This is a genomic window from Curtobacterium sp. VKM Ac-2922 (assembly GCF_022815645.1).
GTDB lineage: Bacteria > Actinomycetota > Actinomycetes > Actinomycetales > Microbacteriaceae > Curtobacterium.
Genome location: NZ_JALGRO010000007.1, coordinates 169,943 through 214,590 on the forward strand (window position 1 = coordinate 169,943; position 44,648 = coordinate 214,590).

The following is a 44,648-nucleotide window of genomic DNA, read 5'->3' on the forward strand; positions in this document are numbered from 1 at the left end:
CACGGTCACGGCCTTCATCGGCCCGTCCGGCTGCGGCAAGTCGACCTTCCTCCGCACGCTCAACCGCATGCACGAGGTCATCCCCGGCGCCTACGTCGAGGGCTCGGTCAAGGTGGACGGCGACGACCTGTACGCCCCGGGCGTCGACCCGGTCATCGTCCGCCGTCAGGTCGGCATGGTGTTCCAGCGCCCGAACCCGTTCCCCACGATGTCCATCAAGGACAACGTGCTGGCCGGCGTCAAGCTCAACAACAAGCGCATCAGCCGCTCGGAGTCCGAGGACATCGTCGAGCGTTCGCTGCAGGGTGCGAACCTGTGGAACGAGGTCAAGGACCGCCTGGACAAGCCCGGCATGGGCCTGTCCGGTGGGCAGCAGCAGCGTCTGTGCATCGCCCGCGCCATCGCCGTGCAGCCCGACGTGCTGCTGATGGACGAGCCCTGCTCGGCGCTCGACCCGATCTCGACGCTGGCCATCGAGGACCTGATCGGTGAGCTCAAGAAGGACTTCACGATCGTCATCGTGACGCACAACATGCAGCAGGCCTCGCGCGTCAGCGACCGCACCGCGTTCTTCAACATCGCGGGCACGGGCGCGCCGGGCAAGCTCATCGAGTACGACGACACCGCGACGATGTTCTCGAACCCGTCCGTCCAGGCCACCGAGGACTACGTCTCGGGTCGCTTCGGTTGATCGGCGCCCGGTCCGTCTGCTGACGGACCGCCTGGAGGCCCGGTGCACGTCCGTCACGGACCGCACCGGGCCTCCCGTGGTTGCGGCCGCCATCTCGGGCGACGAGTCCGACGTCGTACGACAACGTTCCTGTCACCCCACCGGCAGGCCGCGCCGCCCGCGACAAGTCCGACGTCGTACGACAACGTCCCTGTCGCCCCACCGGCAGGCCGCGCCGCCCAGAACCCCGCACGCGACGAAGCCGCTGTCGTGTGACAGCGGCTTCGTCGTACTGGTTCGTGCAGGAGCGGTCTACGCCGACCCGGTGGGGACCGCGACGATCGGCGTCGTCGTCGGCTGCTTCGACCCGCCCGCCGGCTCGACCGTGATGCCGATGGTCGCACCACTCGACTTCGAGCCACTCAGCACCGCCGAGCGCACGCCGCCGTCGACGTCGTTCATGAGACCGGCGGACTCGATCGTGCCACCGGAGCCGATGTACCAGAGCTCGTAGGTCTTGTCCTTCGGCGCGGCCTTGACACCGTCGAGGATCACGGCCGACTTGCCGAGCTGGTCCGACCACACGACCGTGGCCTTGCCACCGCCGGAGACCGAGGCGCTCTTGCGGGCGAAGTCGGGCGCTGCGTAGATCTGGTCGAGGCCCGATGCTGCCTGCGAGGTGCTCGGTCCGGGGCCGGATCCGGTGCCGAACAGGGCACCACCGGCACCGAGCCCGATCGAGACGCAGACCACACCGACCGCCGCGACGGCACCGAGGAACGCTGCCGGACGCTGGAACCACCGGCGGCGAGCCGCGGCACTGGCCGCACCCCCACCGGAGGTGACGGACGTGACCGAGGCGAGTGGGGCCTCCTGGACGGGTTCGGACGGTTCGGCGACGTGCCGGGCCGGAGCGGCCGGAGCCGCGGGCGCCTGCGGCGTCGTCTGGATCGCGGCCATCAGCGAGGCCTTGAGCGAAGCGGGCGGTGCGACGGACTCGACCGCGTAGGCCAGGGCCCGGGCGGTCTCGGCGAGCGAGTCGGCCTCGGCACGCAGGTCGGGGGATTCGGCGAGGGCGGCCTCGAACTCGCGGCGCTCGTCCTCGGACAGGGCGTCAGTGGCCCAGGAGCCGGTCAGCAGTGCGGGGTCGTCGTGTCGTTGGGTCATGACGTCACCCCCATCTCGTCGCGCAGACGGATCATCCCGTCGCGGAGACGGGTCTTCACGGTGCCGATCGGCACCCCGAGCATCTCGGCCATCTCGCTGTGCGAGTAGCCGCCGTAGTAGGACAGTTGGACTGCCTGGCGCTGGAACTCGGTCAGACGACCGAGGGCGCGACTGACCCGCTCGTGTTCGATGCGGATCTCGACCGATTCGGACACCTGGTCGAACCCGGACTCGAAGTCACGGATGCCGATCTTGGTGTCGCGGTCACGGGAGGACTGTGCGGCACGGACCCGGTCGACGGCACGGCGGTGGGCCATGGTGAGGACCCAGCTGGACGCGCTGCCGCGGGCGGTGTCGAACTTGGCGGCCTGTTGCCAGACCTCGAGGAAGACCTCTTGCGCGACCTCTTCGGACTGTGCACGATCCCGCAGGAGTCGGGTGATGAGTCCGAGGACGCGGCCGGCGAGCTCGTCGTAGAGCTCGGAGAAGGCCTGCTGGTCGCCTTGGGCGACTCGGAGGAGGAGGGCGTCGGCGGACACGGGAGGCGGCTCGGTCGAGCTCCAACGGTCCGTGTCGCGTTCCACGATGGCAAGCATTGCAGGTTTCCCTCCTTCCTGTTCTCGGGTGGTCCGGTGAACGCCTGGCGATCCGCCGTGTGTCCGTCGGGAACTGGGTGGGACGAGGGTCCCGCACGACTCGCAGGGAATTACTCCGACCGGGCGGGTCGGGTCGAGTCGCACGGGATGACCCTCGCCGTGTGACGACCCATGGGACCGTCGCACAGTGATGATTCGGTGCCCTTGCCCAGTCGGTTTGCTCGGCCTGGCGGATCGGGCGCGGACGGCCACGCCCGGCCGGGTCGGTGTCCACCGTGAGTGAACACGGCAGCGCACTCGGGATCGATCTCGTAGACTCGTGTTCGCCGGGCCGCAGCAAGCCCCGGGCTCCAAAATTCGCCGCTTCGAGCGGCCTCGCGCCGAGAGGCGCTTCTGCGGCCCGGCGCTTCTTTAGCCGGATGCGTCTGCCACTGGCTCCCAGCGCGTCGCCGCTGTCGGACTGGAGGGTCGGTGCCGGCCCGTCTGCCGGCTCGCGCTCCGCCTGCTGCTCAGTCCAGAGCGTCGCGACGCCAGAGCGCCGCCGCGGCCGACAGGTCCTCGGCCAGCTCCGCCAGCCGGAACGCGCGGACCGTCAGCACGCTCGCGCGTTCCTCGGCCGTCAGGTCCGAGTCGTCGGCGACGCTCGTCGCCCCGGCGGCCGCCAGTCGGCAGAACGCGGCGCCGCGGTCGAGGGCCACCGCGAAGTCGCCCGTGTACAGCCCGTGCAGGATGCTGTCCGCCAGCGACAGGATCTCGGCCGGGCCCGTCGGCTGCTCGGCGCCCGCGACGGCCTGGTCGATCGTGCCGATGCGCTCCGTGCCCCGCGTGAAGAAGTACGCGATCTCGTCCGGGTTCTGCCGGATCACCGTGCGCATCAGGTAGATCCGCCACAGCGCACCGGGCAGCGTGTGCGCTCCGACGCGGGCCCACAGCTCGGCGACGGCCTCGATGCCGTGCACGTCCGTGTAGGTGACCAGGCGCTCGACGACCTGCGGGTCCGGGTCCTGGCGCACGCGGTGCAGCAGCGCGTTGGCGGTCTCGTGCGCGACGCGGTTCACCAGCGCCGGGTCCTCGCCGCCCTGCAGCGCGGCGAACTCGGCGTCGGTGAAGTGGACGGGACGGTGGTGATCGCGAGGCACCGCAGCAGTGTAGGCGGCACCGGTGACGTTCCCGGTGCCGCGGCCGGTAGCCTTGCGGGTGAGGGCCTCTAGCTCAGTTGGTAGAGCACCGGACTTTTAATCCGAGGGTCGTGGGTTCGAGCCCCACGGGGCCCACCTACGCCGAGAGGAAGACCCGAGACGACGAGGCCTGACACCTGAGCAGAGTTTGGTGGCCTACGACCTCTGCGTCAACAGGAACGTTCAGCTCGCCGTTAGAGGACAAGAACAGATCGACCGCCCTTCACCGCACGCAATCGGCTGGCGCACGTCACATGGAGACAAAAATCTCCCTCCGGTGTAGCTCCCAGGTGGACACGGACCTCGACTCGCTTGACACCGCCTTGCGACGGTTCTTGGCCAATCGCGACGAGTTTGCCGAGACCATCCCCTCCTGAGAGCACCTCCGCGCAAGGAGCCCAACTGTCGCACGTCCGCCAAAACGCATGCGCTGTCGCTCTCTCATAAACCCGTCGAGCTTCACTCGCTGCCGCGCGACTCTCGATGTTGGTGGCCTCTCTCTGCGCGCCACCTTCACAGGGACCGCCGTAGGCTTTAGGCTTGCACGCGCTGCTCCTTGGGTGGCGCCGCGGCCTACTAGGCGACACTGCAACGGAGCAGACCGTGTTTTCGCGACGCGAACATGACTGAAAGTTTGATGATGAGCGCATTCGGTTTTTCACTTGCGGCTGTCGCCGCGAAGACGGTTTACAGCATCTGGTCATCAGGATCCGTTTCGTCAGACACGCCAAACGGACTAATCGACGTCGTTTCTGCAAGCCTCGCGAACACGCGTGATCAGCGGGCAGCGACTCGACAGATATCAAGCTTGACAGAGGCCATCTACGACAATCTCGAACCGTTGATCGCACATGAACTAAGCAACCTCGATCCTGCTGAGACGCTGGCGATTATCGAGTCTGTTCAGACTACCATTGACTTGAAAGTCGCAGACGCGAAAGCAATCGTTTCCGCTGGCTTAGACGCTGATCTTCTCGAAAAGATGGTGAAGCCAGACGCGCAGGATATCGCAGGGCTTGGACTTTCCGATCCAGGGGCTGCGCTCTACGATCTGCTGTTGTCAGAGACCTGTGCCTACGTGATACAAATTGCTGCAAGCCTACCGGGATTTGAAACAGAAGCCGCCCGCGAAATCCTGAGACGGGAAGCAGCACTCATGGAACGTGCGACGGAAATGCTACAGGCTCTACCGAAATCACCAGTACCCCATTCCTGGGGCACTGGTGACGAGAGCGCACGGTTTGAGACAAAGTATCTTCGTAAAGTGGCCGTAATTGCAGACCGACTCGAACTTTTCGGCGTCTCTTCGCCCACTGCCCGACGGCCATATGCCCTTTCAGTTGCATACATATCGCTGAGCATCAGCTCGAACGTTGAACACAGATCTCCCGCCCCAACTTTCGAAGAAAGCGACACAGAAAGCACTCGGGCGAATAATTACTTCGATTCACATGATCAAGTTCTGCTCCTTGGTGACGCCGGCAGTGGAAAGACAACGCTACTGCGTTGGCTCGCGAGCACTGCGACGCGTAGGTCAGCTTCCCCCGGAGGCACTGCCACCTGGCACAATCGCGTCCCGTTTATTATCCCACTCCGGCAGTTTCTTGACAAGCCACTGCCAACTCCCGCGGAATACGTTTCGCTGACGGCTCCCAACATGGCAGACGTCTGTCCTCGTGGATGGGCGCATAATATTCTCGAATCCGGTCGGGGTGCTCTTCTTGTCGATGGCCTTGATGAGTTACCAGTCGAGCGACGAGACGAGGTGCTGGCCTGGATTACTGAGATCGACGCTGACTTCCCAGGTAATGCCATTCTCGTCACTTCGCGTGGAGCTGCGATCGAGAACAACTTGTGGAAAGACCAGTCATTACTCGAGTGCGCGTCGCTTCAACAGATGGAGCTGGGTGACATTCAGTCATTTGTCAACCATTGGCATGACGCTATGTCAGAAGTAGTGACCAGCGACGAACAGGTCGCACTAAAGGATGCGAACAGCGGGATGTTGAACGTCATCCGCACCCGCTCCAATATTCGCAACCTAAGTCAGACACCGCTGCTTTGCGCTTTGATGTGTGCCTTACATCTTGAGAACGCAGCGAGTCTTCCTAACGACCGCATGAGTCTCTATCGAACTGCACTTGAAATGCTCGTGATGAAACGAGACAACGATCGTAAGCTTGCGAGAACTGACGACCAGCTGACGCTATCTGATCGATTGATACTGCTCAAGCAGCTCGCGCTCTGGATGCATGAGAATGGCTATGCCGAGATCCGCATCGCTGACTACAGGGCATCCATCGCAAGAACGCTTCCCGCACTCAGCAAGACTGGTTGGGGAGTGGATGAAACCGCGCAATTCTTGCTCGAGCGCTGCGGAGTGCTGCGCGAGCCCTCCCCGCGAACTGTCGACTTCATTCATCGCTCTTTCCTTGAATACCTCGCTGCATCAGCTGAAGTAGATGATGACTCGATCGCAAAGTTATTGCTACACGCAACTGAAGAGCCGTGGCGCGAGGTGATTATCCTTGCGAATGGACATGCCAATAACGCTCAACGAAACAGCTTATTGACGGGCCTCCTCAAACGCGGGTGGGAAAACTCGTCCGAGCGTCATATCTTGTTTTTGCTCGCCGTGGCTTGCCTTCAAACTGCCCCCTATCTAGAACTATCGATTCGTGAACAATTGCAGAAGGCGCTGAATGAAGTGGTGCCTCCAACAAATATGGGTGAAGCGAGCGCCGTCGCTGCTGCGGGCGACTCGGCAGCACCCCTTTTAAAGAGGCGAAACCTGAAGGTGATGGAAGCCGTCGCGAGCGTGCGTGCGCTCTCACTAATTGGGTCAGTCGAAGCGCTGGAGGCCTTGAAGAGTTATAGGCGAGAACATCGCGTCACTGTCATTCGCCAGCTCATCCGGGCATGGCCAGCTTTCGAAACTGAAGCTTACGCTCGTGAGGTTCTAATCGAAAGTCCCTTTATTCGAGGGCATTACGCGGTGACAGAGCTCGATCAACTGCCATTTCTCCGGCTGTTTGACCACCTAGAAACTATCGAGGTTGCGCCCGATACACGCCTCGAGAGCTGGACGCCGCTTGATTGCTTGAATGGCGATAGCCGGGTCACTTCCTTGACTCTTCCTTCCGTGACTTGGATGGAAGATCTCAGAGACGTCCCTGTCTTGCCAGCACTTGGTCGCCTATTCTCCCCGGGCAGCATGTATCTTGAGTCGCTCAAAGGGATCGAGAAGTTCGAGTCGCTTGAAGAGATTCACCTAGTCGCTTTGAATCTTCACACTATTGATTCGTTGAATACGCTCGAAAAACTACGGATAGTCGATCTGACTAGCCTGTCACTGCGCAGTTTGGACCAGATTCGTAACCTTCGCTCTCCATTGGAACTCCTTGATTTGAGTGTCGGATCCTCTTTCTCCTCCTTCGGCGACAGCATTAGCGCACGCAAGCTTGTCGTAAGGCGTATCGGTGGGAATCCGCAGCGTGAACTTGGCGCAATCGATGTGTCCGCATTGGCGTCCTCACCGCGTATCCGCGAGCTGACGCTATTTGGTCTGCGCCTCCCGCCGGTCGTTCATCTTCCGCCAAACATTGAAACGCTCTACATTGATCAGACAGACACGACTTACCTTAAGTCGTCGTCTCTTAAGTCCCTTGTACTGCACGGCCCCCTTACCGAGGCGGCTATCCGTCTCGTGGAGAACTCGCCCTTGCTCGATGAGATTCGATTTGCTGGGTCGGCTCGTCGCGAGGACCACCGAGAGATTCTAGAGCGGTTTGCGGGGCGATCAGGCCTGAAGATTTCCTTCTTTTCGTTCACCAATCGAGCACCGTTAGAGGTATCCGGATTTGAAGTCGAACGCGATAGGTTCCTGACGACTTATTGCGCCGTCTAGCGCGGCTCCCATTCGGTTCGGGAGGTACGGAAGTCGACGCGGTCTAAAATAAACCACGATCAGGTGCGACGTTTGGCATCTCGAGGGGGACAAGTCGTCCCCAGGATCCTCATGGCGTTCCCACTGCACAGCGCAGCTTCCCCACAGCGCTCTGGTGGGATGCCGCCGATAGTGTCACTTCCGGATCGACCGAGGTCCTTCCACTTGCACCATCCGCACCAGAACGAACGGGGTACACCGTGATCGAGCACATCGACGCACCGCAGTCCAGCACCACCGGGGACGCACGCCGGTTCGTCGAACTCGCCGCCGCGACCAACACGACGATGAGCGACCAGCTCCTGTTGGACACACTCCGTCGGAACGCGCACGTCACGACCCGCCACATCCGCAAGGACTTCACCGAGGTCGCCACCGCCTCGGCCGTGCTCGGCTACGTGTGCCGGCAGCGCAAGCAGTTCATCGCCCTGCGCGGGGACGACCCGGCGTGGGCACAGGAGATCGGCCGCTACGACTCCGAGTCACTCGCGGTCGAAGCCCTGCGCATGCGCCGCCGCTGACCCGGCCGATCAGGACCAGACGCGCCGGATCCCCCACGAACCGGTCCAGGTCCCGTCGGGCTCGAGCCACCGCAGTCCCTCGCCGGAATTCAGGGCATCGGCGGGCGCGGTCATCGGTTCAACGGCAATGGCCAGGCCCTTGCGGTCGCCGCGGGGGAACTCGCGCGACGTGAACACCTGCACGTAGGGGAACGACGGGTCCTGCCAGAGCTGGACGCCGTCTCCTTCTGGCCCGTGGATCGTCGTCCGACGGATCCCATCGGCGTCCGGCGCGACGTCGGTGTACGCCGTGTCCAGGTCAGAGTCACCCGCGCGGCGCCCCTGCCGCAGGTCCTCGTCCGTGCCCTCGACCGGCCGGGAGCCGTTCGGGATCTTCCGGTCGTCGACGGTGAATGCGGTGGCGGCGTCGAGCGTCACGACGAGGTCCTCGGCCGGGGTGTCGCCGGCGCGCAGGTACGGGTGCGCCCCGACGGCGAACGGTGCGCGCACGCCGGAGCGGTTCGTGATCGTGTGGGTGATCCGGATGCCGTCGTCGACGAGCTCGTGGTGCACGCGGGTCTCGAGCGTGAACGGCCAACCATGCTGCGGGTGGACCGTGGCCGTCTGCTCGACGGACGACTCGGTCTGCGACACGACGCGGTAGGGCGAGAACCGGAGCAGGCCGTGCGAGGCGTTGCCGTACTTCGGTTCGGACACGTCCAGCTGCTGCTTCGCACCGTCCAGCTCCCACACTCCTCCGGCGACGCGGTTCGGCCACGGGACGAGCACGATGCCGTTCGCACCGGCGGGGGCCTCGGACGCCGGGAACGGCTCGGTCAGGTCGAAGCCCGCGACCCGGAGCTGCCGGATGCCGGCAGCGACCTCGGTCACGATCGCCTCGACGACCCCGTCCGGGCCGGCGTGGTGCAGGCGGTACTGGCCCCCGGTGGGTGCTGCTGCGGTCATGCGCTGTGGTTCCTTCCCGATGCGGTGCCGTCGTCGGCCACCACGACGGCGACCCCGGTGGCCCGCACCTGCTCGACGAGCTCCGCAGGTGCCTCCGCGGTGACGATGACGTCGATGTCCTGCAGGCCGCTGACGACCCCGACGTGGGCGCGCCCGAACTTCGAGCCGTCCACCACCACGACCGTACGCCCGGCCGCGGCGGCGAGCATCCGCTTGGCCGCGGTCTCGGGCAGGTTGACGTTCGTCAGGCCGTGCGCGACGTCGAGCCCGGTGCCCCCGAGGAACACCACGTCGGCCGCGATCATCGGCAGCACCGTGTCGTTGAAGGGCGCGACGAGCGAGTGCTGCAGGGGCCGGAGCGTGCCGCCGGTGACGATCACAGTGAAGCGCGGGACGGCGGGCTCGAGCGTGAGGGCTGTGGTCAGGGAGTTCGTGACGACGGTGACGTCGACCAGTTCGTGGCGGGCGACGAGTGCCTCGGCGACCGCTGCCGGGGTGGTGCCGACGTCGAGCAGGACGCACTCGCCGGAGCGGACGAGCGCTGCCGCAGCGCGGCCGATGGCGGCCTTGGCCACCTGCTGTTCGACCGCGGTCTCCTCGAACGGCCGCTCGGGGGAACCGGCTCCGGGACGGACCGCACCGCCGTGCACCCGCCGGACCCGGCCCTCCCGGTCGAGCACCGCGAGGTCCTGCCGGACCGTCACCTCGCTCGTTCCCGTCGCGGCGGCGAGCGCCGCGGTGCGCACCATGCCGGGTGCGCCGTCCACGATCCGGACGATGCGGTCCTGGCGCAGGGGCGCGGGCATCGTCCCGGCCAGGAACGAGAGGTCGTCATCGATCACGGGATCAGTTTCGCCTGCTTCCGATCACTTTCGCAATGCTTCGTCCTGCGGCTAGGATGCTCCGGTGATCACCAAGCGCGCGACGAAGCTCGCGGACGGCCGCGACCTCATCTACTTCGACGATGCGGACTCGCAGTTGCCTGCCGAGCGTCGCATCGACGAACGGACGCTCGACCCCCGACCGGTGACGGCGACCATGCGCCAGGACGTCCTGACCGGCGAGTGGGTCTCGATCGCCGCCAGCCGGCAGAACCGCGTGTTCCTGCCGCCGGCCGACCAAGACCCGCTCGCACCGCAGACGGCTGCCAACCCGTCCGAGATCCCGAGCCTGTACGACGTCGCCGTGTTCGAGAACCGGTCGCCGTCGTTCGGGCCCGCGCTCGACGCCGACGACGCCCCGGACTCACTCGACGCCCTGACCCGGGTCGGGCTGAACCGCACGTTCCGGTCGGTCGGCCGGTGCGAGGTCGTCTGCTTCTCCCCCGAGACGGCAGGGTCGTTCGCGTCGATCTCCGATTCACGGGCGCGCACCGTCGTCGAGGCCTGGGCCGACCGCACCGCTGCACTGTCCGCCATGCCGGGCATCCAGCAGGTGTTCCCGTTCGAGAACCGCGGCCAGGCGATCGGTGTCACGCTGCACCACCCGCACGGCCAGATCTACGCCTACCCCTACGTCACCCCCCGCACGCAACGCCTGCTCGACTCGATCGAGCGCTTCGGACCGGACCTGTTCGAGCAGCACCTGGCGAACGAGCGCGGCTCCGAACGCGTGGTGCTGGCGGGTGAGCACTTCACCGCGTTCGTGCCGTTCGCTGCACGGTGGCCGATCGAGATCCACATGCTGCCGCACCGGCACGTGGCGGACTTCGCCGGCCTGACCGACGCCGAGAAGGACGAGCTCGCGCACATGCACCTGCGGCTGACGCGGGGGCTCGACGCGCTGTACGGCGACCCCACGCCCTACATCGCGGCGTGGCACCAGGCCCCCGTGCACACCGCCCGCGACACCGTGCGGCTGATGCTGCAGATCACGTCGCCCCGTCGGGCGGCCGACAAGTTGAAGTTCCTGGCCGGCAGCGAAGCCGCCATGGGCGCCTGGATCGGGGACCTCGTCCCCGAGAAGGCGGCCGAGTTCATCCGAGGAGGGATCGAGCGCGCATGACGTTCCAGCAGGTGTTCGGGTACGAGCCGGCGGTGCGGTACTCCGCGCCGGGGCGGGTCAACCTGATCGGTGAGCACACCGACTACAACGAGGGCTACGTCCTGCCGTTCGCGATCGACCGACGCACGACCGCGTCCATCGCACAGCGCGACGACCGGACCATCCGGGTCGCGTCGGCGTTCGAGCCGGACGCCGTCCACGCGCTGTCCCTCGACGACCTGTCGCCGGAGCGCATGGACGGCTGGTCGGCGTACGTGTTCGGCATCGCCTGGGCGCTCCGCGAGCAGGGCGCCGACCTGACCGGCAGGTCCGGGTTCGACGTCTTCATCGAGTCCGACGTGCCCGTCGGCGCCGGGCTGTCGTCGAGCGCCGCGATCGAGTGCGGGGTGGCGCTGGCGTTCAACGACCTGTGGGAACTCGGCCTCGACCGCAAGCAGCTCGCCCGCGTCGGGCAGTACTCCGAGAACCACGCGGTCGGTGCTCCCACCGGGATCATGGACCAGTCCGCGTCGCTGCTCGGGGAGCGCGACGCCGTGGTGTTCCTCGACTGCCGCACGCTCGACACCGCGGTCGTCGACATGGCGCTGCAGGCCAACGGGCTCGAGGTCCTGGTGATGGACACCCGCGTCGAGCACGCGCACGCCACGGGCGGGTACAAGGCACGGCGGGACTCCTGTGAGCGCGGTGCGGCCGTGCTGGGCGTCGAGGCACTGCGTGACGTCTCCGTGGACGACCTGCCCCGGGCACAGGAGCTGCTCGACGACGAGACCTTCCGCCGCGTCCGGCACATCGTGACCGAGGACCAGCGAGTGCTCGACACCGTGCGGACCCTGCGCGAGCACGGCCCCCGCGCGATCGGCGACCTGCTCGTCGCGTCGCACGAGTCGATGCGCGACGACTTCGAGATCTCGGTGCCCGAGCTCGACCTTGCCGTCGCCACCGCGATGGCGCACGGAGCCGTCGGGGCACGCATGACCGGCGGCGGGTTCGGCGGCGCGGCGATCGCGCTCGTCGATGCCGCCCAGCGCGAGGCGATCGGTGCCGCGGTCGTGGCGGCGTTCGCCGAGGCCGGGTACCGCGAGCCGACCGTGTTCGTGGTGCACGCCGACCAGGGCGCCCGCCGAGACTGACCGCGCGTGCGGCGCCCGCGCGGCGCGGCGCCCGCCGAACCCCGGCGCCCGCCCGAACTCCGGCGCCGATTGCGTTCGCACAACCGAAAGCACCTCGCACCGCGGAATTCCGTGGTGCGAGGTGCTTTCGGTTGTGCGGACCCTGATGGTGCGGCCGCACGGCGCAGGCGCAGCAGCAGCCGCACCCGCACCCGCACCCGCTCAGTGCAGGTGGCGCTCGGCGGCCTCGACGACGTTCTTCATGAGCATCGCCCGGGTCATCGGCCCGACGCCGCCCGGTGTGGGCGACATGAACCCGGCGACCGACGCGACCGCGGGGTCGACGTCACCGTGCAGCTTCGCCTTGCCGGTGTCGGGGTTCACGACGCGGCTGATGCCGACGTCGATGACTGCTGCACCCGGCTTGACCCAGTCCGGCTTGACCAGTCCGGCGACGCCGGCCGCGGCGACGATGATGTCGGCGCGACGGCACTCGGCAGCGACGTCCTCGGTCAGGGAGTGGGTCAGCGTGGCCGTGGCCTCGAGCCGGGTGAGCAGCAGCCCGAGCGGACGTCCGACCGTCAGCCCCTGGCCGATGATCGTGACGTGCTGCCCGCGGATCGGGATGGCGTAGGCCTCGAGCATCGCCACGATGCCGCGCGGGGTGCACGGCAGCGGGGCGTCGATCGTGCCGGCGCCCCCCGGGACGGCCAGGACGAGCTCGCCGAGGTTGGTCGGGTGCAGGCCGTCGGCGTCCTTCGACGGGTTCATGAGCTCGAGCATCGGGATGGGGTCGATGCCCTGCGGCAGCGGGAGCTGCACGATGAACGCGGTGACCCGGGGGTCGTCGTTCATCTGCAGGATCGCCGACCGGATGTCCGCGGCGGATGCGGTCTCGGGCAGGTCGATGCGGATCGAGTCGAGCCCGATCTGCGCCGAGTCGCGGTGCTTGCCCGCGACGTACGACAGCGAGCCGGCGTTCTGCCCGACCAGGATGGTCCCGAGCCCGGGGCGGAACCCGTGGTCGTGCAGCCGGTCGATGCGGAGCTTGAGGTCGTCGAGCGTGCGGGCGGCCAGGGCGGTGCCGTCGATGCGGACGGCAGAGCCCTCGCCGGCCCACCGTTCGTGGACCAGCGCGGTGGTGTCGCTCACGCGTACAGCGGGAACGCGTCGGTCAGGGCCTTGACCCGGGCGGAGAGCGCCGCGACGTCCGGGTTCGGCATGAGGGTCAGCGCGATGATGTCCGCGACCTCGGTGAACTCGGCGTCGCTGAACCCGCGGGTGGCGAGCGCCGAGGTGCCGATGCGGACACCCGAGGTGACCATCGGCGGGCGCGGGTCGAACGGCACGGAGTTGCGGTTCACGGTGATGCCGACGTCGTGCAGCAGGTCTTCGGCCTGCTTGCCGTCGACCTCGGACTCGCGCAGGTCGACCAGCACCAGGTGCACGTCGGTGCCACCGGTCAGGACGTCGATGCCGGCCTGGCGTGCGTCGGCCTGCGTCAGGCGGGCTGCGAGCGCCTGGGCACCGCGGATGGTGCGCTCCTGCCGGTCCTTGAACTCGGGCGTCGCCGCGAGCAGGAACGCGGTGGCCTTGGCTGCGATGACGTGCATGAGCGGGCCACCCTGCTGCCCCGGGAACACGGCCGAGTTGAGCTTCTTGAACAGGGTCTCGTCGTTCGACAGGATCAGGCCGGAGCGCGGGCCGGCGAGGGTCTTGTGCACGGTGGTCGAGACGACGTGGGCGTGCGGGACGGGCGACGGGTGCAGACCGGCGGCGACGAGCCCGGCGAAGTGCGCCATGTCCACCCAGAGCTTGGCGCCGACCTCGTCCGCGATCTCGCGGAACTTCGCGAAGTCGAGCTGCCGCGGGTACGCCGACCAGCCGGCGATGATGACCTTGGGCTGGTGCTCGACGGCCTTGGCGCGGATGTCGTCGTAGTCGACCTGGAACGTGGTGGGGTCGACGCCGTAGGACACGGCGTTGTAGATGCGGCCCGAGAAGTTGAGCTTCATGCCGTGGGTCAGGTGCCCACCGTGGGCGAGCTCGAGGCCGAGGATGGTGTCGCCGGCCGATGCGATGGCGTGCAGCACGGCGGCGTTGGCGGTGGCGCCGGAGTGCGGCTGGACGTTGGCGTAGTCGGCGCCGAAGAGCTTCTTGGCGCGCTCGATGGCCAGCGACTCGGCGACGTCGACGTACTCGCAGCCGCCGTAGTAGCGCTTGCCGGGGTAGCCCTCGGCGTACTTGTTCGTCAGGACCGAGCCCTGCGACTCGAGCACCGCGCGCGGGACGAAGTTCTCCGACGCGATCATCTCGAGGAAGTCGCGCTGCCGGCCGAGCTCCTGTTGCAGCACCCGGGCGATCTCGGGGTCGACTTCGCTGAGCGGGGCGTTGAAGGCGGCTCGGGCTGCGGCGATGTCGGCAGCAGCAGAGGACACGGGGGCGTTGTCGATCGAGGACGACTCGAACGGGGACAGATCGGTGATGGACACGGGACTCCTTGGTGACGAGCCGGACGTGTCCGGCGGCGAGGATCGGTCGGCGTGGCCCAGGCGTACGGCCACGCACCGTGTCGAGTGTCGCTCCCTGATGGTGACCCATCCGACGCCAGTCGCGACCACACGATCGTACCGAGCCGCCCGGTCTGTGTCACCCTGGTTCCATGACCCTGTTGACGCCGTCCGTCGACGAGCGCACCGACGCCGACACGGACGAGCGCACCCGGCTGCGGCCCGACGTCCCGTGGGTGACGGTCGTGTGGGACGACCCGGTCAACCTGATGTCGTACGTCACGTACGTCTTCCAGAGCTACTTCGGGTTCCCCCGCGCGAAGGCCGAGCGGCTCATGCACCAGGTCGACGCCGAGGGCCGCGCGGTCGTCGCCACGGGCAACCGCGAGGCGATGGAACGACATGTGCAGGCCATGCACGGCTTCGGCCTGCAGGCGACCGTCGACCGGGCCCCCGAAGCATGACGAGCACACGTATGACGTGCGAACGCACGACCGGACACCGCGCATGATCCCGTTCGTCCGGCACCGCGACGGCGTCCACCTCGGCCTGGCCTCCGGCGAGCGCTCGCTGCTCACCAGCCTGGTCGACCAGCTGCGCGAGCTGCTCGACGGCGACCTGGACTCCGACCCCGTCACGCTGCGGATGTTCCCGGACGCCTACCCCGGCGACCGGCAGGCGAGCGCCGAGTTCCGCCGGTACACCCGTGACGACCTGCGGGACGCCAAGGCCGCGAACGCCGAGACCGTGCACGCCTGGCTGACCGGTGCGCGCGAGGGCGCGCTGACCCCGGCGGACGAGCAGTCCTGGCTGCGGTGCCTGACCGACCTGCGGCTGACGATCGCGGACCGGCTCGGCATCGTCGACGCCGACACCGAGGAAGCGACCCGTACCGCCGCCGACGGGGTCGGCCTGCGCGACGTCTACGACTGGCTCGGCTACGTGCAGGAACACCTGGTCACGACGATGACGAGCCACCGGTGACCGTCACGGTCCGTGCGTCCACCCCGGACGACCTGGAGGCCCTGCTCGCGTTCCGCACGTCGGACCCGGTCTCGTGGATCGGTCCGGACCGGTACCGGCAGGAGTCCGGCACGCGGAACTACCGCCCGGAGTGGTCGTTCCTGGCCGAACGCGACGGCCGGCCGGTCGGACGGGCCCTGTGGTGGGGCGGCCCGGACGCCGCGAAGCCGTCCACCCTGGACGACCTGATCGTGGACGTGCCCGACGACGAGCGGGTGTCCGTCGCCGCGGGGTTGATCCGTGCCGGCGCCCAGGCCTTCGGCACGGTGCCCGAATGGGTGATCGACGTCGCGGTCGACTGGCACGACGACCCATTGGCCGTCGCCGCGGTCGCGTGGCGTGAACGGGCGGGCCGGGCCGCGGGGCTCGTCCGGACCACCGAACGGGTGAGCGTCGTGTGGGAGCCGGGGACGGGCCTCCCGACCGCACACCCGGACGGCGACCTGGTCTTCCGGACCGGCGACGACGACGAGTTCCTCGACCTGTTCGCGCGCGTCACCGTCGGATCGCTCGATGCCCACACCCGTGCCACGGTCGCCGAGCTCGGTGCGCACGGCACCGCGGCGGACGACCTCGAGTTCTACCGGACCCTGCCGGGCCGACGCCAGGACTGGCGCATCGCCGAGGACGCCGACGGCCTGGTGGTCGGGTTCGTGTTGGCGACCCGCACCGCGTACGACGCCGCGATCAGCTACGTCGGCGTCCTGCCGCAGCACCGCGGCCGAGGCATCGTCGACGCACTGCTGGCCGAGGCGCTCCGCATCCACGCCGAGGCGGGCGAGCCGCGGGTGGTGGGGACGACGGACACCGACAACGTGCCGATGCGCCGGGCGTTCGAGCGGGCCGGCTTCACGGTGACGAAACGGCGGATCGTGCTCGAGGGCTGAACTCGGAAGGAAGCCTTGCAAGTTGGCCTGGTGAAGTAGTACCGTGACGGTATGGAATCGCACGTCGACCTCGCCGGCGACCTGCTCACGCTGCACGGCCGGATCCGACGGACCCTGCTGACGGGCAAGGCCGACCAGGTCACCGCCTCGCAGACCGCTGCACTCGGACGATTGCTGCGCCACGGCGAGTCCACCGTCGCCGAACTCGCGCGTGCCGAGGGCGTCCGGCCGCAGTCGATGGGCGCGACCGTGCAGGCGCTCGTCGACCTCGGGCTCGTCGGACGTCGACCCGACCCCGCCGACGGCCGACGCACGCTGGTCCGCGCCACCGACGACGGTTCGCGTGCCCGCGAGGACGCGTGGACGACCCGCACGCACGTGCTGGCCGAGCGCCTCGCCGCGCTGCCCGATGCCGACCGCGACACCGTCGCCCGCGCCATCGCGATCCTCACCCCCCTGACCGAGTCCTGACGGCACCGGCGCCCGGCCACCACCTGCGGAAGAAGCCCCCTCACGTCCACCTCCACGCGTCCCGTCCCCGTCGTCGCACCCGACACCGGCGGCAGCGGCTTCGGTCCGAAGCTGCTGATCCCGGTCCTGGTCGGCCCCCTGCTCAACCCGATCAACACCACGATGGTGTCGGTCGCCCTCGCGCCGATCTCACGCGACCTGGGGATCGGCGCCTCGCAGGCGATCTGGCTCGTGGCGGCGCTGTACCTGGCGAGCGCGATCGCCCAGCCGACGATGGGCAAGCTCGCCGACCGGTTCGGGCCGAAGAAGGTGTTCATGGCCGGGCTGGTGGTCGTCGGGATCGCCGGGGTCGTGCCCGAGGTGCTGACGGGCTTCGGCGGGGCGGTGTTCGCCCGCGTGCTCATCGGCATCGGCACCTCGTCGGCCTACCCCGCGGCGCTGACGACCCTGCGCCAGCACTCCCTGCGGATCGGCAAGCCCACCCCGCCGCTGGTGCTCGGCGCGCTGTCGATCACGTCGCTCGTGTCCGCCGCCGCGGGGCCGCCCCTGGGTGGAGCGCTCATCGCGGCGTTCGGCTGGCACGCGATCTTCCTGGTGAACGTCCCGCTGGCGGCGTTCGGCCTGGTCGTCGCCGGGCTCTGGCTGCCGTCCGACCGGCTCCGGCCCCGCAGCGACGCGGACGTCCCGGTCCTGACGGCGCTCGACCCGTTCGGCATGGCGCTCATGACCGGTACGGTGTCCGCGCTGCTGGTGTTCCTGCTCGACATCTCCGCCGGCCTGTGGTGGCTGCTCGGTGTCGCGGTCGTGCTGCTCGTCGCACTCGTGCTGTGGGAACTGCGCGCCACGAAGCCGTTCATCGACGTCCGGATGCTCGCGCGGAACGGGGCACTCAGCCGCACCTACGTCCGGCTGTTCCTGGTCTACATGCTCGCCTACACGATGACCTACGGTTTCTCGCAGTGGGTGCAGGACGTCGCCGGGTACTCCAGCGACCAGGCCGGGTACATCCAGCTCCCCGCGGCCGTCATCGCCGGCGTCGCGTCCTTCCTCATCGCCCGCAAGACCGCCGTGCGCGGGCCGCTCGTCGTCGCGGCGACGGTGCCGATCGTCGGCGGCCTGCTGCTGCTCGGGCTGCACACCGGGTCGCCGCTGGTGCTGCTCGCACTCGCTCCGGCGCTGTTCGGGATCCCCCAGGCCCTGGCGTCGGTGTCGAACCAGGCGGCGCTGTACCGGATCGTGCCGGCCGAGTCGATCGGCACCGCGGCCGGGCTCTCGCGCACCAGCGTGTACATCGGCGCGATCGCGGCATCGTCACTCATCGGCGGCGTGTTCGGGCAGGCTCCGACCACCGCCGGGCTGCACGTGCTCGGCTGGGTGATCGTCGGCATCGCGGTGCTGTTGAGCGTGTTGACGATCGCCGACCGCGCCCTCCGCGAGCGCCCCGCGGCCTGACGCCCGCTCGCCCGCGTGCCCGCGTGCCCGCACTCCGCGCATCGCACCCCCGGGCCGACATCGCGCCCCGTCCCCTGGGGGCGCAACGTCCGCAGCGGGGTGCGATGCGGCCCCGCCGGTGCCAACCCGGCCGCACCACCCGCCGGGCCCCCGCCCGCCTGCCGGGTCCGCGCCGGGCCTCCCGTCCGGTCCCGCCCCGGTAGCCTGAACCCGTGACCGACAGCACCGCGACGCACTGGACCCTGACCCTGGTGTGCGACGACCAGCCCGGCATCGTGCACGCCGTGTCCGGCGCGGTGGTGCAGGCGCACGGCAACATCACCGAGTCGCAGCAGTTCTCGAGCCACGACACGAACACGTTCTTCATGCGCCTGCAGGTCATGGCCCCGGTCGACCGTGCGACGTTCGAGCAGGCCCTCGCGCCCGTCGTCGAGCGGTACGGCATGCGCGTGCAACTCGACGTGGTCGGCCGGCCGATGCGCACCCTGGTGCTCGTGTCCAAGGCGGGGCACTGCCTGAACGACCTGCTCTACCGGCAGCGCAGCGGCCAGCTGCCCATCGACGTGCCGCTCGTGCTGTCGAACCACACCGACCTGTCCGAGCTGGCGGCGTTCTACTCGGTGCCGTTCGAGCACCGTCCGGTCACCGATGCCGACAGCAAGCAGGCGATGGAGCAGCGCATCCTCGACGCGGTACAGGAACACGACATCGAGCTCGTCGTCCTGGCGCGCTACATGCAGATCCTGTCGCCGGAGCTCTGCGCCGCCCTGCAGGGTCGTGCGGTGAACATCCACCACTCGTTCCTGCCGGGCTTCAAGGGTGCGAACCCCTACCGGCAGGCGCATGCCCGCGGTGTGAAGCTCATCGGTGCGACGGCGCACTTCGTCACGAGCGACCTGGACGAGGGCCCGATCATCGAGCAGAACGTCGTCCGTGTCGACCACACCAAGGACCCGTCCGAACTGGTCTCGATCGGCCAGGACGAGGAGTCCCGCACGCTCACCCAGGCGGTGCGCTGGATCGCCGAGGACCGCGTCCTGGTCGACGGCGCCCGCACGATCATCTTCAAGTAGGCACCGCATGAGCAACGCCCCGCAGTCCCCGGTGGACTGGTCGGACACCCCGGATCCGCACGACGACGCCCCGTCCCGCCCCCGGGTCGACTTCTGGAGCGTGCTGCGCGTGGCCGTGTACGTGGCCGGGCTGCTGTCCCTGGCGACGTGGGGGTACTACGCGTGGCCGTTCCCGATGCCCGGGCTGCTGTTCGTGATCGGTGCGCCGCTGTTCGCCGCGGTGGTGTTCTTCCTGTTCCGCTCGACGCGCTCGCCGATCGAGACGGACATCGTGGGCAAGACCATCGTCGAGGTCGCGCTCATCGTCGCCGCCGGTGGCGCCTGGATCTCGATCGGTCACCCCGTGGTCGGCCTGGTCTTCGTCCTGGTCGCCGCCACCTCCGGCGTGGTCACCTTCCGTCGGGAGACGCGGTGAGCGCGGGCGACGAAGCGGCGGTCGGCCTGGAGGCACGCAGCACCCTGGTCCGCGCCGCGCACCTGGTCGACGTGGCCGGCTCCACCGCCGACGGCTGGGTCCTGCTCGTCGGCGACACGATCCACGCGGTCGGCTCCGGCACCGACGCCCCCACGGCGGACCAGCTCGTCGACCTCGGCGACGCGACGCTCGTCCCCGGCTTCGTGGACCTGCACGGGCACGGCGCCGGCGGTGCCGCGTACGAGGACGACGCCTTCGGGGCCGCTCTGGCGGTGCACCGGGCGCACGGGACGACCCGCTCGGTCCTGAGCCTGGTCGCGAACCCGGTGCCCGCGATCACCGCCACGCTCGACCACATCCGGTCCGTGATGGCCACCGACCCGCTGATCGTCGGCGTGCACCTCGAGGGGCCGTTCCTGTCGCCGGACAACAAGGGCGCCCACAACGAGCACTTCCTGGTGCCGCCGACCCCGGCCGACGTCGATGCCCTGCTCACCGCGGGCGACGGCATCGTGCGGCAGGTCACGATCGCGCCCGAGCTGCCCGGTGCCCTCGACGCGATCCGCCGCGTGCACGCTGCCGGGGTCGTCGCCGCCGTCGGGCACACCGTCGCCACGCTCGACCAGGCCCGCGCGGGCTTCGACGCCGGCGCCACGGTCCTGACGCACGCGTTCAACGCCATGCCCGGGCTGCACCACCGCGCACCGGGGCCCATCGCGGCCGCGGTCGCCGACGACCGGGTGACGCTCGAGCTCATCCTGGACGGCGTGCACGTGCACCCCTCGGTCGCCCGGGTGCTGCTGCGTGCGGCACCGCACCGCGTCGCGCTCATCACCGACGCGATGGCCGCAGCCGGGTCTCCCGACGGCGCGTACACGCTCGGGTCGCTGGACGTCACCGTGACCGACGGTGTCGCGCACGTGGCGGGGACGGACACCATCGCCGGGTCGACCCTGACGCAGGACGTCGCGCTGCGCATGGCGGTCGAGCAGGCCGGCATGTCCCTGCCCGATGCCGTGGCCGCGCTGACGAGCATCCCCGCGGCGGCGATCGGGCTCGGGGAGCGGCTGGGTCGCCTCGCGCCGGGCCATGCCGCGGACCTGGTCGCGTTGTCGCCCGCGCTCCGGGTGCAGCGCGTCTGGGGTGCCGGCCGCGAGCTGCCCGTCGCGGACGCATCCGACGGGTCCGACCGCCCGTGATGCACGACGGCGAGCTGGCGGTCGACGCCGACCGGGTCCGTCGTCTCGTCGAGCACCAGTTCCCGGCGCTGGGCGGCCGTCCGGTCCGTGCGCTGCCGCTGGCGGGGACGGTCAACGCGGTCTTCCGGCTCGGCGACGACCTGGCCGTCCGCTGCCCGCTCCACCCCGGCGACCCGGACGCGGTCCTCGCCACGATGCAGCACGAAGCCGACGCCGCACGGGAGTTCGCGGGCATCGCCGGGCTGCCGACGCCCGAGCTGGTCGCGATCGGCGCACCGGGCGAGGGCTACCCGCTGCCCTGGACCGTGCACACCTGGATCCCCGGCGACGTCGGGACGCCCGCCGGAGCGGCACACAGCACGGCGTTCGCCCGGGACCTGGCCGCACTCGTGCTGCGGGTCCACGCGGCCGACACGGGCGGGCGTTCCTTCGCCGGCAGCGGCCGCGGCGGGCACCTGCCCGACCACGACGCGTGGGTCGCGGAGTGCCTCGCACGCAGCGGCGGACTGCTGCCCGTCGACCGGGTGCGGCTGCTGTGGGAGCGGCTCCGTGTGCTGCCCGAGCCGGGACGGCACGTGATGACGCACGGCGACCTGATCCCGGCGAACGTGCTGGTGCGGGGCGACCGTCTGGCCGGGGTGCTCGACGCGGGCGGCACCGGACCGGCGGACCCGGCGCTCGACCTGGTCGCCGGGTGGCACCTGCTCGACGCCGATGCCCGCACGGTGTTCCGCGGGGTGACCGGCAGCGACGACGTGGAGTGGTCGCGCGGGGCGGCGTGGGCGCTCGAGCAGGCCCTGGGGCTCGTCTGGTACTACCGCGACACGAACCCGACCATGCACGCACTGGGGCGCAGCACGCTCACACGCCTGCTCGCAGCCCCCGAGCTCACCGGCTGAGCACGACGGCCCCGCCGAGGACCAGCGCGCTCACCGATCCCGCGGCCGGTCCCCCGGCGCCGTCGCCCACGACGTGTCCGCCGTCGCACCGACCCGCAGCGACAGCGTGCCCCCGCGGGTGACGAACGACGACGGCACCCACGACTGCCGGAGCGTGCGGCCGTCCAGCTGGGCGCCCTGCACGAACGTGTCGGTCCCGGACGACCGGATGCCGATCCGCTGCCCGCTCGAGCGTCGGATGTCGACCGTCGAGAACGTCGGGCTCGACACGATCATGTCGGCCCGCCCGGGTGTCTGCGGGTACAGCCCGATCGAGGCGAACACGTACCAGGCGCTCATCGTGCCCAGGTCGTCGTTGCCGGGCAGCCCACCCGGGCCGGTGCCGTACGCGTCGTCGACGACCCGGCGGACGGTCTCCTGCGTCTTCCAGGGCTGGCCGAGCGCGTTGTACATCCACGGCGTGTGGATGTCGGGCTCGTTCGTCGGGTCGAACTTCGTGGCGTCGCCGCCGGTGACCGCGAACGCCCCCGAGTCGTCGTGGAAGAACGTGTCGAGCCGCGCCACGGCAGCGGCGTCCCCGCCGAGCGCCTGCGACAGGCCCCGCACGTCCTGCGGCACCAGCCAGGTGTACTGCGCGCTGGTCCCCTGTGCGAACCCGACGCCGGTCGAGGGCGACCAGTCCGGCGCCCACGACCCGTCGGCCTGGCGTGCGGCCTGGTACCCGACGGCCGGGTCGAACGTGTTCTTCCAGTACTCCCCGCGGGTGGCGAACATCCGCGCGTCGGACCGCAGCCCGAGCGACGATGCCCAGGACCCGAGCGCGCTGTCCGAGATCGAGTCCTCGAGGGTCTCGGCGGCCCCACCCCAGCAGTGGCAGTCGTCGTTCGCGGCGTACTGGCGCTGCAGGTACTGGTCGAGCCCCGGTCGCTGTGCCAGGCACTGCCCCGGGCACCCGATGTCACTGAGCGCGTCGGCGTTCTGCGTCGTCGCCTGGGTGCGGAGCGACCTGTACGCGGCTCGGACGTCGAAGTTCCGGACGCCCATCGCGTACCAGGTGGCGAGTGTCGCGGCCGAGGGGTCACCCGTCATCACGTGGGTCGGTGCGCCGAGGTGCAGCCACCGGTCCCACACGCCGCCGTTCTGCTGGGCGAACCGCAGCATCGACTGGGCCATGTCCCCGGCGACGTCCGGCCGCAGCAGCGCGAGCAGCTGGATCTGTGCCCGGTACTGGTCCCACCCGGAGTAGGTGCCGTAGACCGCACGGTGTCCGGGGTCGATGCGGTGCACGCGCTGGTCCGGCCCGAGGTAGCGGCCGTCACGGTCGTTGATCGTGTTCGGCTGCATCAGCGCGTGGTAGACGGCGGTGTACAGCTGGGTGGTCCGCTCCGGTGTGCCACCGCCGACCCGGATGCGCGACAGCTCCTGGTTCCACGACGCCCGGGTCGCCGCCGCCACGCTGTCGACGCTCGCGCGCCGGCCGATCTCGCCGTCGCGGTTGGCGACGGCACCGGCTGCGCTGACGTACGAGATGCCGACGCGGGCGTGCACCGTCGCACCGCGACGCGCGTCGAAGCCGACCCATGCGCCGGAGCCGCGTCCGGCACGGTCGGCCCCGGTCAGGTACCCCTCACCACCGGAGACGTGCGTGCCTCCAGGCTGGACGGTGCCGTCCTTCCAGGTGCCGGTGCTCGCGAAGTCGCGGTCGAAGGTCGCCGTGAAGTACAGGCGGTAGTAGCTGCGGCGGTCGGGGTTCGTCGCGCCGCCGCCGTTGGCGCGGCGGCTGCAGAAACCGCCGGTCAGGACGCTGCCGCTGACGGTGCGGGTGCGGGGGTCGACGCTGGTGGTGGCGTCCTCGCTGCCGTTGATCGAGTTCGAGGTGCGGAACAGCAGGTTGGCGGCCTCGCCGGCGGGGAAGGTGAACGCACCGATGCCCGCGCGGGTGGTGACGGCCAGGTCGGTGCGGACCCCGTTGTCGAGCTGGACGCCGTAGCGGCCGGGGCTGGCGGACTCGTGGTCGTGGGAGTAGCCGGCCGCGTAGACGGCGTCGGTGGTGTCCGCTGACGGCGAGGTCGTCACGGCGGTGGTGACCGGCATGATCGGCACGTCCCCGGCGGCACCGGGTGCGCAGCCCGCACCGTTGAGGTGCGTCAGGCTGAACCCGCGCAACCGGTCGACGTCGTACGAGTAGCCGTTCGCGACGGGTGTCGACGTCTGGTCGCCCGCGGTGCCGGTGGGGCTCCATGCGACCATCCCGAACGGCGCGGTCGCGCCGGGCCAGGTGTTGCCGTCGTGGCTGGTCCCGATGAACGGGTCCACCGATGCGGCGGGGTCGGTGACCGGCCGGGAGGCCGTGGTCACCCCCGTCGCACCGGCTGCGGTGGCCGGCGGGGTCACGACCACGGCGCCCAGCAGCGCGACGGCGACGGCCGCTGCGGCGAGCGGGACCGGACGGAGGAGCGGGCGACGGTGCACGCGGGGACGGTTCACGCCGGTGACGCTAGCCCCCTCGGACGGGGGACGGTCACCCCGTCACGGACCGGACGTCCGGATTTCACCTGACATGCACCAGGATGAGCGCATGAGCGTCATGGTCTCCCTCTTCGATGCACGCCGGACCCGAACGAGCGAGAAGTACACCGCGTACCCGCCGGACGTCCTGCCGATGTTCGTGGCCGAGATGGACAGCATGCTCGCCGAACCCGTCCGCGAGGCCCTGGCGGCGGCCGTCAGCGCGGGCGACACCGGGTACGTCGGGCACGGCCGGGCACTCCCCGAGGCCTTCGCCGACTTCGCCGGCGACCGCTGGGGCTGGCAGGTGGACCCCGACCTGGTCCGCACCACCACGGACGTGTCGGTCGCGGCGGTCGAGACGCTCCGCCGGGTGATCGAGCCGGGCGACCAGGTCGTGATCATGCCGCCCGTGTACCCGCCGTTCTGGGACTACGTGACCGAGGCCGGCGGGTCCGTCACCGAGGTCCCGCTCCTGCCGCCTGAGGGCCCGGCCGACCCGTTCGACACCACGGCCGGGTGGCAGATCGACCTGGACGGCATCGGGCGCGCGTTCGCCGAGGGTGCCCGCACGGTGCTGCTCTGCAACCCGCACAACCCCCTGGGGCTCGTGCACGACCGCGACTCCCTCGCTGCCCTGGCGCGGCTCGCAGCCGAGTGGGACGCCGTCGTGATCGCCGACGAGATCCACGCGCCGCTCACCCACGCCGACGCGACCTTCACCCCGTTCCTGGACTCCTGCCCCGAGGCGGCCGCGGTCGGCGTCGCCCTGACCAGCGCGAGCAAGGCCTGGAACCTGGCGGGCACCAAGTGCGCGCTGATGGTCGGCGCCTCGGACCGGGCACGCGCGTGGTTCGACGGGATGCCCGCCGAGGTCGTCGAGCGCACCGGGATCCTCGGCTACACGGCCAGTGTGGCGGCGTTCAGCGAGGGTGGGCCGTGGCTGGCGTCCCTGCTCGCCGAGCTGGCCGCGAACCGGCGCATCCTGGCCGAGGAGCTCGGCGACGCCCTGCCCGGGGCCGAGCACCGGCAGCCGCAGGCCTCGTACCTGTCGTGGATCGACCTGCGGGCGCTGCCGTGGGGCGAGGACCCGGCAGCCGTGCTGGTCGAGCAGGCGAAGGTCGCGCTGGCCAGCGGACCGGCCTTCGGACGGCAGGGTCGCGGCTTCGCCCGACTCAACTTCGGGTGTTCCGAGGAGACCCTGCGCGAGGGGCTGTCACGGCTGCGGGACGCGTCCACCGCCCGCAACTGAGGGCCTACGCGAAGCGCTGCCACTCCGGCTTGTGGTCGTACGTGTACCGGTAGTAGTCGGCGAGCCGCAGCTCGGCCGCGGCTGCCTCGTCGACCACGACGGTGGCGTGCTCGTGCAGCTGCAGCGCGGAGCCGGGCACGAACGACGACAGCGGCCCCTCGACGGCCGCGGCGATCGCGGCGGCCTTGGACGCCCCCTGCGCGACGAGCACCAGGTGCCGGGCTTCGAGGATGGTGCCGAGGCCCTGCGTCATGCAGTGCGTCGGGACCTGCTCGGGGGTGTCGAAGAACCGGGCGTTCGCTTCGCGCGTCGACGGCGCGAGCGTCTTGATCCGGGTGCGGGACGCGAACGACGACGTCGGCTCGTTGAACCCGATGTGCCCGTTCGCGCCGATGCCCAGGATCTGGACGTCGATGCCACCCGCGGCACGGATCGCGGCGTCGTACTCCTTCGCCGCGAACGCCAGGTCCGAAGCGCGTCCGTCGGGCACGCGGACCCGGCTGGGCTCGAAGCCGAGCGGGGCGACCACGTCGCGGGCGATGACGCTGGCGTAGGACTCGGGGTGTTCCAGCGGGATGCCGACGTACTCGTCCAGTGCGAAGCCGCGCGCCTGGGCGAAGCTGATCTCGCCGGCATCGACGCGACGACGCAGGTCGGCGTAGATGCCCTGCGGGCTGGACCCGGTCGCCAGGCCGATCACGGCGGCGGGCTTCTCGGTGACGACGGACGCGATCTTCGCCGCGGCGACCCGACCGACCTCGGCCGGCGTGGGCAGGATGATGATCTCCACGCTCCCAGCCTACTGGTCATGACCACTGCGACGGAAGCGGTCCGGTCGACGTTGTCATCGCACTCGGGATGACGCCAGTTGGTATTTCGTATTCTGCATGGACCTGCCCATCGACCTGGAGCACCACTTCATGCAGAAGCCCCGCAAGTACATCCCCACCGCCCTGGCCGCCGCCGCACTCGCTGCCGTCGCCGCCGGCAGCCTGCTCGCGCCGGCCGCCGCGAACGCCGCCGAGTCGCCCGAGGCCCCGATCATCCAGACCGCCCTGTTCGGCGGCGACACCGTCGACATCGCCCCGGGGTACCTGACCGTCGACGACTCTGCTGCGATGTCGTTCGGCGTCAGCACCGGGAAGGTGACCTCGGGCACGATGACCGTCCGCGACACCGACGGCAGCCCGCTCTGCACGGCGCCGATCAGCCTGTCGTCCGGCCAGGGCTTCGCGCTCTGCGCCACCGACGCGCCGCTGTCCGTCGGTGAGCACTCGGTCACGGCCGTCAGCGGGTCCGACGTCGGCACGTCCGCGGCCTCGCACGCCCTCGACGTGACGGTCGTCGCGTCCGACGACGCCGAGACGCCTGGCGACGGCGGCGAGCAGCCCGGCGACGGGCAGCCCGGCGGCGAGCACGCTCCGGCCGCACCGGAGTACGTCCTCGGCGACACCTCCGGCGACCGCCAGCAGGTCTTCCTGGCGAACGCGCCCGCCCTCGGCAACGGCAACAGCGGCTCGAACCACGCCGTGATCCGTGACGCCGGCGGCGCCGTCGTGCAGGACCGCTCGTGGAACGGCCCGCTCGGTGACCAGGGGCTGGGCGTGTGGCTGGTCGCGCCGCACGGCGAGAAGACGGTCTACACCGCCGAGTACACGACCGCTGCGGGCACCTCCGCTCGCACCGAGGTGGTGCTGGAGCGCGCGTCCGCCGACCTGCCGGCACCGAAGCTCCCCTTCGAGCCGCACGTCGCCGGCAGCCGCGTCGTCTTCGACGTCTACGGCGTCGCGGGAGCGACCCTGACGTTGACCGACAGCGACGGCTCGACCAAGACGGCGACGTTCGGCAGCGCCGGCCTGGCGCAGGTCATCGGCACCGTCGCGACGAACAGCGACAACGCGTACTCCATGGTGCAGTCGAAGGACGGCCAGACCTCGGCGGCGCTGACCCAGCACGTCGACACCCGCACCGACGGTGGCCAGCCCGGTGACGGCGGCCAGCCCGGTGACGGCGGCCAGCCCGGTGACGGCGGCCAGCCCGGTGACGGCGGCCAGCCCGGTCAGGGTGACGTCGTCACCGCGCCGACCCTGGTCTCCGGCCACGTGCTGAACGACCTGAAGCGCGCCGAGGTCCAGATCGCCGTCGACCCTGCCGACGTCCGCAAGCCGAACGCGTTCTTCGTCTTCACGGACGAGGACGGCACCGTGACCCGCGTGCCGATGCACGACAAGTGGGAGTACACCATCAAGGTGTCGACCCCGAAGTCGCAGGAGATCACGGTCGTCAAGGAGATCGACGGCAAGCGATCGGCTCCGAGCGCGATCACGATCCGCGGGCGCGAGTAGCCCCCCACCGGCACACGCAGGACGGCGGGACACCACCACGGTGTCCCGCCGTTCGGCGTTCGGCGTTCGGGCGCCGGTAGCGTTGCGGCATGCCCACTCCCGAGTTCGTCCTGGCCCTGCGCGAGAAGATCGGCACCGACCTGCTCTGGCTGACCGGGGTCACGGCGGTGGTCACCCGCGGCGACGGCGACGACCGCGAACTGCTGGTCGTCCGACGCGCGGACACCGGGGCACTCACCCCCGTGACCGGCATCGTCGACCCCAGCGAGGAACCCGCGGTCGCCGCCGAGCGCGAGGTGCTCGAGGAAGCCGACGTGGTCGCCGTCGCCGAACGGCTGGCAGGGGTGCGGACCCTGCCGGAGATGACCTACCCGAACGGTGACCGAGCGCAGTACCTCGACCTGGTGTTCGCGTGCCGCTGGGTGTCCGGCGAACCGTTCCCCGCCGACGGCGAGAACACCGAGGCCTTCTGGGCGCCCGTCACGGCGCTGCCCGCGATGTCCGCGGACATGCGCGAGCGCGTGCGGATCGGCCTGTCCGACGACCCGCGGGCGCACTTCCGACGCTGACGCCCTACGCGATCGGGGCGATGGCGACGGGCGCGCCGAGCAGCCGGATCGCGACGGCGTCGCCGGTCGACCGGCGGTCCCCGACCTCGTGCTGCACCGTCACGATGGTGTCGTCGTCGAGCCGCAGGGTGGTGCGCCGGATCGAGCCGAGGAAGCTCGACGACACGACGGTGCCGGTGACGCCCTCGGCAGCGAACGCGATGTCCTCCGGCCGGACGTAGGCCAGCACGGGGCCGTCCGCCACCGTGGGGTCGAGTGCCGGCACCCGGAACCCGTACACGAACACGTCGCCGCCACGCAGGTCGCCCCGCAACCGGTTCGACTGCCCGACGAAGTCCGCCGTGAACGCCGATGACGGCGCGCGGTAGAGCTCCTCGGGCGTGCCGATCTGCTCGATGTTGCCCGCGTTCATCACCGCGATCCGGTCCGAGACGGCGAGCGCCTCCTCTTGGTCGTGGGTGACGAACACCGTCGTGATGCCGAGGTCGGTCTGGATGCGGCGGATCTCCTCGCGCAACGAGACCCGGACCTTGGCGTCGAGCGCCGACAGCGGTTCGTCGAGCAGCAGCACGCGCGGGCGGGTGACGAGCGCACGGGCGAGTGCCACGCGCTGCTGCTGCCCACCGGAGAGCTGGTGCGGGAACCGGTCGGCGAAGTCGGCGAGGTGCACCATGTCGAGGGCGTCGACGACCCGTTCGCGGCGGGCCGCAGCCGGCACACGGCGCATCTCGAGGCCGAACGCCACGTTCTGCCGCACGGTCATGTGCGGGAACAGCGAGTACTGCTGGAACACCATGCCCATGTCCCGCTTGTTCGCCGGGGTGCTCGCGACGTCCTCGCCGTCGATGCGGATGGCGCCGGCGTCGATCGCCTCGAGCCCGGCCAGTGCCCGGAGCGCGGTCGTCTTGCCGCAGCCGGACGGGCCGAGGAGCGACAGGAACTCGCCGGGTTCGATCCGCAGGGACAGGCCGGTGAGGGCTCGGTGGGTGCCGTAGCGCTTCTCGACGGCGTCGAGCTCGACGACGGCGCCGGTGCCGGACAGGGATGCGGGGGCAGCGGGTGCGGTGGTGGTCATGCGGGGTCCTTGGGGTGGGGACGACGGACGCGCGTGCGGCGCTGCCCGATCCGGCCGATGGCGACGAGCAGCACGAAGCCGAACACCAGGGCGCCGAGCGAGAAGATCGCCGCGACGTACGGGTCGGTCCCCTGCACCAGGAGCAGTGCCGTCTGGAAGGTGGTGCGGGAGAGGAACGACGCCAGGGTGTACTCACCGAGGACGACGGTGATCGTGAGGAAGCACGCGGCCAGGATCCCCCGTCGCAGGTTCGGCAGGAGCACCCGCCACGTCACCGTCCACCACGAGGCCCCGAGGGACCGGGCGGCCTCGGTCAGCGTGATCATGTCCATCGCGGTGATGGCGGCGGAGATCGGACGGAACGCGAACGGCAACGCGATGATGCCGATCGCGAAGGACAGCGTCCAGGCGCCGGAACCGAACACCTGGGCGACGACCTGGTACACGGGCACGAACCCGACGACCAGCACGACGACCGGCACGGTGATCGGCACCAGGCAGACGAACTCCAGGATGCGTCGGAGCCGCGGGTGGTGCAGCGCGGTGATGACCTGGGCGGGCAGCAGCACGAGCAGGACGATCGCGACGGCGATGACCGCGATCACGAGCGACGCGCCGAGGCCGTCGAACACGGGCTGGTAGGTGCCGGCGTTCGCCGGGTCCGCGATGGCCGTGTAGTGGGTCGTCGTCAGGCTGCCGTCGGTGCCCTGGCGGAAGGTGAACTGCGCCAGGGCGACCAGCGGGACGGCGAAGACGAGTCCGACGACGACCAGGACCATCGCTGCGGTGCCCCGTGACGGGGCCGCGCCGAACCGCGGGACGCGAGCAGGGCCTCCAGACCGGACGGACCGGATGGACCGGGCCGGACGTGCCGGCGCTCCCGCGCTCATCGCTGCCACCGGGCGGCGCGACGCTGCAGCAGCGAGTACGCGCCCATCACGACCGCCATCACGACGACCATGCCGAGGGCCAGGACACCGGCCACGTTCTGCAGGCCGATGAGCGTCTCACTGGTGAGCTGCGCGCGGATCGTCAGCGGGACGATGCCGCCCTGCGAGATGAGTGCCGCGGCGGTCGCGAACGACGAGAACCCGTTCGCGAACAGCAGCAGCAGCGATCCCCAGAACGCCGGCGCGAGCACGGGCAGGGCCACGCGACGCCAGTACGTGGCGCGCGATGCTCCGAGGGTCGCGGCGGCCTCACCCCACTGCGTCTTGACGCCCTCGAGTGCCGGCATGAACGTCAGGACCATCAGCGGTACCTGGAAGTAGACGTACGGGATCACCAGCCCGGGCACCGTGTACAGGAAGGCGCCGTCGGCGTTGAGGTCCCAGTGGAAGGTGGAGACGAGCCACGCCGTCACGAGTCCCTGCGTGCCGATCGTCGCGATGAACGCGAACGCCAGCATCACGCCGCCGAACTGGGCCAGGACGCTGGCGGCGGAGTCGATCATCGACCGGACGATGCCGTCCGGCCGGAGCGCGGCGAGCGCCCAGCACACGACGGCACCGATCACGGCACCGATCACGGCGGAGGCCGCGGACAGCCCGAACGAGCCGCCGAAGGCCCGCAGCACGCTGGGGTCGCGGAACGCGGCGAGGTTCGCGAGCGTCAGGTGCCCCGACGCGTCGAAGAACCCGGACCCGACGGCCAGGACCGCGGGGACGGCGAGGAAGAGCAGGACGTACGCGGCGAACGGGGTCAGGCCGAGCCACGCGATGCCGCCGCGGCGCCGGACACGGGGTCCGGCGTCGCGGCGGGCGGTGGCACCGGCGCCCTCGGCCCGGGTCGCGGTCGCCTGCTCGCCGGAGACGAGGGTGGCGGCCGGGACCCCGGCCGCACCGGGCGCCGATGCGGTGGTCATGCTGGTCAGGACCCCATCGTCGAGGACCACTTGGCCGCCAGGACCTTGGCGGCAGCGGTGACCTGGTCGTCGCTCAGCTCGACGTAGTCCTTCGGCGCGCCACCGGCGGCCTCGAGTGCGTCCTTGTCGACCTTGCCCGACTTCTCGAGCGCGGCGAGGGTCGACGGGAACGCGCCGGCCTGCAGGTAGAGGTTCTGCGCCGTGGCGCTGGCGATGTACTCCTGCCACAGGCGTGCGGCCGCGGGGTGCGGGGCGTCCTTGTTGATCGCCTGCGAGTAGTAGGAGCCGAGCGCCTGCCCCTCGGGGACGACGGTCTTCCAGTGCTTGTTGCCCGACGCGCCGGCGTCCGGACCCCAGGCCAGGTTGTTGTAGGACCACTGGATGACGACCGGGGTCTCGCCCGAGGCGACCGTGGCCTGCGACGGCAGGACGTTCTGGAAGTTGCCGGCCTGCTTGAGCTTGCCGAAGTAGTCGACGCCCTTGGTGATGTCGTCGGCCGAGCCACCGTTCTCCAGCGCCGCCAGGTACACCGCGCTGGCGGCCTGGTTCGCCTGGGTCGGGTCACCGGCGATCGAGACCTTGCCCTTGTACTCCGAGCCGAGCAGGTCCTTCAGGTCCTTCGGGGCGTCCGTGATCTTGCTGGAGTCGTACCCGATCGACATCAGGCCCGTGTAGTCGCGGGTCCAGGCGCCGTCCTTGTCCTTCAGGTTCGTGGGGATGTCGTTCCAGTTCGCGACCTTGTAGTCTGTCAGCAGGTCGAGGTTCTGCTGCAGCACCGCGTTGCCCAGGTCGAGCACGTCCGGTGCGGTCGACTGGCCCTTCTGCGACTTCACGGCGGCGACCTCGTCGGCGCTCGACCCGTTCGGGTTCGCCGAGTTGATCGTGATGCCGTACTTCTGCTTGAAGCCGTCGATGATCTTGCCGTAGTTCGCCCAGGTCGGCGGGAGCGCGATCACGTTGAGCTGTCCCTCGGCCTTGGCGGCCTTGACCAGGGCGTCCATGCCGCCGGCGGACTGGGCGCTCGTTGCGGTCTTCCAGGCGGCGGCGCCGCTGCTGCTGCCGGTCGAGGCCGAGCTCGTCGCCGAGCAACCGGCGAGGGTGACCACTGCGGCGGCGGCGAGGGCGATGCCGGCCAGGGTGCGCTTGTTCTGCACGGAGAGTGCCTTTCGGGTGCGTTCGGGGACCCTGGGGTTCGGGTTCTGGATGATCGTGGACGCGGCCGGTATCCGGCTCGTGGTGCAGTGGTGAACGCTGGCGGAACAGGCGGTGCGGTTGTACGGTTCCTCACGACGCGGCGGTCGCCGCTTCGGGCTCGGTCTGGAGGCCCGGGTGCAGTTCACGACGACGGTCCTGCAGGCGCGACAGACGGCGACCGGGTTGCCGGTCCCGCCCGAGGTCATCGATGCGTTGGGTGCGGGGAAGCGCCCGGCCGTGGTGGTCACGCTGGACGGTGGCTACACGTACCGCTCCACCGTGGGGGTGATGGGCGGGCAGTTCCTGGTCCCGTTGTCGGCAGCGCACCGTGCGGCGTCCGGGGTCGCTGCCGGGGACACGGTCCAGGTCACGCTGGACGTCGACGATGCGCCGCGCGCGGTGTCCCTGCCCGAGGACCTGGTGGCCGCGATGGACTCGGCGGGGGTGCGGCCGGCGTTCGACGCGCTGTCGAACTCGCGGCAGCGGGCGCTGGCCGATCCGGTGGAGCAGGCGAAGGCCGCGGAGACCCGGCAGCGCCGCATCGACAAGGCCGTGGAGTCGCTCCGGGGTTGACGGGGCCCTTCCGGCGAAGGATGTGGAATCGCGCGTTGTCGGTCGGAAGTTCGGACCACCTCCGCGCGAAACGACTTCCTGTGTGGGCCGCCGCGGGTCTCGCGAGACCGGGCTTGGTCAGGCCAGGTGGGCGACAGCGGAGAACTCGACGAGGGTCCAGGGCTGGCCGAGCCCCGCGCGACCCAGTCGGGTCAGGGACGCGTTGCCGACCGGGTTGGTGGCCGTGAACTCCGTCAGGGCCGCTTCGTCGAGGTCCAGGCACACCGCCACGGCCAGCGTCACCACGACGTCGTGCGCGGCGATGACCAGGCGCGCGGGGCCGTCGACGCGGTCGATGTCCACGAAGACCGACCGCAGCCGGGCCTGGACGTCGACCCACGACTCGCCGCCCGCCGGCCGGTGGTAGTACTTGCCGAGCCGCTGTCGGCGTTCGTCCTCGTCCGGATGGCGGTTCGCCACGCCGCGCAGCGTGTGGCGCTCGAGCACGCCGAGCTCTCGGTCGCGCAATCGCTCGTCGACCCGTCGCGGCGGCTTGTCGACACCGCCGGCCTGGATCGCGATGTCGATCGTCTGCTGCGCCCGGAGGAAGGGCGACACCCACAGCGCGACCGGCACCGAGCCCATGCCCCGTTCGGCGAGCTCGGCACCGAGGGCTCTCGACTGCTGCTCACCGAGGGGGCTGAGCGGCACGTCGGGGTCGCGCTGTTCGATCGCGATCAGGTCGTCACCGGCCGCCTCGGCGCGCTCGGCAGCGACGTTCGCAGTGGACTCGCCGTGACGGACGAGCCAGATCTCGGTGACGGGCATGCGCCCACGCTAGGCCCCTGGGATCAACCGACCACCAGGCGGCGGAGAGTCGAAACGCGCGTGGTCGGTCGGGAACTCCGTCCCACCACGCGCGATCCGACCCCCTGCGCGCGATTCGACTTCCTCCGCGCCACATGCACCCCGGGCCTGCCAACCCGGCGTGCAGCACGACGCCGGACGGACGCACCCGTGTCCGTCCGGCGCCGCGGTCTATGCCCGCCGCACCCGCAGCGTGACGATCTCGAACGGGCGGAGCGTCATGACGACGGGCTCCCCCGCGTCCCACGACGGACCGAGCGGCCGCTCGAGCAGGTCGACCTGCTCGACCGACGCGACCGCGAACCCGAAGTCGACGCCGACGTCGGTCGCCCGACCACCGAGCGCCTCGTACAGGCGCACGACGACGTCGCCGGAACGGTCCTCGGCCAGCTTGACGGCCTCGACCAACACCTGCGGCGACGACACCACCACGAGCGGCGAGACCTCGGCCGACCCCGCCACCGACCGCACCGGCAGGTTGAGCCGGTAGCCCGAGTCCGCGGCGTCGAGCACCGACGCCCCGATGCGCAGCACCGTGCGGAACACGTGGTGCCCCTGGTCGGCGTGCGGGTCCGGGAACGTCGGGCCGCGCAGCAGCGACTCGCGGACCAGGGTGGTCGTGCCCCCGTCCGGTCGGGTCGCCCGGGTGATGTCGTGTCCGTAGGTGGAGTCGTTCGCCACCGCGACGCCGAACCCGGGCTCGGCGACGTGCACCCAGCGGTGGGCACTCGTCTCGAACCGGGCGAAGTCCCACGACGTGTTCTGGTGCGTCGGTCGGTCGATGTGGCCGAACTGGATCTCGCTCGAGGCGACGGACGCCCGGACGTCGAGCGGGAACGCCAGCTTCAGCAGCTTCTGCTGCTCGTGCCAGTCGACCTCGGTCTCGACGACCAGCTCGGGTTCGCCGGCGACCGCGGAGTACCGGGTCGTGACGGTCGACGACCCGACCGAGCGGACCACGACGACCGTCGAACCCTCGATCGCGACGGACGACGCGGCCAGCGGGGACCCGTTGCGCTGGTAGGCGCGGTCGATGTCCCACGCCTCCCACTGGTTCGGGGTGTCGCGGAACACCGTGTACTCGGCACCGGCGCCGCCGGGGGCGATCGCGTCGCGGCCGGTTACGTGCTCGACGAACGACATGACGTGGCCGGCCGCGTCGATGGTCGCCACGACCGCACCGGTGTCGAACACGAAGCCGTCACCGTGCGGGACGGGAGGCACGGCCTGCGCCTCCGGACCGACGGAACCGCCCAGGGCGGTTGCGTGTCCCGCCGTGACGGGCGAGGCGTTGAACCGCACGACCGACCCGCTGGTGGCGGAGCCGCCGACGGCGTCACCGGAGGGTGCGTCGAGCAGGCCGGTGCCCGACGACGCCGTGGCGCCAGAGGACAGGGCTCCGGACGACCGTGCCCCGGCGAGCGCTGGCGCACCGCCGTTCGCGAGCGCGGTGGTGGCGGCACCGATCAGCCCCTCGAGGGTCTCGGCGACCAGGCGGTAGTTCTCCTCGGCGTTCTCGTAGACCCAGGCGATCGAGGACCCCGGCAGGATGTCGTGGAACTGCTGCAGCAGGACGGTGTGCCAGGCCTGCTCGAGCTCGTCGTACGGGTAGTCGAGCCCCAGCCGGACGGCAGCCGTCGCGGCCCACAGTTCGGCCTCGCGCAGCAGGTGCTCCGAGCGACGGTTGCCCTGCTTGGTCCGGATCTGGGACGTGTAGGTCCCGCGGTGGAACTCGAGGTACATCTCCCCCGACCACACACCGGGCACGGGCAGCTCCTGCTCGAGCTGCTCGAAGACCTGCGCCGGGGTGCCGAGCGTGACGCGCGGTGATCCGTCGAGGTCGTGTTGGCGGCGGGCAGCGGCGACCATCTCACGCGTGGGACCGCCGCCACCGTCGCCGAAGCCGTACAGCAGCATCGACGTGTTCGCGGTGCCGCGCTCCTTGTTCCGTCGCTCGCCGCGGTGCAGGTCGGCGGGCGAGACGTCGGAGTTGTAGGTGTCCGCGGGCGGCAGGTGCGTCAGGATGCGCGAGCCGTCGATGCCCTCCCAGTGGAAGGACGTGTGTGGGATGACGTTCGTCTCGTTCCACGAGGGCTTCTGCGTGACGAACCACTTCGACCCCGCGGCGCGGACGATCTGCGGCAGCGCTCCGGTGTACCCGAACGAGTCCGGCAGCCACGCCTCGGGGGTGTCGACGCCGAACTCCTCGAGGAAGAACCGCTTGCCGGCGACGAACTGCCGCGCGAGCGCTTCGCCGCCGGGCAGGTTCGTGTCCGACTCGACCCACATGCCGCCCACGGGGATCCAGCGCCCCTCGGCGACGCGCTGCTTGATGCGCGTGAAGACCTCCGGGTACTCGTCCCGGATCCACGCGTACTGCTGCGCGGACGAGCACGCGAACGTGAAGTCGGGGTCACGGTCCATCAGGTCGAGCACGTTCGAGAACGTCCGGGCGCACTTGCGCTTCGTCTCGCGCACCGGCCACAGCCAGGCGGAGTCGATGTGCGCGTGCCCGACGGCGATCGCGTGGTGTGCGGCCTGCGACGCGGGGACGGCGAGCACGGGCGCCAGGACCTGACGGGCGGCGGCGGCCGTGCCGGCGACGTCGTCCGGGTCGAGGGCGTCCGCCGCGCGTTCGAGGGACCGCAGGATGTCCGCGCCGCGGGTGCCGTCGGTCGGCAGTTCTGCCATCAGCCCGCGCAGCACCCAGAGGTCCTGCTGCAGTTCCCAGACGGTGTCGTCCCGCTCGACGACCTGCAGGGCCGCAACGCGGTAGATCGGCTGGTCACCGGCGGTCGAGCGCGACCCGAGCGGTGTCGCGCCCTGGAACGAGTCGCCGCCGATGTCCGGGTTCGCGCCGGCCTCGATGTACAGCTCGAACGACTCCCCGGGGCCGACGGCCAGCGGGACGGCGTTGTTGCGCGGCTCGATCGCCTTGATCGTGCTGCCGTCCGGTCGGTACGCCAGCCCCTCGGCCTGGAAGCCGGGGTGCCGCTGGGTGAAGCCGAGGTCGACGAACAGCTCGGCCGTCGTGCCCTCGGCGGTGCCGAAGTCGGCGGGGACGGTGCCGGTGACGTGGAACCAGGTGGTCCCCCACGGGCGGACGCCCCAGGGGTCCCCGACCGAGAACGGTGCGAAGTCCTGGGCGACGGCGGTGGCGAACGGCACGGGCTCGTCCGGCACGTCCCACGACGTGACGGTGACGGGCGCGGAACGACGGTGGACCGCGGGGTCGACGCGATCGCGCACCAGGCGGGCGATCCGGGCTTCGACGAGGGGTTCGTCCTTGTGCATGGAGCAGGTTCCTTCCGAGGAGAGCGCTGACGCGCTAGCCCTTGAGACCACCGGCGAGGGCGTTGCCCCCGCCGAGGCCGCGGGACACGATCACGTAGAGCGCGATGACGGGCACGGAGTACACGATCGAGAACGCGGCGAGCTGGCCGTAGGCGACCGCACCGTTCTGACCGAAGAAGTTGAAGATGCTGACCGCGGCCGGCACCTTGTCCGGCGAGAGCAGCAGGACGAACGGGACGAAGAAGTTCCCCCACGCCTGGATGAACACGAAGATGAACACCACGGCGATGCCCGGGCGCATCAGCGGGACCACGATCCGGGTCAGCGTCGTGAACATCGACGCACCGTCGGTCCACGCCGCTTCCTCGAGCGAGATCGGCACCGAGTCCATGAAGTTCTTCGCCATCCAGATCGCCATCGGCAGGCTGGTCGCGGCGAGGAAGAAGATGCATCCCCAGATGTTGTCGATCAGGTTGAGCGAGACGAACAGCGCGTAGACGGGCACCATCATCGCGGTGATGGGCAGGCCGGTGCCGAACAGGATGCTGTACAGGAACGGCTTGTTCACGCGCATCTTGTAGCGCGAGAGCGGGTAGGCCGCCAGCAGCGCGACGACCACCGTGACGACGGCGGTGCCACCGGACAGCAGCAGGCTGTTCGCGAGCGGGATGAACGACAGCTCGGGCGTCAGCACCTTGGCGAAGTTGTCGAGCGTGAACTGCGACGGCACCTTCACCGACAGCGAGGCCTGGGCGTCGAGCGAGGCGAACACCAGCCACAGCAGCGGCACGGCGAAGCACACCGCGATCACGAGCAGCACGATGTTGGCCACCCACCGCATGGTGCGGCCGCGCGGCGAGGTCATGTGCAGGGCACCGGGTGCGGTGACCGAGCGGGTCGCGTTGGACACGGGACGGTCGGGAACGGTGATCGCCATGGTCAGTCCACCTCCGGCTTCAAGGCCTTGATGTAGATGATCGAGAAGACCGCTCCCACCACGAGCAGGATGGTCGCGATCGCGGTCCCGAAGCCGAGCTGCGAGAACTTGAACGCCTCTTGGTAGGCCAGGATCGGCAGCGTGGACGAGTTCGTCCCCGGCCCACCCCCGGTCATGACGTAGATGAGCGTGAACACGGACAGCGTCTGCAGCGTGGTCAGCATGAGGTTGGTCGAGATGCTGCGACGGATGACCGGCAGTGTGATGTAGACCAGCCGCTGCCACCCGGTCGCACCGTCGACCTCGGCGGACTCGGTGATCTCCTCGGGGACCTCTTGCACGGCGGCCGAGTACACGAGCATCGAGAACGCGGTGCCGCGCCAGATGTTCGCCAGGATGATCGCGAGCATCGGGAACGTGTACAGCCAGTTCGCGCCCTTGATGCCGAACACCGACAGGAACTCGTTGAGCGTGCCCTGGTCGTTGAAGAACGCGTACGCGGCGAACGAGGCGACGATCTCCGGCAGGACCCAGGCCGCGACGACGAAGGTGCCGACGATCGACCGGACGACCTTGTTGGCCTCGCGCATGAGCAGCGCCAGGCCGAGGCCGAGCACGTTCTGCCCGACCACGGCCGAGGCGAACAGGAAGACGACGGTCAGGATGACCGACTTCGGGAAGTCGGGGTCCTGGAACAGCTCGACGTAGTTCTTCATGCCGACGAACTGCTGGTCCGAAGCGCCGACGCCGGTCAGCGCGGAGTTCGTGAACGACCCGTAGAACGACGAGATGACGGGGCCGACCAGGAAGACGATGAGCAGGACCACGGCGGGCAGCAGCGGGACCGCTCGCCCGGCGTTCCGGAGCGGGCGCCGCTTGCGCGGCACCGGTGGGTCGGTGCGCTTCGGCGCACCGGGCGTCGACAGCGTCGGCGCGAGGGGGGTGGTGGACACGGGTGGATGCCTTCCGGGTGCGGAGGGGGTTTCCGAAGGTGAGGGGGAACCGGACAGGAGGCTCGGGGCACGACGTGCGCCGAGCCTCCTGTCCGGTGGGTGGTGCGTCAGCCGGAGACGGTGTTCTTCTTGCCGACCGTCTGGACGACGGAGTCGTCGTAGGCGGCGGCAGCCTGCTTCGGTGTCTGCTGACCGGTCATCACGGACTCCATGGCGACCTGGACGGCGTTGGAGATCTGCGAGTAGTCACTCGTCGCCGGGCGGAAGTTGGTGTGTTCCACCAGCCCGGAGAAGAACTTGAACGTCGGGTTGGCGTCCGTGTACGCGGAGTCCTCGGCGACGTCCTTGCGGACGGCGATCTGGCTGTTCTCGGTGTCGTACTTCAGCGAGCCGTCCTTGTTGAGGAACGTCGAGATGAAGTCGAACGCGGCCTGCGGGGCCTTCGAGTTCTTGCCGACCGCCAGGGTCCAGCCGCCGGACATGCTGTTGTAGCCGGGCGACTGACCGTTCTGCGTCGGCATCGCTGCCTGACCCATCACGTCGTTCCACTCGGACCACGGCGCGGTGCCGGTCTTCAGCCACGTGCCGGACTGCCACGAGCCGTCCAGGTCGATCGCCAGCTGGCCCTTGGGCAGCCAGGTCTGGGCGATCGTGGTGCCGACGTTCGTGTCGAGCGCCTGCTGCGGTGTCGGGCCGAGGCCGCCCTGGTAGACGTCCTTGACGAACTGCAGCGACTCCTGGAACTGCTTGGAGCCGGTGACCCACTTCTTGTCCTTGTAGAGCGTGTTGCCGGAGCCGTCCGCCCCGTACAGCAGCATCTCGAAGCCCTGCATGGTCGAGGCTTCGCCCTGCGCCTTGCCGGAGTAGATGTTGAACGGGATGACGCCCGAGTCCTTCTCCTTGATGGTCTTCGCGGCGGCGAGCACGTCGTCCCAGGTCTTGGGCTGCCACGGGACGGGCAGGCCGACCTTCTTGAAGATGTCCTTGTTGTACCAGAGGGCCCGGGTGTCGGTGCCCATCGGGACGCCGTAGGTCTTGCCGTCCACGCCTTCGCCGGCCTGCTTGGCGTTGTCGTAGAACTGGTCCCAGTCCTTCCACTTCGCCGTGTACTTGTCCAGCGGCAGCAGGTAGCCGGCCTGGGCGTCGGCCTTGACCAGGAAGGTGTCCTCGTACATGACGTCGGGGGCCGTCGCGGGCGCCTTGTTCATCAGCGCGAGCTTCGTGTAGTAGTCGTTGCCCTGCGCCTGGATGGGGACGAGCGTGACCTTCTTGCCCGGGTTCGCCTTCTCGTACTCGGTCTTGACGGTCTTCATCTGGGCGTCGAGCTGCTGGAAGGCGCCGAACTTCTGGTAGGCGATCTTGATGGTGTCACTCGAGGCGGACCCCGAGCTCGAGCAGCCTGCCAGGCCCACAGCGGCGACTGCCACGGCTGCGAGTCCAGCGATGATGCGGGTGCGTTTCATCGGTGCTCCTTTGCACGGATCCGCGGGCTACCGTGCCCGCGCTGCGCAGTTAGTCCACCGTATTGACTTATTGCTTGTCAAGAGGGAATCGTCACGGTTCGGCAGCAGTCCGGTTCCCGCGTGGTCGGTCGATCCGCGCGTGGTCGGTCGATCCGCGCGTTGGTGGTCGGGAGTTCTCCCGCACCACGCACGATCCGTCCTGCCATCACCGGTGGTGTGGGAAGGAACGGACTGGAGGCCCGGTGCCAGCTGGCACCGGACCTCCAGTCCGTCAGACGGTCACGCAGCGCCGCCTCAGCGCCGGATCAGCAGCGCGCTCGCCCGCGGCGACAGCGCGGCGTCGAGCACCAGGCACGCCGCCCCGACAGCAGCCACGTCGGCTCCGCGGTCGGTCTCGACGACGGTGACGGGGTGCTTCGGGACCAGGATCGGCGACCCGGTGATCGCCTGGCGGGCGGCCGGCAGCGCCGCCGCGGCGATCCGTGACCAGAACGGTCCCCCGAACACGACGCGGTCGATGTCCAGCAGGTTGACGATGACGACGGCGGCGCGGCCCATCACGGTGCCGGCTTCGGCGGCCAGTGCGGTCGCGGTCGGGTCACCGGAGTCGATGGCCGCGGCCAGGTCGTCCCACGCCCGGTCCACCGCGCCGGCGTCGTCAGCGACCGGCACCCCACCTGTCAGGTCCAGGCCCCGCGTCGCAGCCAGGCGCACGAGCCGCTCGGGAGCGACCGCCGCACCGACTTCACCACGGTCCCCGTTGCCGTCCGGCGTCCCGGCGAGCGAGCCCTGGTCGACCATGAGGTGCCCCGCGTCGCCGGCGTTCGCCCCGGTCCCGCGCACGGGTTCGTGATCGACGACCAGTCCCACGCCGAAGCCGGTGCCGAAGTAGACGAACGCGAAGTTCCGCGCCGAGGACTCCCCCGCCAGGAACATCTCGCCGACGGCCGCGGCGGTGACGTCCTTCTCGAGCAGCACCGGGTGTCCGGTCGCCTCGGCCAACGCGTCGCGCAGGGGCACCCCGCGCCACCGCGGCAGGAACGGCGGGTCCACGACGATGCCCGCGTTGACGTCGATCGGTCCGGGGCTGGCGATCCCGACACCCAGGACGGCGTCCGGGTCGACCTCGGCCGACGCGACGAGCCCGTCGATCGCGGACGCCATCGTCCGGATGACCTGGTCGGGGTCGTCGGCGGTCGGGGTCGAGGTCGTCGTCGACGCCACCACGGTCCCCGCCAGGTCGAGCAACACGTACGTGACGACCGCGGGGTCGACGTGCACCCCGACGGCGAACCGGCTGCCCGGTTCCAGCCGCAGGATCGTCCGGGGCTTGCCCCGACCCGACACCACCGTGCCGGACTCGACGATCATCCCCGCGTCGATGAGGAACCGTGTGACGTTCGAGACGGTCTGTGCGCTGAGACCCGTGCGGCCAGCGAGCTCGACGCGACTCAGCCCGTCCGGTGAGCGGCGGACGGCGTCGAGCACGACCGTCCGGTTGAAGCCGCCGATCGACGGCAGGTTCGCGCCGCGTCGGTGTTCCGCCATGTCTGGACCCTACCGCGCAGCCGCGCGACCGAATGGTCCCCGGGTACCACGACGGAACGACGCCGGAACGACACCGCCGGAGCCCGTGCGCGGATACCGTTCCCGCCATGGACATCCTCTCCTGGCTCACGAACAGCGCCGACCAGATCCCCGAAGCCGTCCGGTGGCTGGTCGCGGCGGGGTTCGCGGCACTCGAGGTCCTCGGGCTCGGCCCCTTCGTCCCGGGCGAGATCGCGGTGCTGCTGCTCGGCGCGACCTTCGACAGCATCGTCGGTGCGATCGTGCTCGTCGTCGCGGTGACGATCGGCGCCTCGGTCGGCGATCACGTGCTGTACTTCCTGGGCCGCCGGTTCGGCAGCGGCATCCGCGACCGGAAGTTCGTGCAGCGTCTGGGCGTCGAGCGGTGGGACGCGGCCATCGGTGTGGTGGAGCGGCGCGGCGCGATGGCGATCATCGCGACACGGCTGGTGCCCGTGATCCGCACGCTGACCCCCCTCGCCGCGGGGACTGCCAAGCTCCCGCAGGCGCGGTTCACGACGGCCTCGCTCATCGGCAGCCTGACGTGGGCGCTGCTCTGGGGCGGCTGCGGGTTCCTGCTGCAGTCGTCGATCGCGGCGGCGCAGGCAGCACTCGGCAACGTGACGTGGATCGTCGCCGGGGTGATCGCGGCCGTGGTCGTGCTGGTCGTCGGGTTCCGCGCCGCACGGAAGCGCGGACTGCTCCCCGAACACCTCGAACGACGCACCGTGCTGTCCTGGTCGGTCGTCGGCGTGAGCGTGCTGCTCGTGGTCCTCGGCGTCGTCAGCCAGGGCGGGATCGACTTCGCCCCGTGGTCGATCCGCGTCCTCGGCGTCGTCACCGCGATCGCCGCAGCGGCGGTGGCCGTCATGTCGGCGCGCTCCGGACGTCCGGTCTGGAACGTCCTGGTCCCCTTCGTGGTGGTCGTCGGTGGCCTGGTCGGCGCGGCAGTGCACCACGGCATCCCGGCGTCGTTCGTCGTCGTCGTGACGGTCGTCCTCGCCGTGTGGGCCCTCGCGAGTCGCTCGACACGCACCGGCACCGCGGCGCTGGTGCTCGCCGGCCTCGGCACGGGCATCGACACGTGGCCGTGGGCCTGGGACGGCGGCTGGGCGGTCATCGGGTCGCTCGGCAGTCTCTGCCTGCTGGCGGCATTGGTCATCGGCACCGTGGCTGCGGTCGGGACGTGGCGCGACGTCGTGCTGGCGCGGTACGCGTCGGCCACGACCGCAGTCGATGCAGGAGTGTGACGGTCAGCGCTGGCCCCCGCACGGGTCGCACCGTTACCCTGACCGCATGACGGATCTCCGCCTCGAAGCACTCTCCGCTGCCACCGCCACGGCGGCCAACTCCCTGACGCTCAAGCCGGGGCAGGAGCAGTTCGTGCAGCCGACCACGTACGGCGTCGCCGAGTCGGACGTGAAGCCCAGTGCCTCGTGGCCCCGGGTCGTCCTCGACGGGGACGAGGTCGTGGGGCTCATCATCGGCAGTTTCGACGCCGAGAACCCGCAAGAGGAACTGCAGGCCTGCATCTGGCGCGTCAACGTCTCCGGCACGGCGCAGGGTCGCGGTGTCGGCCGGTTCGCCGTACACGGTCTGGCCGACGAGGCCCGCAAGCGCGGCTTCGAGCGCCTGACCGTCGTGTACGAACCCGGTGAGGGCTCACCCGAGGACTTCTTCGCGGCCGTCGGCTTCGAGGTCGTCCGCGAGACCCAGTACGGCGACCACTTCGCGGTGCTGACGCTGTAGTGGACCAGGACTTCGGCGCCGCGGTGGCCGACGTCGTCCGCTCGATCCCGTCCGGGCGGGTGATGACGTACGGCGACGTCGCCGCGGTCCTGGGGTCGCGCGCGTCGCGTGCGGTCGGCAAGGTGATGGCACACGAGGGCTCCGACCTGCCGTGGTGGCGCGTGGTGCGGTCCGGTGGGATGCCGCCGGTCCGCCACGAGGCACGCGCGCTGGAGCAGTACCGGGTCGAGGGCACGCCCCTGACCCAGGGCAGGACGACCTGGAGGCTCGACATGCGTCGAGCGCGCTGGTCGCCCGAGCTGGACGGCCCGCAGGGGCCGGTTGGTCACGAAGTGGTAACGGACGAGAACTGACCAAACCACTCCGGCAGGGGCGCCGAATCACTGTCACCAGCC

The 44,648-nt window shown here is 70.1% G+C and carries 40 protein-coding genes, 1 tRNA gene and 1 riboswitch (1 of these 42 cut by a window edge); of the genes, 22 read left to right on the plus strand and 19 right to left on the minus strand.

What is annotated here, in order from left to right:
• Positions 1-691, plus strand: partial view of a phosphate ABC transporter ATP-binding protein PstB gene (gene pstB / locus MT346_RS10205; RefSeq protein WP_243562954.1) — the 3' portion only. Its footprint begins 89 nt before the window's first position; 691 of the gene's 780 nt are visible here — the last part of the coding sequence; the start codon falls outside the window, past its left edge; it ends in the stop codon at positions 689-691.
• A 291-nt stretch (positions 692-982) separates the two neighbouring features.
• Here pstB and MT346_RS10210 read toward each other — a convergent pair whose 3' ends face one another.
• From MT346_RS10210 to MT346_RS10220, 3 genes are all read right to left on the minus strand, one after another.
• Positions 983-1,837 (minus strand): anti-sigma factor domain-containing protein, encoded by an 855-nt coding sequence (locus tag MT346_RS10210; protein ID WP_243562955.1) that lies wholly within the window; start codon positions 1,835-1,837, stop codon positions 983-985.
• Positions 1,834-2,433, minus strand: coding sequence for a sigma-70 family RNA polymerase sigma factor (locus tag MT346_RS10215; protein ID WP_243562956.1), 600 nt, complete (start codon positions 2,431-2,433; stop codon positions 1,834-1,836). Before MT346_RS10215 ends, MT346_RS10210 begins: the two co-directional genes overlap by 4 nt.
• A 509-nt stretch (positions 2,434-2,942) precedes the next feature.
• The gene (locus MT346_RS10220) at positions 2,943-3,572 is read right to left on the minus strand and encodes a DNA-directed RNA polymerase subunit beta (RefSeq protein ID WP_243562957.1); all 630 of its coding nucleotides are present in this window, start codon (positions 3,570-3,572) and stop codon (positions 2,943-2,945) included.
• A 62-nt stretch (positions 3,573-3,634) separates the two neighbouring features.
• On the opposite strand from MT346_RS10220, the gene MT346_RS10225 reads away from it, so the two are divergent.
• The 3 genes from MT346_RS10225 (at position 3,635) to MT346_RS10235 (ending at position 8,078) form a co-directional block, all read left to right on the plus strand.
• Positions 3,635-3,707, plus strand: a tRNA-Lys gene (locus MT346_RS10225).
• Between the two features lie 526 nt (positions 3,708-4,233).
• Positions 4,234-7,518 (plus strand): NACHT domain-containing NTPase, encoded by a 3,285-nt coding sequence (locus MT346_RS10230; RefSeq protein WP_243562958.1) that lies wholly within the window; start codon positions 4,234-4,236, stop codon positions 7,516-7,518.
• A 239-nt stretch (positions 7,519-7,757) separates the two neighbouring features.
• On the plus strand, positions 7,758-8,078 hold the full coding sequence (locus MT346_RS10235; protein ID WP_243562959.1) for a hypothetical protein: 321 nt from the start codon (positions 7,758-7,760) through the stop codon (positions 8,076-8,078).
• A gap of 9 nt (positions 8,079-8,087) precedes the next feature.
• Here MT346_RS10235 and MT346_RS10240 read toward each other — a convergent pair whose 3' ends face one another.
• Together MT346_RS10240 and MT346_RS10245 are read right to left on the minus strand one after the other, a co-directional pair.
• The gene (locus tag MT346_RS10240; RefSeq protein ID WP_243562960.1) at positions 8,088-9,023 is read right to left on the minus strand and encodes an aldose 1-epimerase family protein; all 936 of its coding nucleotides are present in this window, start codon (positions 9,021-9,023) and stop codon (positions 8,088-8,090) included.
• Positions 9,020-9,865, minus strand: coding sequence for a DeoR/GlpR family DNA-binding transcription regulator (locus tag MT346_RS10245; protein WP_243562961.1), 846 nt, complete (start codon positions 9,863-9,865; stop codon positions 9,020-9,022). Before MT346_RS10245 ends, MT346_RS10240 begins: the two co-directional genes overlap by 4 nt.
• 64 nt (positions 9,866-9,929) lie before the next feature.
• On the opposite strand from MT346_RS10245, the gene galT reads away from it, so the two are divergent.
• Together galT and galK are read left to right on the plus strand one after the other, a co-directional pair.
• The gene (gene galT, locus MT346_RS10250) at positions 9,930-11,027 is read left to right on the plus strand and encodes a galactose-1-phosphate uridylyltransferase (protein ID WP_243562962.1); all 1,098 of its coding nucleotides are present in this window, start codon (positions 9,930-9,932) and stop codon (positions 11,025-11,027) included.
• Complete coding sequence (gene galK, locus MT346_RS10255; RefSeq protein WP_243562963.1) at positions 11,024-12,157, plus strand: galactokinase; 1,134 nt, start codon at positions 11,024-11,026, stop codon at positions 12,155-12,157. Before galT ends, galK begins: the two co-directional genes overlap by 4 nt.
• Before the next feature lie 201 nt (positions 12,158-12,358).
• Here the strand turns inward: galK and MT346_RS10260 are convergent, their stop codons facing one another.
• Entirely contained in the window at positions 12,359-13,288 is a 930-nt protein-coding gene (locus MT346_RS10260) for a tetrahydrofolate dehydrogenase/cyclohydrolase catalytic domain-containing protein (protein WP_243562964.1), read from the minus strand.
• Complete coding sequence (gene glyA, locus MT346_RS10265) at positions 13,285-14,553, minus strand: serine hydroxymethyltransferase (RefSeq protein WP_308221889.1); 1,269 nt, start codon at positions 14,551-14,553, stop codon at positions 13,285-13,287. The genes MT346_RS10260 and glyA overlap by 4 nt, the downstream gene beginning before the upstream one ends.
• Before the next feature lie 122 nt (positions 14,554-14,675).
• Positions 14,676-14,762, minus strand: a riboswitch (ZMP/ZTP riboswitch).
• A gap of 36 nt (positions 14,763-14,798) precedes the next feature.
• Between glyA and clpS the strand changes: the two genes are divergently transcribed.
• The 9 genes from clpS to MT346_RS10310 all read left to right on the plus strand — a co-directional run bounded on the left by clpS (position 14,799) and on the right by MT346_RS10310 (position 22,065).
• Positions 14,799-15,110: an ATP-dependent Clp protease adapter ClpS gene (gene clpS / locus MT346_RS10270; RefSeq protein WP_243562965.1), complete on the plus strand. Its 312-nt coding sequence runs from the start codon at positions 14,799-14,801 to the stop codon at positions 15,108-15,110.
• Between the two features lie 43 nt (positions 15,111-15,153).
• Positions 15,154-15,630, plus strand: a complete 477-nt coding sequence (locus MT346_RS10275) for a DUF2017 family protein (protein ID WP_243562966.1) — start codon at positions 15,154-15,156, stop codon at positions 15,628-15,630.
• Complete coding sequence (locus tag MT346_RS18405; RefSeq protein ID WP_243562967.1) at positions 15,627-16,556, plus strand: GNAT family N-acetyltransferase; 930 nt, start codon at positions 15,627-15,629, stop codon at positions 16,554-16,556. The genes MT346_RS10275 and MT346_RS18405 overlap by 4 nt, the downstream gene beginning before the upstream one ends.
• 51 nt (positions 16,557-16,607) lie before the next feature.
• The gene (locus tag MT346_RS10285) at positions 16,608-17,027 is read left to right on the plus strand and encodes a MarR family winged helix-turn-helix transcriptional regulator (protein WP_243562968.1); all 420 of its coding nucleotides are present in this window, start codon (positions 16,608-16,610) and stop codon (positions 17,025-17,027) included.
• Positions 17,028-17,165: 138 nt separating this feature from the next.
• Positions 17,166-18,479, plus strand: coding sequence for an MFS transporter (locus MT346_RS10290; protein ID WP_279396947.1), 1,314 nt, complete (start codon positions 17,166-17,168; stop codon positions 18,477-18,479).
• Between the two features lie 212 nt (positions 18,480-18,691).
• Positions 18,692-19,552, plus strand: coding sequence for a formyltetrahydrofolate deformylase (gene purU, locus MT346_RS10295; protein WP_243562970.1), 861 nt, complete (start codon positions 18,692-18,694; stop codon positions 19,550-19,552).
• A gap of 7 nt (positions 19,553-19,559) precedes the next feature.
• On the plus strand, positions 19,560-19,967 hold the full coding sequence (locus tag MT346_RS10300) for a YrdB family protein (RefSeq protein ID WP_243562971.1): 408 nt from the start codon (positions 19,560-19,562) through the stop codon (positions 19,965-19,967).
• The gene (gene nagA / locus MT346_RS10305) at positions 19,964-21,166 is read left to right on the plus strand and encodes an N-acetylglucosamine-6-phosphate deacetylase (protein WP_243562972.1); all 1,203 of its coding nucleotides are present in this window, start codon (positions 19,964-19,966) and stop codon (positions 21,164-21,166) included. The genes MT346_RS10300 and nagA overlap by 4 nt, the downstream gene beginning before the upstream one ends.
• On the plus strand, positions 21,166-22,065 hold the full coding sequence (locus tag MT346_RS10310; RefSeq protein WP_243562973.1) for a phosphotransferase: 900 nt from the start codon (positions 21,166-21,168) through the stop codon (positions 22,063-22,065). The genes nagA and MT346_RS10310 overlap by 1 nt, the downstream gene beginning before the upstream one ends.
• Before the next feature lie 30 nt (positions 22,066-22,095).
• Here MT346_RS10310 and MT346_RS10315 read toward each other — a convergent pair whose 3' ends face one another.
• Complete coding sequence (locus MT346_RS10315) at positions 22,096-24,552, minus strand: GH92 family glycosyl hydrolase (RefSeq protein WP_243562974.1); 2,457 nt, start codon at positions 24,550-24,552, stop codon at positions 22,096-22,098.
• Between the two features lie 91 nt (positions 24,553-24,643).
• Between MT346_RS10315 and MT346_RS10320 the strand changes: the two genes are divergently transcribed.
• Entirely contained in the window at positions 24,644-25,825 is a 1,182-nt protein-coding gene (locus tag MT346_RS10320) for a MalY/PatB family protein (protein WP_243562975.1), read from the plus strand.
• A 4-nt stretch (positions 25,826-25,829) separates the two neighbouring features.
• Here the strand turns inward: MT346_RS10320 and nagB are convergent, their stop codons facing one another.
• The gene (gene nagB, locus MT346_RS10325; RefSeq protein WP_243562976.1) at positions 25,830-26,615 is read right to left on the minus strand and encodes a glucosamine-6-phosphate deaminase; all 786 of its coding nucleotides are present in this window, start codon (positions 26,613-26,615) and stop codon (positions 25,830-25,832) included.
• A gap of 97 nt (positions 26,616-26,712) precedes the next feature.
• Between nagB and MT346_RS10330 the strand changes: the two genes are divergently transcribed.
• Together MT346_RS10330 and MT346_RS10335 are read left to right on the plus strand one after the other, a co-directional pair.
• The gene (locus tag MT346_RS10330) at positions 26,713-28,170 is read left to right on the plus strand and encodes a hypothetical protein (protein WP_243562977.1); all 1,458 of its coding nucleotides are present in this window, start codon (positions 26,713-26,715) and stop codon (positions 28,168-28,170) included.
• 89 nt (positions 28,171-28,259) lie between these two features.
• The gene (locus tag MT346_RS10335; protein WP_243562978.1) at positions 28,260-28,739 is read left to right on the plus strand and encodes an NUDIX domain-containing protein; all 480 of its coding nucleotides are present in this window, start codon (positions 28,260-28,262) and stop codon (positions 28,737-28,739) included.
• A gap of 4 nt (positions 28,740-28,743) precedes the next feature.
• On the opposite strand, the gene MT346_RS10340 is transcribed toward MT346_RS10335, so the two are convergent.
• The 4 genes from MT346_RS10340 to MT346_RS10355 all read right to left on the minus strand — a co-directional run bounded on the left by MT346_RS10340 (position 28,744) and on the right by MT346_RS10355 (position 32,832).
• Positions 28,744-29,814, minus strand: coding sequence for an ABC transporter ATP-binding protein (locus tag MT346_RS10340; protein ID WP_243562979.1), 1,071 nt, complete (start codon positions 29,812-29,814; stop codon positions 28,744-28,746).
• Positions 29,811-30,593 (minus strand): ABC transporter permease, encoded by a 783-nt coding sequence (locus tag MT346_RS10345; RefSeq protein ID WP_243562980.1) that lies wholly within the window; start codon positions 30,591-30,593, stop codon positions 29,811-29,813. The genes MT346_RS10340 and MT346_RS10345 overlap by 4 nt, the downstream gene beginning before the upstream one ends.
• A gap of 107 nt (positions 30,594-30,700) precedes the next feature.
• A complete protein-coding gene (locus MT346_RS10350; protein ID WP_243562981.1) occupies positions 30,701-31,678 on the minus strand; it encodes an ABC transporter permease subunit in 978 nt (325 codons plus the stop codon).
• Positions 31,679-31,683: 5 nt separating this feature from the next.
• Positions 31,684-32,832, minus strand: coding sequence for an ABC transporter substrate-binding protein (locus MT346_RS10355; protein WP_243562982.1), 1,149 nt, complete (start codon positions 32,830-32,832; stop codon positions 31,684-31,686).
• Between the two features lie 175 nt (positions 32,833-33,007).
• On the opposite strand from MT346_RS10355, the gene MT346_RS10360 reads away from it, so the two are divergent.
• On the plus strand, positions 33,008-33,445 hold the full coding sequence (locus MT346_RS10360) for a YdeI/OmpD-associated family protein (RefSeq protein ID WP_243562983.1): 438 nt from the start codon (positions 33,008-33,010) through the stop codon (positions 33,443-33,445).
• Positions 33,446-33,562: 117 nt separating this feature from the next.
• Here MT346_RS10360 and MT346_RS10365 read toward each other — a convergent pair whose 3' ends face one another.
• The 6 genes from MT346_RS10365 to MT346_RS10390 form a co-directional block, all read right to left on the minus strand.
• Positions 33,563-34,252: a histidine phosphatase family protein gene (locus tag MT346_RS10365; RefSeq protein WP_243562984.1), complete on the minus strand. Its 690-nt coding sequence runs from the start codon at positions 34,250-34,252 to the stop codon at positions 33,563-33,565.
• Positions 34,253-34,462: 210 nt separating this feature from the next.
• The gene (locus tag MT346_RS10370; RefSeq protein WP_243562985.1) at positions 34,463-37,585 is read right to left on the minus strand and encodes a glycoside hydrolase family 38 C-terminal domain-containing protein; all 3,123 of its coding nucleotides are present in this window, start codon (positions 37,583-37,585) and stop codon (positions 34,463-34,465) included.
• A 34-nt stretch (positions 37,586-37,619) separates the two neighbouring features.
• Positions 37,620-38,522 (minus strand): carbohydrate ABC transporter permease, encoded by a 903-nt coding sequence (locus MT346_RS10375; RefSeq protein ID WP_374202521.1) that lies wholly within the window; start codon positions 38,520-38,522, stop codon positions 37,620-37,622.
• Between the two features lie 2 nt (positions 38,523-38,524).
• Positions 38,525-39,475 (minus strand): carbohydrate ABC transporter permease, encoded by a 951-nt coding sequence (locus tag MT346_RS10380; RefSeq protein ID WP_374202522.1) that lies wholly within the window; start codon positions 39,473-39,475, stop codon positions 38,525-38,527.
• A 107-nt stretch (positions 39,476-39,582) separates the two neighbouring features.
• Positions 39,583-40,938, minus strand: a complete 1,356-nt coding sequence (locus MT346_RS10385) for an extracellular solute-binding protein (protein ID WP_243562986.1) — start codon at positions 40,936-40,938, stop codon at positions 39,583-39,585.
• Positions 40,939-41,232: 294 nt separating this feature from the next.
• On the minus strand, positions 41,233-42,486 hold the full coding sequence (locus MT346_RS10390; protein ID WP_243562987.1) for an ROK family transcriptional regulator: 1,254 nt from the start codon (positions 42,484-42,486) through the stop codon (positions 41,233-41,235).
• 107 nt (positions 42,487-42,593) lie between these two features.
• Between MT346_RS10390 and MT346_RS10395 the strand changes: the two genes are divergently transcribed.
• Genes MT346_RS10395 through MT346_RS10405 form a run of 3 tightly spaced genes read left to right on the plus strand, consistent with a single transcriptional unit; the run spans position 42,594 to position 44,606 of the window.
• Positions 42,594-43,754 carry a DedA family protein gene (locus tag MT346_RS10395; RefSeq protein WP_243562988.1) on the plus strand — a complete coding sequence of 387 codons (1,161 nt, stop codon included), beginning with the start codon at positions 42,594-42,596 and terminating at the stop codon, positions 43,752-43,754.
• A 46-nt stretch (positions 43,755-43,800) separates the two neighbouring features.
• Positions 43,801-44,253, plus strand: a complete 453-nt coding sequence (locus tag MT346_RS10400; RefSeq protein WP_243562989.1) for a GNAT family N-acetyltransferase — start codon at positions 43,801-43,803, stop codon at positions 44,251-44,253.
• On the plus strand, positions 44,253-44,606 hold the full coding sequence (locus MT346_RS10405; protein WP_243562990.1) for an MGMT family protein: 354 nt from the start codon (positions 44,253-44,255) through the stop codon (positions 44,604-44,606). Before MT346_RS10400 ends, MT346_RS10405 begins: the two co-directional genes overlap by 1 nt.
• The last annotated feature ends 42 nt before the right edge of the window (positions 44,607-44,648 follow it).

Bases quoted from the DNA above. Each gene is read 5' to 3' on its own strand.
- MT346_RS10285 (WP_243562968.1), top strand. From the start codon at position 16,608: ATGGAATCGCACGTCGACCTCGCCGGCGACCTGCTCACGCTGCACGGC.
- MT346_RS10335 (WP_243562978.1), top strand. From the start codon at position 28,260: ATGCCCACTCCCGAGTTCGTCCTGGCCCTGCGCGAGAAGATCGGCACC.
- MT346_RS10400 (WP_243562989.1), top strand. From the start codon at position 43,801: ATGACGGATCTCCGCCTCGAAGCACTCTCCGCTGCCACCGCCACGGCG.
- MT346_RS10300 (WP_243562971.1), top strand. From the start codon at position 19,560: ATGAGCAACGCCCCGCAGTCCCCGGTGGACTGGTCGGACACCCCGGAT.
- MT346_RS10330 (WP_243562977.1), top strand. From the start codon at position 26,713: ATGGACCTGCCCATCGACCTGGAGCACCACTTCATGCAGAAGCCCCGC.
- MT346_RS10230 (WP_243562958.1), top strand. From the start codon at position 4,234: ATGACTGAAAGTTTGATGATGAGCGCATTCGGTTTTTCACTTGCGGCT.
- MT346_RS10215 (WP_243562956.1), bottom strand. From the start codon at position 2,433: ATGCTTGCCATCGTGGAACGCGACACGGACCGTTGGAGCTCGACCGAG.
- MT346_RS10345 (WP_243562980.1), bottom strand. From the start codon at position 30,593: ATGGTCCTGGTCGTCGTCGGACTCGTCTTCGCCGTCCCGCTGGTCGCC.
- MT346_RS10390 (WP_243562987.1), bottom strand. From the start codon at position 42,486: ATGGCGGAACACCGACGCGGCGCGAACCTGCCGTCGATCGGCGGCTTC.
- MT346_RS10275 (WP_243562966.1), top strand. From the start codon at position 15,154: ATGATCCCGTTCGTCCGGCACCGCGACGGCGTCCACCTCGGCCTGGCC.
- MT346_RS10350 (WP_243562981.1), bottom strand. From the start codon at position 31,678: ATGACCACCGCATCGGCGCCCGGTGCGGCCGGGGTCCCGGCCGCCACC.
- clpS (WP_243562965.1), top strand. From the start codon at position 14,799: ATGACCCTGTTGACGCCGTCCGTCGACGAGCGCACCGACGCCGACACG.
- galK (WP_243562963.1), top strand. From the start codon at position 11,024: ATGACGTTCCAGCAGGTGTTCGGGTACGAGCCGGCGGTGCGGTACTCC.
- MT346_RS10385 (WP_243562986.1), bottom strand. From the start codon at position 40,938: ATGAAACGCACCCGCATCATCGCTGGACTCGCAGCCGTGGCAGTCGCC.
- MT346_RS10340 (WP_243562979.1), bottom strand. From the start codon at position 29,814: ATGACCACCACCGCACCCGCTGCCCCCGCATCCCTGTCCGGCACCGGC.
- MT346_RS10240 (WP_243562960.1), bottom strand. From the start codon at position 9,023: ATGACCGCAGCAGCACCCACCGGGGGCCAGTACCGCCTGCACCACGCC.
- MT346_RS10210 (WP_243562955.1), bottom strand. From the start codon at position 1,837: ATGACCCAACGACACGACGACCCCGCACTGCTGACCGGCTCCTGGGCC.
- MT346_RS10365 (WP_243562984.1), bottom strand. From the start codon at position 34,252: ATGCCCGTCACCGAGATCTGGCTCGTCCGTCACGGCGAGTCCACTGCG.
- MT346_RS10395 (WP_243562988.1), top strand. From the start codon at position 42,594: ATGGACATCCTCTCCTGGCTCACGAACAGCGCCGACCAGATCCCCGAA.
- MT346_RS10310 (WP_243562973.1), top strand. From the start codon at position 21,166: ATGCACGACGGCGAGCTGGCGGTCGACGCCGACCGGGTCCGTCGTCTC.
- MT346_RS10375 (WP_374202521.1), bottom strand. From the start codon at position 38,522: ATGGCGATCACCGTTCCCGACCGTCCCGTGTCCAACGCGACCCGCTCG.
- MT346_RS10370 (WP_243562985.1), bottom strand. From the start codon at position 37,585: ATGCACAAGGACGAACCCCTCGTCGAAGCCCGGATCGCCCGCCTGGTG.
- MT346_RS10320 (WP_243562975.1), top strand. From the start codon at position 24,644: ATGAGCGTCATGGTCTCCCTCTTCGATGCACGCCGGACCCGAACGAGC.